The organism is Blattabacterium cuenoti, assembly GCF_014252035.1.
GTDB classification, from domain to species: Bacteria; Bacteroidota; Bacteroidia; order Flavobacteriales; family Blattabacteriaceae; genus Blattabacterium; species Blattabacterium cuenoti_Z.
Window position 1 is genome coordinate 173,014 of sequence record NZ_CP059207.1, and the last position, 57,671, is coordinate 230,684.

Here is a 57,671-nt window from a genome sequence, read left to right on the forward strand (position 1 = left end):
CTTTTTCAGGTTTTCCTGTTTTTACTCCACAAAACTTACAAGATCTTGTACAAATATTACCTAATATCATAAAAGTTGCAACACCTTTCCCCCAACATTCAGCTATGTTAGGACAACTTGCACTTTGACAAATTGTATTTAATTTATGTGAAACAACGAGTTTTTGTAGTTCATTATATTTCACTCCCATTGGTAATTTAACTTTTATCCAATTAGGTTTTTTTTGTCGTATAGTATTCATATAAAATAATATGTTTTATTATGTTTGAATGATAATAAATAAATATCAATTTATTTTCGATAAATTTGTAAATAATTAATTGTACATTCTTAATGTATTATGGAAGTATTGATAAAAGATATAACTTCTGAATTAGAAAAAATTGCTCCTAAAGAATATGCAGAATCTTATGATAACATTGGATTAGTTACAGGTAATCTTTATAATAAAGTAGAAAATATACTAATTACTTTGGATGTAACTGAAGAAGTTATATATGAATCCATAAATAAAAAATGTAATCTTATAATATCATTTCACCCAATTATATTCAAACCATTGAAAAATATAACTGGAAAAAATTATTCGGAAAAAGTCATAATTTCTGCGTTAAAGAATGATATATGCATATATATTATTCACACAAATTTAGATGTATCTTGGAATGGTTCTCTTTCCTATATATGCAAATTATTAGAGATAAAAAGAGAAAAAGTAATGTTTCCAAAACATGGAATTATAAAAAAATTAATAACTTATGTTCCAATAAATTATGCAAAAAAAATTAGAGATTCTTTATTTAAAGTAGGTGCTGGTAATATTTCAAACTATAGTAAATGTAGTTATAATATTGATGGATTAGGAAGTTATATGGGAAATGAAAAAACTAAACCTTTTATAGGAAAAAAAAAGGTATTTCACATGGAAAAAGAAACTTGTATTAGTGTTCTTTTCCCCTATCATAAATTAAATACTATAAAAAAAACACTTATTCAAAATCATCCGTATGAAGAAGTAGCTTACGAAATTCATAATATAGAAAATGAAAATAATTATGTAGGAATAGGAATTATAGGATTTCTTAAAGAAGAAATGAGTGAATGTGATTTTCTTTATTTTCTAAAAAAAAGAATGAATCTTTCTCGTATGAGACATTCTAATTTTATAGGAAAAAAAATTAAAAAAATTGCAATAATAACAGGTTCAGGTAGTTTTGGAATAAAAAAATCTATAATAGAAAAATCGGATGTTTTTATATCTTCTGATTTAAAATATCATGATTTTTTTCAAGCTGAAAAAAAAATATTGATTGTCGATGTAGAACACTACGAATCTGAAAAATTTAACAAAAAACTATTAAAATCTTTTTTAGATAAAACTTTTAATTCTGTATCTATATTTGAATCAGAAACTTATACAAATCCAATTAAATATTTTTAATTTTATGAAGAAAGATAAAATACAAGTAGCTGCTGTATCTGTAGTAGATAAGTTAAGGATTCTATACAATCTTCAATTAATAGATTCTCGTGTAGATGAAATACGTATTTTTCGTGTAAATGTTCCTATGGAAATAAATTCATTGGAAAAAGAATTAGATGAAATAAGAAAAAAATTAGAAAATATTTATGAAGAAATTTCATTTTTAAAAAAAGAGATAGATAAACAAAATAAAGATACAAAGTCATCAGAATTGATGATAAAAAAATATGAAAAACAAAGAAACGGTATAAAAAATAATAAAGAACTTTATTATATAGATAAAGAAATAGACTACCAAAAACTTGAAATTCAATTATCAAAGAAAAAAATAAAAGAATTCAATATCAAAATACGAAAAAAAGAAGATTTATTAAATGATAATAAAAACATACTAAAAAATAAAGAAGAACATCTATTTCATAAAAAAAAGGAATTGAATAAAATTTTATCAGAAAATGATAAAGAAGAAAAAATTTTATTAGATCAATATAAAGTTTTTTCCAAAAAAGTAGATCATGTATTATTAAAAACTTATCTTAAAATAAGAAAAGGAGTTAAAAATGGAGTAGCTATTGCACCAGTTCAAAGAGGTGCTCCATTAGGTTCTTATTTAGCAATAACACCTCAAAAATATTCTGAACTTATGCAAAGAAACAAGCTTTTAATAGATGAACATAGTGGTAGAATATTAATAGATGCTGAACTAGCTGAAGAAGAAAGGAAATCTTTTGTAGTTTCACTAAAAAAATAAATTTATGGCAAAAACATTTTCTTCTGAAGAAGTAAAAATTACACTTAAAGATTTTAACTTATTGGAAGTTACTTCAGGTAAGAAAAAATATCTCAAAGAATTTTTTTCCGTTAAAGGAACTGTTATTATGTTTATTTGTAATCATTGTCCATATGTAAAACATATTAATATTGAATTAGTTCGTATGACAAATGAATATATCCATAAAGGAATTTCGTTCTTAGCTATCAATTCCAATGATGCAGAAAAATATCCGGAAGATTCTCCAAAAAATATGAAAAAAATATCTGATCAATTAGGTTATAATTTTCCTTATTTTTTTGATGATACGCAAAAAGTTGCAAAGTATTATCAAGCAAAGTGTACTCCAGAATTTTTTATTTTTTCTGGAAAAGGTGACTTATATTATCATGGACAATTTGATAATTCTAGGCCTGGTAATGACATTCCTGTAACAGGAAAAGATGTTAGATACATTTTAACAAAAATTTTAAGTGGATCTAATTTTATAGAAAATCCAATTGTAAAAGTAAGTAGTGGATGTAACATTAAATGGAAGTGATAAGATCACTATAATAATTGGGAATTATACTCAAAAAATATTTAATGGATTCTGATAAACTATTTTCTAATATTCCTCCAGCTGCATTTTTATGACCTCCACCTTGAAAATGTTTTTTAGCAAAAATACTAACATTAAAGTTTCCTCTTGAACGAAAAGAAATTTTAATTGACTTTTTTGTTTTTTCTTCAAAAAATAAAACAGAAAATACGATATTCTCAATCCCTAATCCATAATAAATAAAACCTTCAGTATCTTCTTTTTTACAGGAAAAAATTTTCATATCTGATGCAGATATACTTGTATATGTTGTCCGGTATTTTTCTAATACTTTCAATTTATTTAAAGTTTTGGATAATAACTTTAATCTATTTTCACTGTATTTTTCTTGTAAAATATTATATATATGACTTACATTAATTCCTTTTTCTATTAATTTTCCAGCAATAAAATGAGTTTCTGAAGTTATAGATGGAAAACGAAAAAAACCTGTATCAGTCATTAAACCGATGTATAAACATGTAGCAATTTCTTTATCTATTTTATTTAAGTGATTCATATTAGATATAAATCTGAATACCAGTATGCTAGTTGCAGGTACTTTTGTATCTGATAACATAAAATCAAAACAAGATGGATAAGGATGATGATCTATTAATACTTTTTTAGCATTTGAATCAATTAAAAAATTTTTTAAATTTTTTATTCTCGAAATATTATTGAAATCTATTAGAAATAGATAATCAGAATTTTCAATTTTTTTTTTTATTAAATATTTATTTTGTTTTGAAAAAACAATAACATTTTTTATTCCTGGTAACCATTGAAAAGATTTAGAATATTCTGTAGAAGATATTAAGTCTACATCATGTTTCAGTTTTCTGAAATAAAATAAAAGTGCCAAAGAAGAGCCTAGAGCGTCTCCATCTGGATGATCATGTGGTAACAATACTATTTTTTTTTTCTTTATTCCATTAATATTAGAAAATAACATTATTTTATTTTTTTTTCAATCCTAATTCTTTTCCTTTTTTCAACATAAAGATATATGCAGAATTTTTATCATTGGAAATTTTACCCTCTAGAATAGAATCTCTAATCAAATTTTTTATCATTCCTATTTCTTTACATGGATTAATATCAAAAGTATTCATAATATCATTTCCAGATATAGGGGATTTCCAATTTCTAATATGATCACTTTTTTCTAAGTTTTTTATTCTATTCATTAGAATAAAAATATTCCTTTTATAATGATCTTTTTTTTCTTTATTTTTTGTAGTAATGTCTGCTAAACATAACTTTATGAGATCTTCTATATCTTCTCCCATATCGAATAATAATCTACGTATAGCAGAATTACTAATATCATTTCCTATTAAAGCAACAGGTTTATAACTATTTTTAATCATTTTTTTTACATATTTCATCATTCCTTTTGGTAACTTCAATCGTTCAAATATATTTGTAATCATTTTTGATCCTACAAATTCATGAGAATGGAATGTCCATCCTATTTTTGGTATAAATTTTTTTGTATAACTTTTTCCTATATCGTGAAGTAATGCCACCCATCTTAACCAAAGGGAATTACTATTATCCTTACTAATATTATCTACCACTTGTAAAGTATGATAAAAATTGTCCTTGTGTTTAAATCCATTTTTTTCTTCTATTCCTTGTAATAATGTTAATTCTGGTAGTATTATAGATAATAATCCAGATTCATATAATAATAATAGACCTATGGAAGGTTTTTTATATAATAAAATTCTATTAAATTCTTCTATTATTCTTTCTTTAGAAACAATATTTATTCTATTTTTATTTTTTTTAATGGATTGAAATGATGATTCTTCTATCATAAACTGAAGTTCAGTAGAAAATCGTATAGCACGCATCATTCTTAATGGATCATCAGAATAAGTAATATATGAGTCTAAAGGTGTTCTTAATATTTTTTTTTTCAAATCTAACAATCCTCCGAATGGATCTATTAGTTTTCCGTAATCATCATTATTTAAACTAATAGCTAAAGAATTAATCGTAAAATCTCTTCTATTTTGATCATCTTGTAAAGATCCTGATTCTATAATAGGTTTTCTACTATGAAAATGGTATGATTCTTTTCTAGATCCTACAAACTCTATTTTTTTATTATCATATTCTAACATGGCAGTACCAAAACGTTTAAAAATATGAATTTTAGGAAGAGGTTTAATATATTTAGAAACTTCTTTAGCTAACCTAATTCCTTTTCCTACTGTTAAAATATCTATATCTTTAGGATTTTCTTTACCTAGCAAAAAATCTCTTACATAACCACCTATAACATAGGATCTTTGTTTGATTCTTTGAGAACAAATATTTACAATATGGAATATATTGTTATGAGTAATAGCCGATGATAAGTTCATGTATTTTATGTACGTAATATTTTTATTTTTTTTGAAATAATTTTAATAATCGAAGAATTAGCATAATTAGATTGCTCATTCCTTCTAATATTTACAGCATAATCTACATTTTTTAATATATCGTAACTTATTTCGTAGAAAAATCTAGGAGAATCATATCCAGAAATATTAGCGGAAGTAGAAATGATAGGTTTATCTAATTTTTTTATCAAATGAGCACAAAATGGATCGTTTGTTAAACGGATAGCTATAGAATATTGATGATAATCATTCCTACTAAATAATAAGTTTGGAATTTTTTTATCATAAATATGGTCATATATGATAGTGATAGGTTTTTTTCTATATCTGATATTATCAGAAATTATTTTGATATTAAAATCAGATATTTTTCCAACTAAACTATATAAACGATCAATATTTTCTACTAAAAGAATCATAGGTTTATATATTTTTCTATTTTTTATTTTGTATATCTTTTTTATAGCATTAATATTAAATGCATCGCATCCTAATCCCCAAATTGTATCTGTAGGATATAATAAAATTTTTCCGTTTTTTAATTTTTCTACGCTGATTTCTACTTCTTTATAAAAAGACATCAAATAAAATAATAAAAATTACGTTTTTTTAAACTACTAAACCATGTGTCCTTAAAGCTTCATTTAAAGAAGTTTTTTTATCTGTACTCTCTTTTCTTTTTCCTATGATTAAAGCACATGGAACATAATATACTCCAGAAGGAAATTTTTTAGGATAATTTCCCGGAATAACAACAGAATATTTAGGAATGACACCTTTTTTTTGAATAGTATTATTATTAGTTACATCAAAAATATTAGTAGAAGAAGTTAATACAACATTTGCTCCTAATACTGCTCCTTTTTCTATTAAAACTCCTTCCACTAAAATACACCTAGAACCAATAAATACATCATCTTCTATAATTACTGGATAATTTTGTATAGGTTCTAATACTCCACCTAATCCAACTCCTCCACTTATATGAACACGACTACCAACTTGAGCACAACTTCCTACTGTTGCCCATGTATCTATCATTGTATCTTTTCCTATATAAGCTCCTATATTTACATAGGAAGGCATGAGTATAACTCCAGGAGATATGTAAGATCCATATCTTGCTACAGCAGGAGGAACTACACGTATTCCTTTTTCTTTAAAATTTTTTTTTACAGGTATTTTATCATAGAACTCTAAAGGGCCTAATTCCATTAAATCCATTTTCCTAACGGAGAAAAACATAATAATGGATTTCTTTATCCATTCATTGATTACCCATTTACCTGAAGAAAAATTAGCGACTCTTACTGAACCTTTTTCTATAAGATGAATAACTTTATTAACTAATTCCTTTATATTTTTTTCAGTAGACCATGATTTTTTTTTCTCCCAAGCTTCTTCTATATCTAATTTTATTTCATTTACTTCATTTACTATCATAAAATATAATATATTTAAAAAACAAAAGTAGTGAAAATAAAATTAAGATAATAAGCATATAAAAAATGACAAAAATATTGGGAATGGATTATGGTAAAAAAATGACAGGCTTATCTATTACAGATTCTAAAAAAAAATTTGCTTTTGGATTAGATGTTATTCCAACTAACAAGTTAATGAACTTTTTAAAATCATTTCTTAATGATAATTCAATAGAAAAAATAGTTATTGGTCTACCAAAGAAACTAAATTTTGAAGAATTTCCAATAGAAAAACATATAAAAAAATTTATTTTCAAATTTTGTTTACAATATCCTAGAATTTCGATAGAAAGATTAGATGAACGTTTTACATCAAAAATTGCACTTTATACTATCATAAAATCAGGAATAAAGAAAAAAAAAAGAAGAAAAAAAGAAATTTCACATAAAATAAGCGCTATCATCATTCTGCAATCTTATCTTAATAAAATTAGTTTGATATTATGATATTACCTATAATTCTTTATGGTGATCCTATTCTAAGAAAAAAAAGTATAGATATTGATCTACAAAATTCTTGCAAAAAAAAAATAAATCGATTAATAAAAGATATGTTTGAAACAATACATAAAGTGAAAGGAATAGGATTAGCAGCTCCTCAAATTGGAAAAAATATTAGACTTTTTATCGTTGAAATACCTACTATATTAGAAGAAGAAAATAATAATATCATCAATACATATTATAAAGAAGTATTTATTAATGCTAGAATATTAAAAATTCATGGAAAAAATTGCGAATTTAATGAAGGATGTTTAAGTATTCCTGGAATCATGGAATATGTCAATAGAAAATCTGATGTATTAATTGAATATTACAATTATAATTGGAAGAAGAAGAAAAAATATATCACTGGAATACGTGCAAGAGTTATTCAACATGAATATGATCATCTTGAGGGAAAACTATTTATTGACTATTTACCTTCTGTAAAAAGAAAATTAGTCATGAATAGAATTATTAATAAAATTAATAAGTAGTATTTTTTGAGTATACGAAATCAAATATTTTTTTAAAAGTATTTGAATCATTCATTGAAATATCGGAAATTATTTTCCGATTTATTTTAATTTTTTTTTCTGATAACTTTTTCATGAACTCTGAATATGATTTACCATATTGTCTAACTCCCGCATTAATACGTTGAATCCAAAGTTTTTTGAAATCTCTTTTTCTTTTTTTTCTTCCTGAAAAAGCATAAAAAAAAGATTTCTCTACCGCATTTTTAGCTACTGTATAAATCTTGCTTCTTGATCCATAAAAACCTTTTGCTAACTTTAATATCTTTTTTCTTCTTCGTCTAGAAGAAACAGAGTTTGTAGACCTAGGCATAATTTTTTAAATTTGTTTTATTATATTTTTTTTATCCGATTTATTCAATAAAGAAAATTTTGATAAATTCCGTTTTCTTTTTTTCGATTTTTTCATTAATAAATGATTTTTAAAAGCATGTTTTTTCTTTATATGTCCACTAGCTGTTTTTTTAAATCTCTTTTTTGATCCTGATTTGATTTTTAATTTTGGCATAACATTTTTCTATTTATTTAGATGATCTAAGCCTTTTTAGGTGCTAAAATCATGTACATTCTTTTCCCCTCCATAACAGGCATTTGTTCTACTTTTCCATATTCTCCAATTTCTTCTGCAAACTTTAATAACTTCATTTTACCTTGATCTTTATATACGATAGAACGTCCTTTAAAAAAAACAAATACTTTTACTTTATCTCCACGCATTAAAAATTTTTCAGCACTTTTTATTTTAACTTTCCCATCATGATCTCCTATTTGCGGTCCAAATCTGATTTCTTTTGTATTTATTTTAATTTGTTTTGATTTAAATTGTTTTTTTCTTTTTTTCTGCTCATATAAGAATTTTTTATAATCAAGTATCTTACATACAGGTGGAGATAATTTAGGATTAATTTCAATTAAATCTAATCCTCTATCCCTAGCAAATTTAACGGCTGTATTGATAGAATAAACTCCGTTTTCTATAATAGAATCACCTACTAAACGAACTTTTATTGAAGTAATACTATCATTTATGCGGTATACCTGTTTTTTTTCTTGCAGTGGTCGAGAAATTCTTTTTTTTTTATTTTTTCCTCTTGAAAATCTTTTTTTTATAATAACTTTAAAGTTTTAATATTATTTATTTCATCAAAAATTATATCTATTCCATTAGATATAGAAAATACCCCTATATTTCCTACACCATGACGTCGTATTGACATTAATTCATTTTTTTTCTCTTTTTCTCCTAATATAATCATATAAGGAATTTTATTTTCTTCAGCATCTCTAATTTTTCTAGAAATATTTTCATTTCTGTTGTCAATAGATACACGAATATCGTATTTTAACATTAAATTTAAAATTTTTTTTGCATAAACTATATATTTATCACTTATAGGTAGTATAATAGATTGAAACGGTATTAACCATAAAGGAAGATTTCCTCTCGTATGTTCTATCATAATAGCTATAAGACGCTCTATAGAACCAAAAGGAGCTCTATGAATCATTACTGGACGATGTTTTTTATTATTTTTTCCTTTATAAAATAGATCAAATCTTTCAGGTAAATTATAATCAACTTGAATTGTTCCTAATTGCCAATTTCTTCCTAAAGAATCTTTGATAAGAAAATCTAATTTTGGTCCGTAAAATGCAGCTTCTCCATAATTGATAGATGCATTTATTTTTTTTTCTTTTACTACTTTTAGTATAGCAGATTCTGCATTTTTCCAATTAATTTCGTTTCCTATATAATCTCCTTTTTTTGTTGTATCTCTCAAAGAAATTCTTACTGTATAATCTGAGAATCCTAAATGACGAAATACATAAAAAACTAAATCTATTACCTTATTAAATTCTTCCAACAATTGTTCGTATGTACAAAAAATATGTGCATCATCTTGAGTAAAAGACCTAACTCTTGTTAAACCATGAAGTTCTCCACTTTGTTCATAACGATATACTGTCCCAAATTCAGCAAAACGTATAGGTAAATCACGATATGACCATTCTTGAGAACGATAAATTTCACAATGGTGAGGACAATTCATAGGTTTTAAAACAAATTCTTCTCCTTCTTTAGGAGTCTTAATAGTCTTAAAACTATCTTTTCCATATTTATCCCAATGTCCACTTTGGATATACAATTTTTTATGTCCAATATGTGGAGTTATAACCATTTTATATCCGGACTTTTCTTGAATTTTTGTTAAAAATTCTTCTAATTTTTTTCTAAAAAAAACACCTTTTGGTAACCATAATGGTAATCCTGTTCCAACTCTATCAGAAAAAACAAAAAACTTTAGCTTTTTTCCTATTTTTCTGTGGTCTTGATCTCCTTTATTATTAAATACAGCGGATTTATCCATGTACAAAAAATTATGATAACAAAAATAAATATAAAAATGCAGCTATTATACTTCCAACAATAGGCCCAAATATTGGGATAAAAGCATAATCCCAATTACTTTTTTTCTCCTTACCAGGAATCGGTATGATAGAATATACAATTCTTGGTCCTAAATCACGCGCAGGATTTAGAGCAGCACCTGTAACACCTCCTAGAGACAAAATAACTCCTAATACTAACATAGAAGAAGGAAGCGCACCTATAGATCCTAATCCTATTAAGTATTTTTCTCCATTAAAAATAAGGGATCCTTTTGTTGTTAGATGTAAAGAGGTAAATATAAAAATAAAAGTAGCTAAAACTTCACTAAGAAAATTAAAAAATAAATTTTTTATAGAAGGAATAGTAGCAAATATAGCTAATAATTTATTTCCGTCATTTTTAGTTACATTAAAATGATCTTTATATAAAATCCATACAAAAAAAGAACCTAACATAGATCCAATCAACTGAGAAATAATATAACAAGGAACAAGATTCCATTTAAATTTACCTATTATAGCCAATCCTATAGTAACACATGGATTTAAATGTGCTCCACTATATGGTGATGAAACAATAATTCCTATAAAAACGGCTAAAGACCATCCTATAGCAATTGTAATCCATCCTATTCCATTATTATTACATCCTTTAGTTTTTGTTAATAAAACGTTGGCTACTACTCCATTTCCTAAAAATACTAAAATTGTCGTTCCTATAATTTCTGCACATATTTTTGTCATTATTATGATTATTTTTATTGATTAGACCAAGAACGAGTTGTTTTTATAGCTCTTTTCCATCCTTGAATCATTTCTAAACGACTAGGCATTCCTTTTGGTTCAAAAACTTTTTCTAATTTCCATTTATCTTGAATATCTTCTAAACTAGTCCAGTAGTTGACTGCTAATCCAGCTAAATAAGCAGCTCCAGCTGCTGTTAATTCAGATATTTTTGATTTTACAACTTTAACATTTAATATTTCAGATTGAAATTGCATCAACAACTTATTTACAGTAGCTCCACCATCTACACGAAGTTCTTTTATAGAAATTCCAGAATCTGCTTCCATAGCTTTTAATACATCCATATTTTGAAAAGCAATACTTTCTAATGCAGCACGTACAAAATGTGCGGAAGAAGTTCCTCTTGTTATTCCCACGATTGTTCCTCTAGCCTTTTGATCCCAATAAGGAGCTCCTAAACCGGAAAATGCTGGAACCATATATAAACCTTCTGTATTTTCTACTGATGAAGCTAGAATTTCAGCTTCATTGGAAGATAAAATAAGACCTAATCCATCTCTCATCCATTGTACCACTGCTCCTGCAATAAAAACACTTCCTTCTAGAGCATATTGAACTTTATTTTTAATTTTCCAAGCAATTGTGGTTATTAAATTATTTTGAGAAAATACGGGTGTTTCACCAACATTCATTAACATAAAACATCCTGTTCCATAAGTATTTTTTACCATACCTATCTTAGTACACATTTGACCAAAAAGAGCCGCCTGTTGATCTCCAGCAATACCAGATATCGGAATTTTATGTGATAAAATATGACCTGTTGTATAACCAAATATTTCACTTGATGATTTTACTTCCGGAAGCATTTTTTTTGGAATATCAAATAAATCAATTAATTCTTGATCCCAAGTTAATGTATGAATATTAAAAAGCATAGTACGAGAAGCATTAGTTACATCTGTTACATGAATTTCTTTACCTGTTAAATTCCATATTAACCAAGAATCTATAGTACCAAAAGCTAAATGTCCGGAATAAGCCTTTTTTTTTGCTCCCGGAACATTATCTAATATCCACTTAATTTTCGTAGCAGAAAAATAAGGATCTATAATTAATCCAGTTTTTTTTCTAATCATTTCAGTTAAACCTTCTTTTTTTATTTTATTGCAATATTTAGATGTTCTTCTATCTTGCCATACTATTGCATTAAAAACTGGTTCTCCTGTTTTTTTATCCCATACTACAGTAGTCTCTCTTTGATTCGTAATTCCTATTGATTCAATATTTTCTCCTTCTAAATTTGCTTTTAAAATAGCCTCTAAGGCAACTGAAGCTTGCGTAGACCATATTTCTTCTGCATTATGTTCTACCCATCCAGGGTAAGGATAAATTTGTGTAAATTCTCTTTGAGCTACGGATATAATATTTCCACTTCTATCAAAAATAATAGCTCTAGAACTAGTAGTTCCTTGATCTAAGGATAGTACATACTTTTTCATATGGATAGATATTACGACATTTTATCAAATCTAAATTTGTTGTGGATAATAATATTGCATAGCTAACTTTTTGAAAGCAGTTATTTGTGATTTTTCCCATTTTTTATCTTTAGAAAGTTCCTGAGCCATTAATTTTGCTACTTTAGGTGCTATTTCTATTGCTTTTTTAGCATTTAAAAATAAAAAACGAAATCTTCTTGCTAAAACATCTTCAATAGTTCTAGCCATTTCATTACGAACCATCCATACTACTTCAGCTTTTGTTGAATAATAACAACAGTTATTAGTGTTGGTGGATATTAATGGTTCTCCTAAAATAGGATTTTCTTCTATTAATTTTCTAATATGATATTCATCTTCTCCATATTTTTTCCATCTAATATCTTTATTTTCATATGAAGAAGAAGATCCATAAATTTTAAGATTTTTTGTTATAGAAGGAATATTTTTAAATCTCCCTATTTCAATAGCTTTGTTGATTGTTTCTTCTGCCATTTTTCTATATGTTGTCCATTTTCCACCTATAATGCTAATTAGACCAGAACGACTAATCATAAGTTTATGGGATCTAGAAATATCTTTAGTGTCAGTTTTTGAAGATGAATTTTTAGGTAAAACAAGAGGCCTTAATCCAGAAAAAGCGCTCATTATATCGCTTTTTTTCAAATCAAAAATAAAATATTTATTAAAGTTTTGTAAAATAAAATCAATCTCTTCTTCCAATGGTTTTGGTTCAAGTACACTCTTTTCTAAATAAGAATCTGTTGTGCCAACCAAAACATGATCATACCATGGTACACAAAACAGAACTCTTCCATCGGAAGTTTTTGGAATGACTATAGCATCTGAACTACTAAAAAATGATTTTTTTAATACAATATGTGTTCCTTGACTTGGTTTTATCAATGTAGTCCAATTAGATTCGTCCATTTTAGAAATAACATCAGAAAAAACCCCTGTAGCATTAATAACTATTTTTGAAAAAATTTTATATTTTTTATTAGTTTCAAGATCACAAGCAACAACTCCAGATATTTTATTTTTTTCTTTTTTTATTAAATTTATTACTTGAAAATAATTTAATAGAACCCCTCCATTTTTAACACAACTTTGTGCTAAATTAATGGCTAAACGTGCATCATCAAATTGTCCATCATAATATAAAATACCACCTTTTAATTTATCTATTTTCATTTCTGGAAAGTTACGAATAGTTTCATTTTTCGACAAAAATCTAGATTTTCCGAAACTGAATGATCCAGATAACCATTCATAAAATTTCAATCCACTCCAATAAAAAAAACCCATACTCCAACTAAAAATTGGAATGACAAATTTTTGTTTTTTAACTAAATGAGGTGCATTTTTTAGTAAAAATCCTCTTTCTTGTAAAGCCTCATAAACTAACTTTATATTTCCCTGTGCTAAATATCGTATCCCTCCATGAACTAACTTAGTGCTTCTGCTAGAAGTTCCCTTAGAAAAATCAGATTGTTCTAAAAGTAAAGTTTTGTATCCCCTAGAAGCAGAATCGAGAGCTATTCCTAAACCTGTAGCTCCTCCCCCAATGATGATGATGTCCCAAACATTTTCTTCATTTTCTAAAATGTTCAAAAATCTATCTCTATTTAAAAAACCTTTCATCATGTTTCAATCATATAAAATTCCAAATGGGCCATTATTCATCCTAATTGGAATTTTTAAAATATCAAACCAACAAAATTAAAAATATTTTTAATAAAAGAAAATTTTAATTTAATTAATAAATATTTTTAATTTTGCATCATTTTTGATAAAAAATCTTTTATCATTTCCCTTCCAGAATTTGCATTAATTTTTTTCATTATTTTATTCATATTATAAAATTTTTTTAAAAAAATATCTATCTCATTTAATGATATACCACTTCCTTTAGATATTCTTTTTTTTCTATTAATATCACTCAAAATTTTGGGATTCCTTCTTTCATAAGGAGTCATTGATAAAATAATTGTTTCTATTTCTTGAAAAGAATCTTCTTTATCATTTAAAATACCGAAAAATTTTTCCGTACCAGGAATCATAGAAATGATATTCTTGATACTTCCTATTTTTTTTACTTTTTTAAGTTGTTCTAATAAATCTTCAAAATTAAAACGATTTTTTGATATTTTATTATAAATGTTCTTTGTTCTTTTTTCATCAAATTGCTCTTGTACTTTTTCAACCAAAGAGACTACATCCCCCATCCCCAAAATACGGTTAGCGATTCTGTCTGGATGAAATACTTCTATATCTTCTATTCTTTCTCCATTGCTAATAAATTTAATAGGTTTACCTATTAAACTCGACATAGTGATAGCTACCCCTCCCCTACTATCTCCATCTAATTTTGTCATTACAACTCCATCAAAATTCAGTATTTTTGAAAAAATTTTTGCAATATTTATTGCATCTTGCCCAATCATTGAATCAACAACAAATAAAGTTTCATCTGGTTTAGAATATTCATATATATTTTTGATTTCATTCATCATATATTTATCAATCGCTAATCTACCAGCTGTATCTATAATTACTACATTTCTATTTTTTTTAGCAGCATACAATATAGATTGATCTAATATATCTTTAACATTAGATATCTCCTTAGAAAAAAAAATAGGAACACTAGCTTTTTGCGCAAGTACTTCCAGTTGATCTATAGCTGCTGGTCGATGAATATCTGCGGCTACTAATAATGGATAATAATTTTTTTTCTTTAAAAATAGAGCTAATTTAGCAGAAAAAGTGGTTTTTCCACTTCCTTGTAATCCACAAATTAATATAATAGAAGGATTTTTAGAAATATTTATTTCTTTACTTTTACTTCCCATTAATAATACCAATTCATCATATACTATTTTGACTATCAATTGTCTTGGATTTAAAGAAGTAATTACTTGTTGACCGATAGCTTTCTCTTTAACTCTTTGAATAAAATTCTTAACAATTTTATAATTAACATCCGCATCAATGAAAGCTCTACCTATTTCCTTCAAAGAATTTGCAATATTAATTTCCGTTAATTTATTATTTCCCTTAATAATATGAAGGGATTCATCAATTTTTTTTTGTAAACGTTTAAACATATTTTAAAATTTTTTACATACGATCTAGCATTTCTATTCCTAGTAAATTCATTCCAGATTTCAAAATATTTCCCGTAACATGAATAATATTCATAGAGATATTACTACTAACTATATTTATAGGATCTATTAATTTCTTTTTTTGGTATAAATGATTAAATGTTTTAGCTGTTTCATAAATATAATTTGCTATCAAAGATGGATTTAAATGATTTGCTGATTTTTTTAAAACCAATGGATATTGATAAAGTATCTTGATCATATTTTTTTCATATATATCAAATTTTACATTTGACCATGAATAATTTACTAACAAAAAAAGTTCAAAAAATTTCTTTTCTAAAGAACGAATTCTTGAGTAAGTATATTGAATATAAGTACCTGTATTTCCTTTAAAATCTATAGATTTTTCTGGTGAAAAAACGATCTTTTTTTTAGGATCTATTTTAAGTAAAAAATATTTTAATGCTCCTAAACCTATTATTTCAGAAGATTTTTTTTTTTCTTCTTTAGAATACTTATTAGGAAAATTTTCTATTGCAATAGAAAACATTTTTGAAATGATATCATCTGCATTGACTACTTTTCCACCTCTGGATCTCATAATACCACTAGGTAAATACACCATTTCATAAGATAAATGAGATAATTTATTTACCCACGGATATCCTAAACGCTTTAATATAATAAAAAGAACTTTAAAATGATAATCTTGTTCTCTCCCTACAATATAAATTAATTTATCCATATTGTATTTCTTAAAACGTTCTACTGCTGTACCGATATCTTGAGTAATATATACAGAAGTTTCATCGGATCGCAATAAAATTTTTTCATCAAATCCTTCATTAACTAAATCAATATAAATAGATCCATCTTTTTTCTGAAAAAAAATTCCTTTTTTTAAACCTTCTATAACTATTTTTTTTCCAATTTGATAAACATCACTTTCATATTCTACCTTATCAAAAAATATTCCTAACTTTTTATAAGTTTCATTAAATCCATTATAAACCCATCTATTCATTGTTTTCCAAACATTTCTAGTTTTGTAGTCCCCTTCTTCCCATTTTTTTAAAAGTATTTTTGCTTGATTCAAAATTGGTGTTATAATTTGAATTTTATCATTATGCTTTGTTTTTTTTTCTATTATTTCTTTATGATAAATTTTATCAAATAAATTATAATACCTTCCAACAAAATGATCTCCTTTTTCTTTCTCACTATCAGGAGTTTTTCCATTACCAAATTTTAACCATGCTATCATAGATTTACATATATGTATTCCTCGATCATTAATTATTTGAATTTTTATTATTTTATGTCCAAATAAATTTAATATTTTTGATAAAGAATTACCAATAAGGCTATTTCTCATATGCCCTAAATGAAGTGGCTTATTAGCATTGGGAGATGAAAATTCTATAATTATTTTTTGATAATATTTTTTTTTTGATTCATCATGAAAAAAATTTGTAATTAGCATTTTTCTAATAAGAAAAATATAATAATTATCTTCAAATATAAAATTTAGAAACCCCCCTACAATTGAAAATATAACTAATCCTTTTAATTTATTTTGTACATAACTTCCTATATCATAACCTATATCTTGCAATGATTTTTTTATTTTCTTAGATAAAGAAAATAAAACTAAAGTTAAATCTCCTCTACTATGATGTTTTTTTTTAGTGTATTGAAAATTCAATTCCGGGCAAATATCTAGTTTATATAGAATGTAAATCGATTTTTTTATTACTTTTTCTATAGATTGATCATCATTCATATAATAATTATTTATTATATATGGACCCTCCATCCAAAAGGATCATTGGATAAATTATGCTGTACATCTAACAATATCTTTTTTAAACGAAGGGATAATCGTTTATTATCTGGAATATTTGGTAACATAAAATTGGTATTTCTATAATTAATAACTTCAAAATAATTTATAACAGCTGCAGTTCCACACCCAAAAGCTTCTTTTAATTCTCCATTAGTTAACCCTCTGATAACTTCTGAAACACTAAAATCTCTTTCTTCTACATCAATATTTTCATTTTCCGCTAAAGTAATAATACTTTTACAAGTAATTCCATTTAAAATATTATCATTAGCCTTTGGTGTTATGAGTTTATCCTTTAATAAAAAGAAAACATTCATAGTTCCAGATTCTTCTATCATGGTATGGGTAGAAGAATCTGTCCATAAAATTTGATCAAATCCTTTTTCATTTGCTAACTTAGTTGGATAAAAGGAAGAAGCATAATTCCCAGCAGCTTTAGTAAAACCAACACCTCCTGATGCAGAACGGCTATATTTTTCTTCTATTTTTACTTTAAGAGGATATTTATAATAAGAATCTGCAGGAGTAGATATAATCATAAACATATATTCTTTGGAAGGTTTTGCAGATAAAACACCATTTGTTGCTATTAAAAATGGACGTATATACAAAGATTTTCCATAATATTTCGGAACCCAATTTCTATCTATATCTATCAATTTTTTTAGTCCATTCATAAAAATTTTTTCTGGAATAGTTGGCATTTCTAAACGTATAGCAGATCTATTAATTCTTTTAAAATTTTCTTCTGGACGAAACAAAAAAACTTCACTATTTTTATCTTTGTAAGCTTTCATTCCTTCAAAAACAGCTTGTCCATAATGAAAAACAGGAGATACAGGTGATAACTTTATTTTTCCAAAAGGTTCAATAATGGAATTTTTCCATTTTCCATTCGAAAATTCACAACGAAACATATGATCTGAATAATGCGTTCCGAAAGGAATTCGATTAAAATCGACTTCATTAATTCTTGAAGACATAGCTATCTCTACTTTCATAACTTTCAAAGAAAATTAATAAAAACAAATATATATAATAACTATTATTTTGTAATAATATTATTTATTCATAAATCATTTCCAATACTTTTTCCACAATATCTTCTACAGATGGCTTAGAAAAATAATCTCCATCAGAACCATAAGGTGGACGATGTTCTTTAGCTGTAATTGTAACAGGAGGAAGATCTAAATAGTAGTAACCTTTTTGTTCTTCTAATATTTTCTGCAAAATATAAGCCGATGCTCCTCCTGGAACATCTTCATCTATAATTAATAATCTATTTGTTTTTTGTAAACTTTTTACGATATTTTTATGTAAATCAAAAGGCAATAAAGATTGAATATCAATAATTTCAGAATCTATATTATTAATTTTATATAATTCTTCCGCGGCTTCATTTACAATTCTCCATGTAGAACCATATGTAACCATAGTTATATCCTTACCTTTTCTTGTAATGTCTACTATTCCAATAGGTGTTCTAAAAAAACCTAAATTATATGGTAACTTTTCCTTTACTCTATATCCATTTAAACATTCCACTACAAGAGCAGGGTCATCTCCTGATAGTAAAGTATTATAAAAACCAGCTGCTTTTACCATATTTCTAGGAACAAGAACTAAAATGCCTCTTAAATAATTTAAAATACCTCCCATAGGAGAACCAGAATGCCATATACCTTCTAGTCTATGTCCTCTTGTTCTAATAATAACAGGAGATTTTTGGCCACCTTTTGTTCTATACTGTAAACAAGCTAAATCGTCACTCATAATTTGTAAAGCATATAATATATAGTCTATATATTGAATTTCAACTATAGGTCTAAGCCCTCGCATAGCAAGACCTATTCCTTGTCCTAGTATAGTAGACTCTCGTATTCCAGTATCAAATATACGAGTTTCACCATATTTTTTTTGAAGACCTTCTAATCCTTGATTTACATCTCCTATTTTTCCAACATCTTCTCCAAAAATCAAAAGATCAGGATATAATTCTAATAATTTATCAAAATTTTCTCTCAATAGTATCCTACCATCAACTTCAACAAAATTTTTTTTATAAATTGGAAAAACTTCTGTAATATTTATTGAAGATTTATTAGAAGCGCTATATAAATGTGATGAATAATTTTCTTGTTCTTTTGAATATTTTTTATGAATCCATTTTTTCAAAAAATTCTTCTCTGGAAAAGATTCTACTTCATAAATAAGATATAAAAATCTTCTTGCAATACAAAATATTGATTTTTTTGTGTTCTTTTTAGAATCGTTCTGCAATTCTTGCATATATTTTTTTACATATTTTTGTATCCATTTTTTATCCGTATAATAAGAAGCATTATAAAATTTTTCTAAAATATTTAATATCTCATTTTTAATTTCATGAATAGGCTTTTGAAATTCTGACCACGCTTTTTCTTGTTCATTTTTTACATAATTTTTTGCTTCAAAATCTATCTTATCTAATAAACCAACATTTGCTATTTTTTTTAATGAACCTTTATTTGTCTCGAACTGAAATCTTAAAATCCAATCCCTAAATTTTTTGATTCCATCATGATCGATTTCCCATTGTAATCTTTCTTTTGATTTATATCGTTCATGCGAAGATGATGTAGAATGTCCTTGCGGTTGAGTTAAATATCTTACATGTATAATAACTGGGACATATTCATAACGCGCTATTTTATCTGCTTCTATATATTTATTCGTTAAATCCATATAATCATATCCATTTACTTGAATGATTTCTATACCTTTTTCTTTTTTATTTCTTTTAAATCCAGATAAAAGATCACTTATTTTTTTCTTTGAAAATTGATATTTATTGGGAACAGATATCCCATATTCATCATCCCAAATAGAAAGTATCATAGGAATTTGTAATACAGAAGCGGCATTCAATGTTTCCCAAAATATACCTTCAGATATACTAGCGTTCCCAATAGTGCCAAAAGCTACCTCATTTCCATTACAAGAAAATATTTTATGAGATTTCCTTAAATTCTTTAATTTTTTATATATTTTAGAAGCTTGAGCCAAGCCTAATAATCTTGGCATTTGAGCTGCTGTAGAAGAAATATCAGCGATAGAATTTTTTTCTTTTATAAGACTTTTCCAGTTTCCATATTTATTTAAAAGTCTAGTTCCAAAATGAGCCGTCATCATTCTTCCAGATGAAATAGGTTCATATTCTAAATCTGAATGAGCATATAATTGAGAAAAAAAATTTTTAACAGTTAAACATCCAATAGCCATCATGAAAGTTTGATCTCTATAATATCCAGATCTAAAATCTCCATTTTTAAATACTTTTGCCATCGCTAATTGTGGAATTTCTTTTCCATCCCCAAAAATTCCAAATTTCGCTTTTCCATTTAATACTTCTTTTCTTCCTAAAATACTCGTTTCTCTACTTATCCTAGCCAATTTATAATCATCAAGAACCATTTTTTGAAAAGATTCAAAAGAATTATCATCATCATTGATATTATTATATCTATTATTCATTTATTTTATTTATATTATTTGAGTGAAAATATAGTAATTTTTATTTATGAATTTCTTTATTTAATTTTAGATTTTCTTCATTAATTATCATAATTATTATGTATGGAAAAATTACTTTTTCTATTATCAAACCAGATGCAGTAAAAAATAACTATGTTGTTCCTATTTTATCAAAAATTATTGATGAAGGATTTCATATAATAGGAATAAAAATGAAAAAAATATCTGAAATAGAAGCTAAAAAATTTTATGTAGAACATGAGAAAGAAATTTTTTTTAATTCTTTAGTTGAATTTATGTCTTCTGGACCTGTAGTCTTAATTGTATTAGAAAAGAAAAATGCTGTGAATGATTTTAGAATGTTAATAGGAGATAAAAATCCAATAAAAGCAAAAAATGGTACTATAAGAAATTTATATGCTACTTCATTAGAAAAAAATGCAATACACGGATCGGATAGTAATGAAAAAGCAATTAGAGAATATCAGTTTTATTTTTCTCATAGAGAAATTTTTTACAGTAAATTAGTTGACAATAATTTGAATATTTCAAAATGAAAAAAAATTTTCTAATTACTCTATTTTCTATTTTTATATTTTTATTTTCAATAGGAATGTGGAGTATAAATACATATAACGAATTAATTAAACTAAATGAAAATATAAAAACACAATGGGGACAAGTAGAAAATGTTTATCAACGTAGATCAGAATTGATTCCAAACTTAGTTAATACTGTAAAGGGTTCTGCGAATTTTGAAAAAAATACATTAAATCAAGTTATAGAATCTAGATCTAGAGCAACTTCCATTAGTGTAAATCCAAATGATTTAAATCAAACTCAAATCAACAGGTTTCAAAAAGTACAGGATGGGTTAAATAATTCCATAAATAGGTTATTATTAGTAGTGGAAAATTATCCAGAATTAAAGTCTACACAAAACTTTTCGGAATTACAAAATCAATTGGAAGGAACAGAAAATCGTATTAATGTAGAAAGAATTCGTTTTAATGAAAAAGTGAACAATTTTAATATTTATAGAAACCAATTTCCAAGAATTATTATTGCAAATTTTTTTTCTAAATTTAAAGAAAAAGGATATTTTCAATCTCAAATTGGATCAGAAAAATCTCCGTCTGTAGATTTTTCTACTAACTAAATCTAACAAATATTTCTCAAAAATATATGAGAAAATTTATGAATTTATTATTCATATTAGTTGTAATGTTTTTATATAATACGGAATCAACTAAAGGACAATTTAGTATACCAAAAATACCTAAAAAAATAAATCCTATTCAGGATTATGTAGGAATTTTATCAAGTGAAGAAGTAGAAAAATTAAATCAAAAATTAATTTCTTATTCTAAAAAAACATCTACAGAAATTTTAGTTACAATTATACAAGATCTTCATGGAGAAGATCCAAATTTTCTAGCTATGAAATGGGGAGAAAAATGGAAAATAGGAAAATTACAAAAAAATAACGGAATCATTATATTATTATCTATCAATGATAAAAAAATATCTATCCAAAATGGATATGGAATAGAACCATATTTAACAGATTTATCAACTACAAAAATTATAAATAAAGTAAAACCATTACTAAAAAATAATTTTTATTATCAAGCTATAGATTCCAGTACTCAAGAAATATTTAAAATTTTACAAGGAAAATTTCAAAAAGAAAGACAAAAAAAAACTATCCAATATAGGAATTATTTTAGCTACATTTTATTATTATTCATTATATATTATATTCTTTTTTTCAAAAAATTAGGAAATTTTTCTTTATTAAAAACATTATTTTTCATAGATTTTATATTTCCTACATTAAATGAAAATTTAAAGGATGATGAAAATAAAGACGATTTTGACAATGGATTCGGAGGAGGAGGTAATTTTGGTGGAGGAGGAAGTAGTGAAAATTGGTAATTTTTATTTCATTTTATCTTTCATAGACTTCAAATTTTCATTTAAATGATATATTTTTTCTAATGTATCACTTTCTTTTTTCCTTTCTTTCAAAAGAATATCATGAGGTACAAATTTCACATATTTATCATTGGATAAATTCCTTCTAATCATAGATAATAAATTATAAAAATATTTTATTTTTTTTTCTAAATGAAAAATTTCATCATGTAAAATGTAATTTTTATTGACCGACAAAAAAAATTTGTCCTTTCCTATGGAAAATGGAATAAATGAAGTATTAACAGGTTCTTTTAATACAGTAACTATTTTAGTTAAATTTGCTAATTTTAATATAATTGGATCATATATTTTGGAATGTCTTTTGATCATAATATATAATGATAGAGATTCCTTATAAGGAATGTTTCTCATATTCCTTATATGACGTATTTTGGATATCACTTTAGTAGTATTTTCAAAACAAAATAAAACATTTTTATCAAAAATCTTTCTTTTAGGCCAAGAAGAAATGATTAAAGCTTCCTCTTTTTTTCTTTTTCTAATAATATTCCAAATCTCTTCCGAAATAAAAGGCATGTACGGATGTAATAATTTCAATATATTTTCTAACCAAAAAATTGTATTTGAATAAACTATTTTTGATATATTTTTATTTTTTGGTTTTATAATTTCCAAAAAATGGGAACAAAAATCATACCATATAAATTTATATAATATCATCAATGATTCATCAAATTTATATTCTTTAAAAGAATTATTGAAAGAATCTAAAATAAAATAAAAACGATTTTTAATCCACAACATAGCAATTTTTTCTGATTCAGAAATATTTTTATTTTCTATTTCAATATTCCAACTTTTAATTAAACGAAATGCATTCCATATTTTATTAGAAAAATTGCTACCCTGTAAACACATTTTGTCATCAAAATGAAAATCTTTTCCTGCACTAGTTTTTAACATAATCCCCATACGAATAGCATCTGCTCCATATTTTTCAATTAAATCTATTATATTTGGAGAATTATTTAATGATTTTGATATTTTATTATTTTTATTATCTCTTACAATTCCAGTGAAATAAACTCTTTTAAATGGCTTATTTTTTTTGAAAAAAAAACCTGATATAATCATACGAGAAATCCAAAAGAATAATATATCAGAACCTGTTACCATATCTTCTGTTGGATAATAGTAGCATATTTCATTATTTTTAGGATTACATATTCCATCAAATATAGATACCGGTAATAACCAAGAAGAAAACCAAGTATCTAAAACATCTTTATCTTGCCATATATATTTTATATGTGAATTTCCAGTTTTTACTTTTGCTTTTATCAAAGCTGTTTTCATATTTTCCGCAACTACAAAATCACTATCACCATTTCCATAATAATATGCAGGAATACGATGCCCCCACCATAATTGTCTAGATATATTCCAATCTTTTATATGGTCCATCCATTGAAAATAATTTATCTTGAATTTACTTGGATAAAATTTAATTTCTTCATTTTTGATAGATTTTATGGCAGGAATAGATAATTCTTTCATTTTTAAAAACCATTGTAGAGATAATTTTTGTTCTACAATAGAAGATGTCCTTTCTGAAAAACCAATTTTTTGTTTCAATTTTTCAGAATTAACAATAAAACCAAGTTTTCTTAAATCTTCAACAATTTTTTTTCTTGCATTAAAACGATCCATTCCTTGATATGAAAGTGGACATTTTTCATTGAGAGTAGCATCATCATTAAAGATATTAATAACATTCAACCGATGTTTATCAGCAATATTTTTATCATTAAAATCATGGGCCGGAGTTACTTTTAAACAACCTGTTCCAAAATTCATATCTACATATGAATCCTGTATAATAGGAATATTTCTATTAGTCATCGGTATTTGTGCATATTTTCCTATTAAACTAAAATAACGTATATCATTTGGATGAATACAAATAGCTGTATCTCCAAACATGGTTTCAGGACGAGTTGTTGCTATAGTAACATAAATATTTTCTTCATTTTGTATTTTATATCTTATATAATAAAGTATACCTATTTGTTCTTTATAAATTACCTCCTCATTGGAAAGAGTTGTTTTCGCTTTTGGATCCCAATTGACAATATGATTACCTCTATATACATATCCTTTATCATATAAATTAACAAAAGCTTTTATCACAGATTTTGATAATTTTTCGCTCATAGTAAACTGAGTACGACTCCAATCACATGAACATCCCAATCTTTTGAGTTGATAAAATATAATATCCTGGTGTTTTTTTGTCCATTCTAAAATAAAAGACAAAAATTTCTCTCTTCCCAATAGTTCCTTAGATAGTCCTTTTTTTTTCAATAAAGAAATAACCTTAGCTTCTGTTGCAATGGAAGCATGATCTGTTCCAGGTATCCAACAAGAATTATATCCATTCATTCTAGCATATCTAATCAATACATCTTGAATAGTATTATTTAGTATATGTCCTATATGAAGGATTCCAGTTACATTAGGAGGCGGCATTATTATAGTATAAGGAACTCTTTTATCTGGATAAGATGAAAAGTAATGACCCTTTATCCAATTATCATATATTTTTTTTTCTATTAATCTAGGATTATATTTAATTGAAATACCCATATTATAACTATAAAATTATAAAAAAAATTGAAATAATAATGATAATTATTATTATCGCATCCGTATCAAAAAATGGATTCATCGGAAAAAATAATAAATTAATGTGGCATTTACCCAATGATTTAAAACGTTTCAAGACGTTAACTATTGGAGAAACGATAGTAATGGGTAGAAAAACTTTTAATTCCATTGGAAAAATATTACCAAATAGAGAAAATATTATTTTAACGAAAAATGCTAATTTTTTTAAAAAAAAAGTGAAAACTATCTCATCCATAAAAGAAATGAGTTTTTTTACATATGAAAAAATATTTATTATTGGTGGTGAAGAAGTATATAAATCTACAATTAATAAAGCAGATATCATAGAATTAACATTAGTACACCAAAGATTTTATGGAGATGCAAAATTTCCAATAATAGACAAAAAAAAATGGAGAAAAATACATGAATTTTTTTATAATAAAGATGAAAATCATTTATATGATTATAGTTTTATAAGATTTGAAAAAAAATAATCATTCTCTTCTATCTAACTCTTTTTTAATTTTCGCAGCCAATTCATAATACTCGTTCACAACTGCCTGATTTAATAAAACATTTAAATCTCTATCTGTCATTTTTTCCAAATCTTGTTGACTTTTTTCATTAAAAAAAATAAAAGTGTTATGATCATCTATCAATTCATAATTTTCATTTATATTATTATTATCATCAATAGTAAAACCATTTTCAAAGGAAATACCTCCCTTATCAAATATTTCTTTCGTTGCATATATAGGAGACTGGAATCTAACGGCTAATGCAATAGCATCAGAAGTTTTTGATTCTATTTTACATTCTTTTTTTTTATTTTCTTTTTTCTTTTTGTTTAATTCATCATTATTATTGTTACTTGATATTGATTCAAATAGGATATAAGAAAAAAATATTCCATTTATTAATTTATAAATAACAACAGCATTTAATTTTATATTAAATGCTTGTAATAATGTAAAAAATAAATCATGAGTAAAATATCTATATGTATTTTTTTTTCCAATAGCATAAGCAATAGATTGTGCCTGAATACTTTCTATTATTATGGGAAGTTTCACCCTTCCAGTTTCCTCTTCAAGTAACAAAACGTATATACCAGATTGTATTTGACTTAAGGATATTCCCCTTATAGCTAATCTTATAAAATGATTCATCATAGGAAAATATGATATTTTCTAATAATAATTTATACTAAATATTTTCCAGTCAGGTATTTTTAAGTATTCTAAGTATTTATTATAGCATAATAATATATACAAAATTATTTATGTAAAAAATTTTTATATATAAGTTTAAACTTGGTTCGTTATGAATGAACACCTTTTTCATAAAATTTTTATAATAATATTACTGAAAAATAATAATATTCGCATGTTTTTATTTATTATTCACTATTGTTATTAAAATAATAATACATTATTGGAAAAATAATATCAAAAAAGCAAGTAGTTTTTAACTGCAACAGATAATGAATTATTCATTATTTCCTGATCATACAAAAATAATTCCAACTACTAATAAACTATTTTTTTATACCTAGTTTTTTTTCTCTATATTTTCTGAATTTTATTTATACACCACATTCATATGAAAATGAAAGAAAGAACTTTTCGTCAAGTTATCACAGATGCTATGAGTGAAGAAATGAGAAGGGATCATTCTGTTTATCTCATGGGAGAAGAAGTAGCTGAATACAATGGAGCTTATAAAGCATCTAAAGGAATGTTAGAAGAATTTGGTTCAAAAAGAGTTATAGATACACCTATATCAGAGCTAGGATTTTCTGGAATAGGGATAGGTTCTGCAATGAATGGATGCCGACCTATAATTGAGTTCATGACTTTTAATTTTTCTTTAGTAGCTATGGATCAAATTATTAATAATGCAGCAAAAATACGTTATATGAGTGGAGGACAATGGGATATTCCTATTGTTTTTAGAGGACCTACTGGATCAGCTGGGCAATTAGGTGCTACTCATTCTCAATCATTTGAAAGTTGGTATGCGAGTTGTCCTGGATTAAAAGTAGTTATTCCATGCAACCCTTATGATGCTAAAGGTCTATTAAAATCATCAATTAGAGATAATAATCCAGTAATTTTTATGGAGTCTGAACAAATGTACGGGGATAAAATGATGATTCCAGAAAAAGAATATACTATTCCCATAGGAACAGCTGATATAAAAAAAAAAGGAACTGACGTCAGTTTGGTATCTTTTGGAAAGATTATGAAAATAGCTATGAAAATAGCAAAAAAACTAGATAAAGAAAATATAAGTATAGAAGTGATAGATATTCGAACTATTCGTCCATTAGATTATAATTCTATACTAAACTCTGTAAAAAAAACTAATCGACTAGTTATTTTAGAAGAATCATGGCCGTTTTCCTCTATTGGATCTGAAATTTCATATTTTATACAAAAAAAAGCATTCGATTATTTAGATGCTCCTATAAATAAAATAACTTTATTAGATACACCTGCTCCTTATGCTCCTAATTTAATTGAAATTTGGTATCCTAAAGAAAAAAAAATAATAAAATCTATAAAAGAAACTCTTTATATCTAATCTAATAGATAGCTTGAACTATTTTATAAATATTTTCTGGTTTATCCATTGTATAATAATGGATTACTTTTACTCCAGCATTTTTTAATTCTTTAGACTGATGAATTGCCCATTCAATTCCAATGTGGAATACTGTTTTTTTATCTTTTGCTTTTTCTATCTCTTTTACTAATTCATTAGGGATATTTAAATAAAAACGTGAAGGAAGGCTATTTAATTGATGTTTAGATGAAATAGGTTTAATTCCTGGAATGATGGGAATAGAAATTCCTTGGGATCGACATTTTTTTACAAAATCAAAATATTTTGTATTATCGAAAAACATTTGAGTCACAATATAATCAGCACCTGCATCAACTTTTTTTTTCAAAAAAAATAAATCCCTATCTATATTAGGAGATTCTAAATGTTTTTCCGGATATCCAGCTACTCCAATACAAAAATTAAATAATGGGTAATCTTTTTGTTTTACAAAAGTTTTATCAAGATATTTTCCTTTATTTAAATTTTTAACTTGCTTCACAAGTTCTGCCGCATATTTATGTCCATTTGCTTTTGCAAGGAAACTATTTTCATATTTAAGTGAATCTCCTCTAAGGAGTAAAACATTATCTATCCCCAAAAAATTTAAATCTATTAGAGCATTTTCTGTCATTTGTTTATTAAACCCTCCGCAAATAAGATGTGGAACAGCATCAACTCCATATTTATTCATAATAGCTGCACAAATACCGACAGTACCAGGACGTCTTGAAATTTTTCTTCTTTGTAAAAGACCATTTTCTTTTTCTACATAAATAAATTCTTCACGATGATAAGTAACATCAATAAAAGGAGGATTAAACTCCATAAGAGGATCTAAAGTAGAAAAAATATCTTGAATATCATGTCCTTTTAAAGGCGGTAATATTTCAAAAGAAAATAAACTTTTTTTGGCTTTATCTATATGATCAATGACTTTCATAAAAAATTTTATTTAATCTTATCAAATCCTGTATATGGTATCAAAACTTTAGGAATATTAATATGAGTATTGGTTTGATTATTTTCTAATAATACTGCAATAATTCTGGGTAACGCTAATGCGCTTCCATTAAGTGTATGACATAATTTTATTTTTCCTTTATTTTTATAACGAATTTTTAATCTATTTGATTGAAAATCTGTACAATTAGAAACAGAACTTACTTCAAGCCATTTTTTTTGCGCGATAGAATAAACTTCAAAATCATAAGTTATTGCAGAAGAAAATCCAAGATCAATTCCACTTATACGAAGTATACGAAATGGTAATTTTAAAGACTGAATAATATTTTTTACATGTAAAATCATTTCTTCGAAAGAATCATAAGAATTTTCGGAAGAAGCAATTTGAATAATTTCTACTTTATCAAATTGATGTAATCTATTTAATCCTCTAACCTTAGTACCATAAGATCCAGCTTCTCTTCTAAAACATGAAGTATAAGTAGTAGCTCTAATTGGAAGATCTGAATACGAAAATATTTTATCTCTATAAAAGTTCATAATAGGAACTTCTCCCGTAGGAATAAGATAAAAATTATCTTTTTCTATGAAATACATTTGACCTTTTTTTTCTGGAATATGTCCAGTAGAATATGCAGAATTTTCATTTATTAAATACGGCAAAACATATTCTTCATAAGAAGCTTTTATATTTTGATCTAAAAAATATTGAATTAAGCTTCTTTGTAATTTTGCACACTTTCCCATATATACAGAAAATCCACTTCCACATATCTTTGTTCCTAAACTTAAATTAAATAAATTAAACTTTTTTGATAACTCCCAATGAGGTAGCGGCTTTTCTAAATCTAGAATAGAAGTATATTTTTTTTCTTGAAAAATAATATCATTACTTTTTTTTTTTACTTTTTCATCTGGAATGTTTGGTATTTGATCTAAATTGTCTTTTAATTTTTGAATAATTTTTTTTAATTGATCACTAATAATTATTTTATCCTTTTTTAGATATAATTTTTTTTCTTTTAAAAAATCAATTTCAAATTGATTTTTTAAATCAGAATTCAATATTTTTCCAATTTGATTGGATATAATATTTTCTTTTTCTAATATTTTATTTAAATGTGATTGTAATTTTTTTCTTTTTTCATCTAAAAAAAATATTTTATCTATTATGGAAATTTTATTAAAATTACGTTTTTTCAATCCTAATAAAATTTTTTCTTTATCTTTTTTTATAAAATATGTTTGAAACATTTTTGAAAATGAAGTCTATACGAATATCAAAGATATAGATAACAAATAATATTATTTATATTTGCAACATGCGAAATTTTTTTCCAAAAAAAAAATTTGGTCAATCTTTTTTAAAAGATAAAAATATAGCAAAAAAAATAGTGAAAAGTTTATCTTTTAAAGGTTATAATACTGTAGTAGAGATAGGTCCTGGATTTGGGATATTAACGCAATATTTACATTTATTATATTCAGATCATAAAATTTTTTTAATAGAAATTGATGAAAGACTTACAAATTTTCTAAAACAAAAATTTCCTTTTTTAGAAAACAGAATTATTCATAAAAATTTTTTAAAATGGAACCCGGAAGAAATAGGACTGAACAATTTTGCTATTATTGGAAATTTTCCTTACGGTATTTCTTCACAAATATTATTTCATATACTAAAATATCATCAATATATACCGGAATGTATTGGGATGTTTCAAAAAGAAGTAGCAGAACGTATTGTTTCTAATAAAGGTAAAAAAAGTTATGGAATTTTATCTGTTTTAATTCAAACATTTTATGATGTAGAATACTTATTTTCTGTGACAAAAAATGTATTTACTCCCGTTCCGAATGTAAAATCTGCAGTAATTTATTTGAAAAAAAAAAAAGAAAATGACTATATATCGTGCAATAAAAATTTATTTTTTAAATGTGTTAAAACCGCTTTTAATCAAAGAAGAAAAAAATTAAAAAATTCTTTACAGCTATTTAATAATATTTCCAATTTTTATCAAATACCATTTTTAGACAAAAGAGCAGAAGAATTATCTTTTAAAGAATTTATCCAATTAACAAAAGAAATAGAAATTAGAAAATGACTAAATTACTGGATGGAAATCAATTAGCATTAAAAATAAGAGAAGAAATTTCAAAAGAAATAGAGGAAAAAATAATAAATAAAAAAAGACGTATTCCTCATCTTGGAATCATTTTAATGGGGAATAATGATTCTAGTATAACATATGTAAATAGCAAAATAAAAGAATGTAAAAAAACAGGAATAAAATCTACACTTATTCATTTATCTTCCTCTATTTCAGAGAATATTTTATTAAAGGAAATAAAAAAAATGAATCTAAATCCATTAATAGATGGATTTATAGTTCAATTACCTCTTGGAAAACATATCAACCAAGAAAAAATAATTTTATCTATTGATCCAAAAAAAGATGTAGATGGGTTTCATCCTGAAAATTTCGGAAAAATGGCTTTGGGTATGAAATCATTTTTTCCTGCTACAGCATTAGGTATTATAACTATGTTAGAAAGAAATAAAATTGATATTTCAGGTAAACATTCTGTTATCATAGGAAGAAGTCGTATTGTTGGTACTCCTATCAGTATTCTAATGAGTAGAAAGGCATATCCTGGAAATAGTACAGTTACAATAACTCATAGTAAAACCCCTAATATAGAATCATTTACAAAACAAGCAGATATTATTATTGTAGCAATAGGTATTCCAAAATTTATTAAAAGTAATATGATAAAAAAAGGATCCATTATTATAGACGTAGGAATCAATAATATAAAAAATAACAATAAAAATATTTTAATAGGTGATGTTGATTTTCATAACGTTTATGAAAAAGTTTCTTATATCACACCTGTTCCAGGAGGGGTAGGGCCTATGACTCGTATTATGTTATTAAAAAATACTTTAAAAGCAGCTTTAAAAAACAAATGAAAAAAATATTTTTTCCTATAAAAGAATTTTTTTATTCTCTTCAAGGAGAAGGATACCATTCTGGTATAGCTGCTTATTTTATTCGTTTTGAAGGATGTGATATAAAATGCAAATGGTGTGATACCAAATATAGTTGGAAAATAAAAAAAGAAGATTTTGTTCCAATTGAAAAAATTATTGATAATGTAAACAACGAAAAAACAAATACTATTATTATTACTGGAGGAGAACCTATGATGTGGAATTTATCACCTCTAACAAAAATTCTTAAAAAAATGGGGTATAATATTCATGTAGAAACTTCTGGTTCTTATCTTATAAAAGATAAATATATAGATTGGATTACTATTTCTCCAAAAAAAAACAGATTTCCATTAAAAGAAAATTATGAAAAAAAAATTAGTGAATTAAAAGTAGTTATTTCCAATGAAAATGATTTTTTATTTGCTGAAAGACAATCATATTTTATTAAAAATAAAAAAAATTGTATACTATCATTACAACCTGAATGGAATAATTATGACAAAATGATTCCAAAAATCATTTATTATATCAAAAAAAATCCTAAATGGAGATTATCTCTTCAAATTCATAAAATGATAAATATAAAATAAAATATTAATTATTGTTGCATTTTAAATGTCTCTTTTCAAGAATTTTTATTACTTTTTTTAAATTTATTCCTTTTTTATGTAAAAGAATAAGATAATGAAAAAGAACATCTGCAGATTCATTTAAAAATAAGTTTTCATCATTATCTTTCGATTCAATGATCAGTTCAACAGACTCTTCTCCAAATTTTTGTACTACTCTATTTATTCCTTTTTTCGATAATTTATATACATAAGAATTATCTTCTTCTTCTCTTTTTCTTATTATTCGATTTGAAATGATATCTTCTAAAAAAAATAGAAAATTCTTTTTATTCTTTTCTTTCCAACAAGTATCTGTTCCTTTATGACAAATTGGACCAGTTGGTTTCGCTTTAATTAGTAAAGTATCTCCATCACAATCTACTAATATTTTTTCGATAATAAGGAAGTTTTTACTTACTTCTCCTTTTTTCCACAATCTTTTTTTAGATCTACTATAAAAAATAACTTTTTTTTCATGAATACTTTTTTCATAAGCATCAATATTCATATAACCCAACATTAGTACTTTATTTGTTTCTGAATCTTGAACAATAACGGGAATCAATCCTTTTTTAAAATTTATTTCCTTTCTCATATCGTACTGGAATTTGAAGATTATTTAAATAATGTTTTAAATTTGGAATTTCTATTTCTCTGTAATGAAAAATACTTGCGGCCAAAGCTCCATGTGCTTTTCCAACTTGGAATATTTGATAAAAATCATGAAAATTTCCAGCACCACCTGATGCAATAACAGGAATAGAAATATGTTCTGATACGTTTCGAGTAATATCTAAAGCAAATCCACTTTTTGTTCCATCATGGTTCATTGAAGTTAATAATATTTCTCCTGCACCTCTTTCAGATACTTCTATTGCCCAATCTAAAGTTCTAGTATTAGTACAAATTCTTCCTCCGTTTAAATATACCCACCAATCATTTTTTTCATATTTTGTATCAATAGCTAACACAATAGATTGACTTCCAAATCTTTTGGAAAAATTTTCTATAAGTTTTGGATTTTTAAAAGCAGCTGTATTAATGGATATTTTATCTGCCCCTGATTTCAATAGTAACTCTACATCTTCTTCATTTTTAATACCTCCTCCAACAGTAAAAGGAATATTGATATAACGAGAAATATCTTTAACTAAAGTAATTAAAGTTTTTCTATTTTCATTTGTAGCTGTTATATCAAGAAATATTAACTCATCAGCACCTTGATTCGTATACCATTGAACTAATTCTATTGGATCTCCAGCATCTATCAAATCCTTAAAATTTACTCCTTTCACTGTTCTACCGTCCCTTATGTCTAAACAGGGAATAATACGTTTCACTAACATAATTATTATTTATTTTATTTCCAATTTCTTAGTTCTAATAATGATATTCTTTTTTCGTATATAGCCTTTCCAATAATAACTCCATGACAACCCAAATGAAATAAATTTTTAATATCTTCTATACTACTAACACCTCCACTTGCTATAAGTTTTATTTTAGGAAATTTTTTTATAATATTACTATACAGAGAAAAAGAAGGTCCAGATAAAACTCCATCTTTTGATATATCTGTGCAAAAAATTGTTCTTATTCCATCTTTCTCTTTTTTTTTTAAAAAATCCCAAAATGGGATATTAGAAAGTATTTTCCATCCATTAATTGCTATTTTTTTATTTTTAATATCTACTCCTAATAAAATTTTATCAGGTCCATAAGTATCAATCCAATTTTTAAGAAAAATAGGTTTTTTTACAGCTATGCTTCCTACAGAAACCATATGACCACCATTTTCAAATACAGTTTTTACATCATTTTCTGTACAAATTCCTCCACCAAAATCAATAGTTAAATGTGTATTTTTTGCTATTTTTTCTAAAGTTTTCCAATGTACTATTTTACCCTCTCTTGCTCCATCTAAATCTACCAAATGTAATCTCGATATTCCATTGTCTTCCAACATATAAGCAACATCTAATGGATCATTGTTATAAATTTTCTTTTTTTGAAAATTTCCTTGTATTAAACGAACACATTTTCCATCAATTAAATCTATAGCTACAATAATATTATTCATTATCATCACAAAAATTATTTTATAATTTTATAATTGAATAAAATTTTCTAATATTCGATGTCCGACATACGAAGATTTTTCAGGATGAAACTGTACTGCATAAAAATTTTTTCTTTGCAAAGCAGCACTGTAAAATGTTAAATATTCTGTTGTAGCTATAGTGTATTTTCCCAAAGGTGCATAATAACTGTGTGCAAAATATTGATAACTTCCATCTGGAATATTTTTGAATAAAGGACCTTTTAATTTATGAATGGTATTCCATCCTATTTTAGGAATCTTATCTTCTTTATTTTTTGATGAAAATTTTTTCACTAATAAATCAAATATTCCTATACATTTTGTATTACTTTCTTCTGAATATTTGCATAATAATTGCATACCTAAACATATTCCTAATACAGGTTTTTCAAACCTTGATAAAAGGATATCCAATTTCTTTTTTTTCAAATATTCCATAGCAAAATTAGCTTCACCTACTCCAGGAAGAATCACTTTATCTGCACTTTGAATATCTTCTACAGAATCTGTTAAAATCGCTTGTATTCCTATTCTTTCTAGAGAAAAAAGAACAGATTGTACATTTCCTGCAGGATATTTTATGATGATTATTTTCATAATTTTTATTAAAAATTTTTTACAATATTCCTTTAGAACTAGGTATTTTTTTATATATATCATTTTTTTTTATTGCTATTTTAATAGCTCTTGCAAAACATTTAAATATAGATTCTATTTTATGATGTTCATTTTTACCTATAGCATGAATATGTATATTACATTTTGCATTTAAGGAAAAAGACTTAAAAAAATGATAGAACATTTCTGTAGGCATATTTCCTATTTTTTCTCTAAAAAATTTTACTTTCCAAAGTAATTTACTTCTTCCTCCAAGATCCAGTACAACAGTAGATAAGCTTTCATCCATAGGAAGAGAATAAAATCCATATCGTTCTATACCTATTTTATTTCCTAATGATCTATAAAATGCAGTTCCTAGAGATATTGCTGTATCTTCTATTGTATGATGCTCATCTACATAATGATCTCCAACTGCATTTATTTTTAAATCCATGCAGCTATGGAATGACATTTGTTGTAAAAGATGATCAAAAAATCCAATTCCTGTTTGAATATGAGATACTCCTTTTCCATATAAAGAAATATCTACTTTAATATTTGTTTCCGATGTAGTTCTATGATATGATATTTTTTTATTATAATTGATAGATGATAAATAATTATAAATATCTTCCCAATTATCCGTTTTTAAAGATATTATTTTTTCTATACTATTTTTATCATGTATAGTGGAATAAAAATATTTTTCCTCCTTTGTAAATTGTTCATAATGACGATAATTTTTTCTTATCCATATAGATTTACAGTTTAAATTTTTTGCTAATATTACATCTGTAAACCTATCTCCAATAACAAAAGATTCAGATAAATCATATAAATCTGAATTGATATAAGAAGTAAGCATTCCTACACCAGGTTTTCTTGTAGAAAGCTTTTCTTCAGGAAAACTTTTATCTATATGTATAGAATGAAAATTAATTCCTTCTGTTTTTAGAATATTTAAAATATGATTTTGTATAGACCAAAATATTTTTTCAGGAAACTTATTTGTTCCTAAACCGTCCTGATTACTGACCATAACTACATCATAATTTAGTTTCCGTACAATTTTTGATAGAAAAAATATAACTCTTGGATAAAAAATTATTTTTTCAATTGAATCAATTTGATAGTTAGAAGTATTTTCTTCTATAATAGTTCCATCTCTATCAATAAACAATATTTTTTTCATTTTATTTTTTTTTTCTATCATGTGAATATTTTTCAATGTTATTAATTAAACACTCATTTTCTTCATGAGTTCCTACTGTTATCCTCAAACAATTTTCACAAAGAATAACCTTTGAACGATCTCTAACAATAATTTTATTATTTATTAAATACTTATAAAGATGTATGGATGGGGAATTTATTTTCACTAGAAAAAAATTGGATGAACTAGGATATACTTTATCTATAATAGGAATATTTTTTAATGAATTTTTTAAATATTCTCTTTCCGAAAGGATATTTTTTAAATTATAAAAAAATAAATCTTTATTTTCAAGAGCTTTAATTGCTATTTCTTGTGAATTGATACTTACATTGTATGGAAATTTTATCTTGTTCATCCAACTAATAATAGCTTTTGAAGCTATAGCTATACCTATTCTTAGGCCTGCTAACCCCCAAGATTTAGATAATGTTTGTAAAACAATTAAATTAGGAAAATTATCTATTTCATTTAAAATAGATTTTTTAGAGGAAAAATCTATGTAAGCTTCATCTATAACTACTATTCCTGAAAACTTTTTTATAACAAGTTTGATATCTTCTTTTATTATATCATTTCCAGTAGGGTTATTTGGAGAACAAATGAAAATAATTTTATTTTTGATAAAGGAATTACTACTATCACTAATAACTTTTTTTATTTCTTTCAAGTTCAATTGATATTTTTCTTTTATAAGAGGAATTTTTATTATATTAACTCCATGAATCCTTCCACTCACTTCGTACATACCATAAGTAGGAGGAAATATAATAACATTATCTTTACCAGGACAAGAAAAAATACGGTATATTAAATCAATAATTTCATCGCTACCATTTCCTAAAAATATTTTGGAAGAATCAATATTTTTGATATACGATATTTTTTTTTTCAATTTTTCTTGTAATGGATCTGGATATCGATTATAAGAATTATAAAAAGAAAAAGGAGATCCAAAAGAATTTTCATTAGCATCTAAAAAAATAGAATCTTTTTTTTCTTTATGTTCTATTCTAGCAGAAATATAAGGATTAATATTTAAAATATTTTTCCTTATTAAGGAAACTAAATCAAAATCTGAATAACAACTATTCTTATTCATGTATTTTATTATTTATTAAAATTAGTTTTATTTTTTTAACCGAATGTCAATAGATTTTTTATGAGCAATTAAACCTTCTTCAGAAGATAAAATACTTATACATTCATGTAAATTTCTTAATCCTTCTTTAGATATCTTTTGAAAAGTTGTCTTTTTGACGAAACTATCTATAGATACTCCGCTATAAAATTTAGCAAAACCATATGTAGGAAGTACATGATTAGTTCCTGAAGCATAATCTCCAGCAGTAACAGGAGAATAATTTCCTATAAAAATGGATCCAGCATTTATAACTTTATCGGCCCAATAAGTAGCATTATTACAATTAATAATAAGATGTTCTGGTGCAATTTCATTGGACAATTCCATTGCTTCTTCTAAAGAAGAAAGAACAATGATTTTTGCATTTTTTAATGAATTTTCAATAATGTGCTGTTTATTTTTAAGAAAAAAAATTTGTTTTTCTAATTGAAATTTTACTTCATTTATCCAATACTCTTTATTTTTAGTAATTAGAACTATATAACTTTCCGGATCATGTTCTGATTGTGATAATAAATCAGAAGCTACATATTTTGGATTAGCTTTATTATCAGCAATAATAACAATTTCTGAAGGGCCTGCTGGAATATCGATAGATACAACATCTCTATGTGATACGATTTGTTTAGCTTTTGTTACATAAGAATTTCCTGGTCCAAATATTTTGTATACAGAAGGAATACTTTCTGTTCCGTAAGTCATTGCAGCTATTGCTTGTGCTCCTCCTACTTTATAAATATGATTAATTCCTATGTATTGAGATGCATATAAAATAATGGGTGATATTTTTCCTTTTTTATTTGGCGGACTACATAAAATAATATTTTTACATCCTGCTAGTTTTCCTGGAATACCTAACATTAATACAGTTGATAGTAAAGGAGCAGTTCCACTAGGAATATAAAATCCTATTTTTTCTATAGGTATGCTTTTTCTCCAACAAAAAATTCCTTTTGATATTTCTATTTTTTTTTCTTTATGTATTTGTTTTTCATGAAATATTTTAATATTATTGTATGCCTTTTCTATAGATTTTTTTAAACAATCTGAAATTGTTGTATTAGCTTCATAGAATTCTTTTTCCGTTACTATTAAATTATCAATATCAACATGATCATATTTTTTAGTATAGGATTTAACCGCTGTATCTCCATGTAGCTTAACATTATCTATAATAGAAATTATTAAATTTTTTAAATTATCATTGTATTTAATTTTTCTTTTTGTTATGTTTTTTCTTTCTTTTAAAGAAGGATAGAAATACACTGGAATCATATTTATTTTTTATGTTGTTTATTATAGTACAATTTTTTCTATTGGAAGAACTAATATATCTTGTGCTCCAAGTGATTTTAAATTTTCTATTATTCCCCAAAAATCATTCTCATTTACTACAGAATGTACTGAACTGCATTTAGAATTTGCTAAAGGAAGAACAACTGGACTTTTTATTCCAGGTAAATAAGAAATAATTTTGTCTAATCGTTCATTAGGTACATTTAGTAGAATGTATTTATTATTTTTTGCTTTTTTCACTGCTCTGATACGAAATAGTAATTTATCCATTATCATGTTCTGAGGGGAACTTAAATGAAGATGGGAGGCTAATACTGCTTCAGATTGAAGGACTGTTTCTACTTCTTTAAGCCCATTCATAAATAATGTTGATCCACTACTAACTAAATCACATATGCAATCAGCTAGTCCTATTCCAGGGGCTATTTCTACTGCACCTGATATTTCATGTATTTCTGTTTTTATGTATCTTTTCTTGAAAAATTCTCCAACTAAAAACGGATAGCTTGTAGCTATCCGTTTACCATCTAAATCTTTTATATTTTTGTATATATAAGATTTCGGTACAGCTATGGATAAACGACATTTTCCAAAACCTAAAGTTTCTTTTATTATTATTTTTTTTCTTTTTTCTAATAAAACATTTTTTCCAACAATTCCTATATCTGCTACTCCATCTTCTAAATATTGAGGAATATCATCGTCTCGTAAGAAAAGTATTTCCATAGGAAAATTCATTGCTGTTGTTTTTAATTTATCTATTCCAATATTAATTTCAATACTGCAGTCTTTAAGTAATTTTATGGAGTCCTCATAAAGACGGCCTGATTTTTGAATAGCTATTTTTAGTTTATCCATATTATTTTAGGAGTATCATAGAAAAAAATAAAAGCTTACAGGCGTAAGCTTTTATAGTAATTTCATATCAAATTATCATGAATTATGACAAATATAATAACTATTTTGAATATTTTCTATTCAAAATATATATAATGAAAATAGTAGGATATAACATAAATGGAATTAGATCTGGAATCAATAAGGGGTTGTCTATTTGGATTAAAAAATACAATCCTTACATTTTATGTTTACAAGAAATAAAAGCATTACAAAATCAAATAAATACAAATATTTTTGAAAAATTGGGATACTATCATTATTGGCATTCATCAGTAAGAAAAGGTTATAGTGGTGTTGCTATTTTATGTAAAGAAAAACCTATTCATGTAGAATATGGAATTGGTTTAGAATCTATTGATAAAGAAGGAAGAGTTTTACGGATAGATTTAAAAAATTTATCTATTATCAGTATTTATTTACCTTCAGGAAATAATATGGAGAAAAGATTAGATTTTAAATTTTTCTTTATGAAAAAATTTTTTATATATGTAAAAAAAATACAAAAAAATTTAAAAAATATTATTATTTGTGGAGACTATAATATTTGTCATAAGCCAATGGACATATATGATCCTATTCGTAATAGAAATATATCTGGATTTTTACCAGAAGAAAGGAAATGGATGACAAACTTTATGAGGTTAGGATTCATAGATAGTTTTAGAAACTATGTTAAAAATGCGGGACATTACAGTTGGTGGAGTTATAAATATAAAGCTAGAATAAAAAATATAGGATGGAGAATCGATTACATAATGGTAAGTCATTCTTTAAAAAAGAAAATGATTAACGCATATTTATTACCCGAAATAATATATTCGGATCATTGTCCAACAGTATTAGAATTGAAAAAATGAAAAACATATTATAATAATGACCTGACTGGGATTCGAACCCAGGACCCTTACATTAAAAGTGTAATGCTCTACCAGCTGAGCTATCAGGTCTTAATAACAGTATCATAGTATCTATGATAGATAACAAAGATACTATAAATTTTGTGTTTTCATGAAAATAACTCTGATAGGATATATGGGAAGTGGAAAGAGCTCTTTAGGAAAGAAATTATCTAAAAAGTTAAATTTTATTTTTTATGATTTAGATTATATTATTTCTGAAACTTATGGAGTTTCCATTTCTTCGTTGTTTAAAGAAAAAGGAGAATCATTTTTTAGAAGAATAGAACATTTGATGTTGAAAAAAATTCTAAAAAAAAACCATTCTTATATTTTATCTGTAGGAGGTGGAACTCCTTGTTACCATCAAAATATTCATTTTATGAATAAACATTCAAAAACTATATATTTGAAAGCCAATACTCATACTTTATTTAATAGATTAATTTTGGAAAAAGAAAAAAGACCTTTAATATCTCATCTTTCTAAAAAAGAATTGTTTAGATTTATAATGAAACATCTATTAAAAAGAATTCCTTTTTATGAAAAAGCTTCTATAAGAATAGAGGTACATAATAAAAAATATAAAAATGATGTAATTAAAGAGATTATTAATTCCATTCATATTATATCTTAATTTTTTATAAAAAAATGAGAAAAAAATTATCTAATAATTATTTTTTAGAAAAAATAAAAAAATATTTCGTTTTTGAAAAAATAAAAAATATATGCGTAGCTGTCAGTGGTGGTTTAGATAGTATGGTTCTTCTAAATTTATTATTGTGCATACCATCTATTAAAAAATTAGATGTTGCTCATTGCAATTTTGGATTAAGGAAACAAGAATCAGATCATGATGAAATTTTTATACAAAATTTTTGTAAAAAAAAGGAAATAAACTTATATGTTAAGAAATTTAATCTTTTAAATTTTTCAAAAGAAAACAAGTTATCCATACAAATGGCTGCAAGAAAACTTAGATATGATTGGTTTAATCAATTGCTGAAGAATAATTTTTACGAAAAAATTGCATTAGGACATCATTTAAATGATTCTGTAGAAACTTTTTTTATAAATATTTTTAGAGGGACAAGTATTAAAGGATTATTAGGAATACCTAATAGAAACAAAAAATTTATTCGTCCTTTATCATCTTTTACAAAAGATGATATTTTTTATTATGCTAAAATGAAAAATATAAGTTGGAGAGAAGATAGTAGTAATTTAGAAAATAAATATCTAAGAAATAAGATTCGTTTTGCTTTAAAAAAATTTTCTTTTTTTTATCCATCATTTATTAATGGAGTAAAAAGAACAATCAATTATCTTCAGGATGATAATTATATAATAGAAAATAAAATAAAAGATATATGTAAAAAAATTACGATATATAAAAAATATGATCCTTTAGTATGGAAAATTAAATGTAAAAATTTAGAAAATTTGATTCCTTTATCTTTCTATTTATTTAAAATATTTTCTCCATATGGATTTCGTGATATAAATGGTTTAAAAAATTTAATACACTCACAATCAGGTAAATACATTTTATCAAATAAATATTCTATTCTAAAAAATAGAAATCATTGGATTTTATTTTCTAATGAAAAATTAAAAGAAAAGGATATAATTTATACTATAGAAAATATGAATAAAAAATATGATATACAGTATTTTCCTATTAAAATGAATTTTTCTATTATAGAACCAAAAGAAGTAATAAATAGTTACTATAATAGTAGTAATAATCATCTATTCTTTGTAGATCTTGAAAAGATTCAGTTTCCATTATGTTTAAGAACTTGGAGAAAAGGGGATTTTTTTTATCCGATTAATATGAAAGGGAAAAAAAAAATAAGCAAATATTATAAAGATAATAAGTTTTCTATTTTGGAAAAAAAAAGTACCTGGCTATTAATTAATGGAAATCATGATATTATTTTAATAATAGGAAATCGTTTAGATGATAGATTTAAAGTAACAGAAAAAACAAAAAATATTTTAAAAATAAAAATATAATTTTTATTATTATGAAACTAGTATTTTTTTTAATTTTGATAAAGAATTAGTTATTCTGTTTATGAAAATACACAATTTCAATGCAGGACCTTCTGTTTTACCAAAAATAGTAATTAAAAAATCTGCAAAATCTGTTATTGATTTTAATGGAACCGGGATTTCTTTACTTGAAATTTCTCATAGAAGTTTGGATTTTATGAAGATAATAGAAAGAACTACAAGTTTAGTAAAACAAATTATGAATTTAAATGATGATTATACGGTCCTATTTTTACAAGGAGGAGCAACATTACAATTTACAATGGTACCATACAACCTAATGAATAAAAGAGCTGCTTATTTGGATACAGGAATTTGGGCTAATAATGCTATTAAAGAAGCAAAAAATTTTGGAGAAGTTAAAGTTTTGTTTTCTGGAAAAAAAAATAATTATGTATATATACCTGAAAATTATCAAATACCAAGTAAAGTAGATTATTTTCATTGTACGTCTAATAATACAATTGTTGGAACACAAATGAAATTATTCCCTGAAACCTCTATACCAATAGTTTGTGATATGTCTTCTGATATTTTTAGCAGAAAATTAAATTTTCATAAGTTTAGTTTGATTTATGCATCTGCTCAAAAAAATGTTAGTTCTTCTGGAATGACGATTGTTATAATAAAAAAAGAAATTTTAGATAAAATAAAAAAGAATATTCCTTCTTATTTAAACTATCGAATTCATATCAAAAATGATGGTATATTAAATACCCCCAATGTTTTTTCCATTTACACTTCTATGTTAACTTTAGAATGGATAGAAAGAAAAGGTGGTCTTTCTATATTGGAAGAAGAAAATGAGTATAAAGCTCAATTATTATATAATGAGATTGATAAAAATAATTTATTTGAAAATAGAATAGATAAAAATAATCGTTCTAATATGAATGTTTCATTTTTTTTAAAAAATGATAATTTAGAAAAAAAATTTAATAAAATGTGGAAAAGAGAAAATGTTGTTGGATTAGATGGGCATAGATTATTAGGTGGGTATCGCGCTAGTATATACAATGCTCTTCCAATAGAAAGTGTTCTATTTTTAATAGAAATTATGAAAGAATTTGAAAGAAAATTTACATGATCATGATGATGAATAATATAGAAAATTTATATTTTTCATTTAAAAAATATATTCCAAAAAATATTGAAATTTTAGCTGTATCTAAAAATCAGAATATTTCTTCTATAGAAAAACTATATCAAATAGGACATAGAGATTTTGGAGAAAATTATGTTCAAGAAATAATAAAAAAATATAATTTTTTACCAAAAGATATTCGATGGCACATGATTGGAAAAATTCAAAGTAATAAAATAAAATATTTAATTCCTTTTATTTATTTAATACATAGTGTTCAAAAAATGGAACATATTATAATGATTAATAAATTAGCTCGTAAAGAAAAAAAAATTATTAATTGTCTTTTGCAAATAAAAATTTCTGATGAAAAAAACAAGTCAGGAATAACAAATAAAGAAGCTGATAAAATATTAGAAAGTAATACCTATAAACGTATGAAAAATGTCAATATAATTGGAATTATGGGAATGGCTTCTTTTAGTAATTCATCAAAAAAAATACATGATGAGTTTTCTTCTTTACAAAAATTATATAATAATTATAAAAATAAGTATGGACATTACGTTCTTTCCATGGGAATGAGTAGAGATTATTCAATAGCTATCAAATATGGAAGTACACTAATTAGAATTGGAACGTCTATTTTTGGTAATAGAAAAAAAATATCTATATAATAGATGTTATGTATTTTTTTATACTTGATTCTAAATTATTTGCGTCCAATGATTGAATAAAAGAACTTCCAATAATCCCGCCATTTGCATATTTACAAGATAATTCAAATGTATTTTTATCTTTTATTCCAAATCCAATTAATATTGGAATATTTTTATTGATATATGATTTTTTTATTTTATTAAAAAATGATATTTGTTCTTTTCCAAAACAATCTATTTCTCCAGTTATAGAGTTTGAAGAAACTAGATATAAAAATCCATTTGATATTTTACTTAAAAAAATAGCTCTATTTAAATCTGTTTTGGGTGTTACCAAAAAAATCATAGATACTGAATATTTTTTGAATAAATCACGATATTTTTTTATAAAATATTCAACAGGAAGATCTGGAAGTATTAATCCAGAAATATTTAATTTTTTACATATTTTCAAAAATTTTTCTTCTCCAAACTTATAAAATTGATTGTAATAGCCCATAAGAACAACAGGAATTGTAATATGTTCTTTAAATTTTTCTATTTCCGAAAATAAATAAGAAATATTCATTCCATTTTTTAATGAAATTTTATTACTATTTTGAATAATCATTCCATCTGCTAATGGATCAGAATATGGAATTCCTATTTCAATTAAATCTACAGGTAATTTCTGTAAAATTTTAACTATTTTTATAGTACTATCTATATTAGGATAACCTGCTGTAAAATAAATACATAATATTTTTTTATTCTTTTTTTTGAATAAATCATGTATTCTGTTCATAAATTTAATAATTTTTTGTTGGAAGAAAATTTTTCATAAACATCTATATCTTTATCTCCTCTACCTGATAAAGTAATAACAACTATATCACTAGTTTTGAAAACTATTTTTCTTAATGCAACTAACGCATGAGCACTTTCTAACGCCGGAATAATTCCTTCTAATCTAGTTAATTCACATCCTAAAATTAAAGCTTCATTATCTGTAGCATGAATAAAACGAACACGTTTTTTTACAAATAGATTGGAATGCATAGGACCTATACCTGGATAATCTAATCCAGGAGATATAGAATGTGCAGGGATTACTTGACCATCTTTATCTTGTAATAATAATGTCATACTTCCATGTAGTACTCCTTTAGATCCACAAAATATAGAAGCAGATGTTTTATTTGTTCTTACACCTAATCCTGCTGCCTCTACTGCGATAAGATTTACAGATTTATCATTTAAAAAATGATAAAATGATCCTGCAGCATTACTACCTCCTCCTATACAAGCTATTATATAGTTTGGATTGTTTTTTAATTGATTTTTTATTTCTTCACTAATAACAGACTGAAAGTCTGCAACCATTTGAGGGTATGGATGAGGACCGACTGTAGATCCTATCAAATAATAACTATTTGGATGATTAATCCAATAACGTATTGCTTCATTAACGGCATCTTTTAATGTTTTCTCTCCACTAGTTACTGATACAACTTTAGCCCCAAGAGATTTCATTCTTGTAACATTTGATGTTTGACGATGCATATCTTTTTCTCCCATAAAAATTAAACATTTTAAATCCATTAAAGCACAAACGGTAGCAGTAGCTACTCCATGTTGACCAGCTCCAGTCTCAGCAATAATTTTTTTTTTCCCTAATTCTTTAGCCAGTATAGCTTGTCCTACAGTATTATTAATTTTATGTGATCCAGTATGATTCAGATCCTCTCTTTTAAGATAAATTTTAGCTTTATATTTTTCCGAATATTTTTTACAAAAAAAAAGAGGAGAAGGTCTTCCAACAAAATTTTTTAATATATTTCTATATAAATTTTGAAATTTTTCACTTTTGATAATATTTTTATATTTATTTTGTAATTCTATCACATTGTGTGATAACATTTCTGGAATAAATGAACCTCCAAATTCTCCATAAAATCCATTTTTATCGACAAAAAAATTCATAATTTTCTGATTTTTTTTATAAAATCTTTTAATAATTTTATGTTTTTATTTCCTGGATATATCTCAAATTTACTATTGATATCTATTCCAAATATTCTCGGATGTGAAAATTTTTTAATTGCATTTAAATCTTCTATTCCTATTCCTCCACTTAAAAAAAAAGGAGTTTTAAAATTATATTCATCCAGTTTTTCCCAATTAAATTTTTTTCCACTTCCGCCATAATGATGAGTAGTATAACTATCAAATAGAAAATAATTACAAAAATGAGTAAAATCCTTAATTTTTTTGAAGGAAAAAGAATTTTTTATTCTAAAAGATTTAATGATTTTTAATCCCTTTTGAAATAATCTTTCACAATAAGAAACGTTTTCTTTTCCATGTAATTGAACAAAATCCAATTTTTTGGAATTATTTATTTTTATGATATTATTTTCTGATTCATTTACAAAAACACCAACTTTAAATATTTTTGTATTTGATTTCTGATAATCAAAATTTTCCCCCACAAATCTTGGAGAATTTGAATAAAATATAAATCCTATAAAATCAGGAAATAAATTATATATTTCTTGATAATTATATTTAATTCCACATATTTTTATTTTTAATGTTTTAAATAACATAATAATTATTTTAACAATAATTTTATAAAATTTTTACAAAATTTTCCAGGATTTTTATTTTTCATAAAATATTCTCCAATTAAAAAACCTTTAAATCCATGTTTTCTTAATTTTAAGATAAAATTAACATCATTTATACCACTCTCAGCAATTTTTATATAATTATTAGGTATTTTTGAGGATAAGTCTAAACAATTATTTTTTCTTACAATAAAATTCCGTAAATCTCTATTATTAATTCCTATAATATTTATATTTTTCGTTATTTTATCTAATTCAGATTCACTATGAATTTCTAATATTACTTCTAACCCTATATTTTTTGCAAGTTTAGAAAAAATCTCAATTTCTTCCTTGGATAAAATTTCTGCTATTAATAGAATAACATCGGATCCTATACATTTAGATTCTATAATTTGATATTCACTAATGATAAAATCTTTTCTTAGAATAGGAAGAGTATCTTGAATTAAAAAACGTGATTTTTTTACATGATCATTACTTCCAGAAAAAAATTGATAATCTGTAAGTACTGATACACCACAAACACCTGAATATCTATAACCATTAATAACTTCTTCTAATGAGGAAGTATTATTTATCACTCCTTTTGATGGAGATTTTGATTTAAATTCCGCAATGATTCCTGTATTACTTTTTTTTAAATTTTCAGATAAAGAAACACTTGTTCTTTCGAAAAGAATATTTTTTTTCAACTTTTCTACTGGATAAAATTTCTCTTTATATGAGATTTCTTTTTTTTTATTCAATAATATCTTATCTAGTAGATTCATAATCTTAATAATTTTTTTAAAATATTCTTTGCTTTTCCACTTTTTAATGAATGTTTAGCTTTATCATAATTATTTTCAATACTATCCTTATTTAATAAACATAAGGCAAATGTAGCATTGATTAAAACAACTTCATTTTGTGATAAAGTACCTTCTCCTGATAAAACACTAATAAATATGCGAACATTTTCTTTCGTATTTTTTCCTCCTTTCAATTCATGAGGATTAACTTTTACTTTTTTATTTATTTCCAATTCTTCTAAAGAATAAAAATGTTCTCCTTCAGGAGAATAATATTTTATATCACTAGTAAGTGTAATTTCATCATGGCCATCTAAACTATGAACAATTGCATAATTATTTTCCATATTTTGATAAAAATAATAATATATTCTTGCTAATTCTAAATTGTTAACTCCTAGTAATTGATTTTTTGGATTTACAGGATTAACTAATGGTCCTAATGTATTAAAAATAGTCCTTAATCCTAATTCTTTTCTTACAGAAGACATAATATTTATAATTGGATGAAATATAGGCGCATGTAAATAACACAATCCTACTTTATCTAATTGATTTTTTAAAGTTTCTTCTTTATTAGAAAAGTTATATCCTAATTCTTTTAAAATATTAGATGAACCAGTTATAGAAGAAGAATTGAAGCTTCCATGTTTAATGACTTTTTCTCCAGTTCCTGCAACTATAAAACATGCTAAAGTAGAAATATTAAAAGTATTTTTACCATCTCCACCTGTTCCTACAATATCCACAGCATTAAATTCTGAAAGATTTATTTTCATTGATAATTCCATTATTGCTTGTCTAAATCCTGTTACTTCTTCTAAAGTAGGATATCTCATATTGTATATACTTATTATAGAAATCGCTTGAGTTTTATTAATTTTATTCATTGATAAATTCATCATCAAATCTTTAGCTTCTTTTTTGTTTAAAGTTTTTCCTATAAAAAGTTTATCTAATAATATTTTGGTCATAATAACTTCATTTTTTAAACAATTATATGTTTAACCAATTATTTATAATTTTTTCTCCACATGGTGTTAAAATAGATTCTGGATGAAATTGTACTCCACGAACATCATAAAATTTATGACGTAAAGCCATGATCTCCCCTTTATCTCCAATTGCTGTTATTTTAAGTTCTTTAGGAAAATTATGTGGAGATATTATCCAAGAATGATAACGTCCTACTTGAATTTTTTCTGGAAGTTTTTTAAAAAGTTTTTCTTGCGAATCAATAATTTTTATTAAACTCGATATACCATGATATACTTTTTTTGTATTGAGTAATTTTGCTCCAAAAACTTCACCTATAGCTTGTTGACCTAAACATACTCCAAAAATACTTTTGGTAGAAGCAAATTTTTTCACTAAAGGTTTTAATATATGAGCTTCGTCAGGTATTCCAGGACCAGGAGATAAAATAATTTTATTGTATTTCTCTATATCTGAAAGATTAATTTCATTATTTCTACATACTCTTACAGGTTTTTTTGTTAGTTTTTTTACAGCATGAACAAGATTATATGTAAAAGAATCATAATTATCCAAAATCAATATTTTATCCATAAAAAAAATTCATATAATATTTTTAGCTAATTCTATGGCTTTGAATAAAGCCATAAGTTTATTATTTATTTCTTGTAATTCTATATCTTCTTTAGATTCAGATACAATACCTGCTCCGGCTTGAAAAAAAAGAGTGTTATTCTTGCTAATAAAAGAACGAATAACTATAGCTGTATTAATACAAGAATTATTTAATCCAAAAAAACCAATAGCTCCTCCATATACACCTCTATGTTGATTTTCTATTTTATCTATTAATTCCATCGCTTTATATTTAGGAGCTCCAGATAATGTTCCTGCCGGAAAAGTGTCTCCAAATACTTTTATAATAGATGTGTTATCTTCTAACTTACCAGAAACTCTAGATACCATATGCAATACATGAGAAAAAGCCTGAATTTCTTTAAAACTTTCTACTTTAACATCTGAAGAATTTTTACTTAAATCATTTCTTGCTAGATCTACTAACATAACATGTTCTGCATTCTCTTTTGGATTATTTGATAAATCTTTGGACAATTTTTTATCTTTTTCATTTCCCGATCTACGTATAGTACCTGCTATCGGATTAATATATGCTATTTTATTAGAAATAATTAATTGAGACTCTGGAGAAGAACCAAATAATTTATAATTTCCATAGTCAAAATAAAAAAGATATGGAGAAGGATTAATAAAACGTAATGCACGATAAACATTGAATTCATCTCCTTTAAATTTTTGTTGAAATTGACGAGATAATACTATTTGAAAAACATCTCCACGTAAACAAGCTTTTATTCCTTTAGATACCATTTTTTTGTATTCTATATCTGTAAGGTTAGAAAAACGATTACCTACAGATTTAAACGGAAAAGAATAAAAATTTTTTCTTTTGATCAGTTCTATTAATTTATTGATACAAGAAGAATTTTGATGATTATTATTAAGATTATAGAATTGGTGTTCTATTATGGATATTTCATTATATATATGATGGAATATAATCAAATTTTTATAAAATCCGAATCGTATTTCTGGAATATTATATGTTTCCTTTACAATGGTATTAAATTGTATCTTTTCAAAATATTGAATACTATCATAAGATATATATCCATATAAACCTGAATAAGGTTTAGAAAAAATATTCTCTTCTTTAAATTTTTCAAAAAAATCTTCTATTAAAGTTTGAATATCTAATTTGTTATTTAAAAAAATATCTTTATCTACACAATTAGGATATGATATTCGTAATACATTCTTATATAGAATAAATTCAGATATTGGATTTATACAAATAATTGATAAATTTTTTTTGGAAATTTGGTAGTCAGAAGATTCTAATAACAATATTTTTGGAAAAACATTTCTTAATTTTAAATATAATTCTACCGGTGTAGTACTATCAGCTAAAATTTTTTTCTGGATAGTTCTAAAATTAAATTTAAACATGTTTTATGGTATTTTTTACATGATGATGTAAAGCTTATTATTCTGTGTACTAAAGAAAATAAGAAAATATCTGTAAATTAAATATTGTTCGAAATATTATCTTCTACCAATTTTAATTTCCTGAAGAAGTTTCATTTATTTTTATTTGTTTAGATGTTTATAAAGAAATGACATTATTTATATTGCTAGCAAATATAAATAAATTTTTTATATATGTAATTTTGAATAAAAACTACATAATTTTATCATGTTTCTTACTAGTTTTTTTTATATATAAAATTATATTGTTAGTTTTGTGAATAAAATAATTTAACCATTGAAAAAAATTTTTTTTACAATGGTATGATTTTTTGTAATTCTAAATTAGAAATTCTAAATTCAATGAAAAAATTATTTTATTTTTTTTTATTTATTTTATCATTTACTTTTTCATCTTTTTCAAAAGATAAAAAGGAAAAAGAGGATTTAAAACATGCAATTGAATATATTAAAAAATATGCTCAATTTGCTATTGAGGAAATGGAAAAATTTGGAATACCTGCTAGTATTAAATTAGGACAAGGGATTTTAGAATCTTATAGTGGAAGAAGTTTTTTATCTAAGAATACAAATAATCATTTTGGTATTAAATGTGGAAAAAATTGGGTAGGAGGTATTTATTTTCATGATGACGATCTTCCAAAAGAATGTTTTAGAAAATATAAATCTGTACGAGAATCTTTTCGTGATCATTCCAAATTTTTAAAACAACCTCGTTACCATAAACTATTCTTTTTAGATAAGAATGATTATCAATCTTGGGCAATGGAACTTAAAAAAGCAGGTTATGCAACTTCTATTAAATATGCAGAATCATTAATTAAACAAATAGAAAAATACTGTCTTTGGAAATTTGATAAAGAAAATTCTTATGAAATCAACAATAAAATTGATAAATATTTAACATTTATTATGGAAAAAAATATGGAAAAAAATAAAGTAGAACAATCTAACTTTATAGTTAATTTTTTTATAAAAATAGCTGTTTTCCTAAAAAATAAAATTCAATTTAGTGAGTAGTGAAATGATGATATATATTTTCAACCATATTAGTTTTCATTAATTTTTTAATTGATTTTTAATTATGATCAATAATAATTTAATTATAAGAAAATATAGCAAAAATCATGAATGGATTGTAAAAAAAAATGAAATTGATGAATTTTATTTTGTTGGTATTACAGATTTTGCTCAAAAAGAATTAGGTGATATAGTTTATCTAGATATAGATAATTCTATTATAGGTAAAAATATTCATGAAGGAAAAGTATTTGGTACGGTAGAGGCAGTCAAAACAGTTTCTGATTTATTTATGCCAGTTTCCGGTTTAATATTAGAATATAATAATGATTTATTATCTCATCCAGAATTAATAAATAATAGTCCATATGATAAAGGATGGATTTTAAAGATTAAAATCTTATCAGAAAAAGAATATAATTCTCTTTTTTCTTTAAAGGAATATGAAAAATATATAGGATCTATAAAATAATTCATGAAACATAATCATATTTTTGATTCTTTTGATGATGATCAAATAGCAAAAAAGATAATAGATTTTAAACATAACAATATTACAAAAGTTCGATTTTTAATACCTAGTATCCATTGTAGTTCATGTATTTTTATTTTAGAAAAAATATCTAAAAGATATGAATATATCATTGATGTTAATGTTGATTTTAATAGAAAACAAGTATGGATTACTTTTAATAATAAAAAACTAAAAATTAGTGAACTAGCAAATATATTGCATGATATAGGATATCCCCCATCCATGGATATGGAATTTATAGATAAAAAAACCAAAAATCAAAATTTTTTATTAAACAGAAAATTAATCGCAAAATTTGCTATTTCTTTCTTTTGTTTTGGAAATATAATGCTTTTATCGATTCCGGGATATGTAGGAGCTGATAATGAAGATATATGGTTTTTTAACCATAGAAATTTTTTCCGATATTTAATGCTAATACTATCTTTACCAATAGTTTTTTATTTTTCTATAGATCATATAAAATATGCTATTGTAGGTTTAAAAAAACATATATTAAATATGGATGTTCCTATTTCTATAGGAATATTGGTTTTATTTTCTTGGAGTTGTTATGAAATATTTTTTGATTTGGGAGCCGGTTATTTTGATAGTATTGCAAGTTTTTCATTATTTTTATCAATAAGTAAAATTTTTCAAAATTATACTCATAATAAAATTCTATCCTTTAATAGAAACTATAAATCTTATTTTTCTATTTTGATAACAAAAGTTAATTATCAAAATAAAAAAGAAGAAAAAACTATAATTTCTTCTATAAAAAAAGGAGATATTATTGTTATTAAAAATGAAGAAATTATACCAGTAGATTCTATTTTAATTAAGGGAAGTGCTATACTAGATAACAGTTTTATAACCGGAGAATCTTATTTAGTAAATAAAAAAATAGGAGACCATATTTATGCTGGATCTAAACAAAAAGGAGGAGCTATTTATTTAAAAGTTATTAAAGATATAGACCATAGTTATTTAAGTTTATTATGGAATAAAAAAAAACGTAAACTTTATCATTTAAATTCTATATCTAACAAATTTATACAATATTTTTTTACACCAGTTGTTTTAAGTATTTCAATGTTTACCGGATTATATTGGTATTATATAGTAGGTGATATATCAAAAGTATTTCAGACAACTTTTTCTGTATTAATCATTTCTTGTCCATGTGCTATAGCAATTTCTACTCCTTTAATTTTTGGAAATATTATACGATATTTTTCTAGAAAGGGATTTTATGTGAAAGATATTTATACAATGGAAAGAATTTCTGCAATAAAAACTTTGATTTTTGATAAAACTGGAACTATAACAGATCCTAACAAAGATAAGGTATTTTTTTTTGGTAAAAATATTGGATATGAAGAAAAAAAAATAATTGCATCCTTATTAAGGAATTCTACTCATCCTTTGAGTAATAGAATATTATCTGAATTATCTATTAAATATTTTTATTCTGTAGATAATTTTAAAGAAGTTATAGGAAAAGGAATAGAAGGTATTATAAAAAATATGTTAGTTAAAATAGGTTCTGCAGAATATTTAGGAATATCACTAATTGATAATAATGCAAAAAATAAAACAGTAGTAGCAATTTCCATTAATGATAAATTCATAGGTTATTTTCTATTTAGGAATTATTATCGCAAAAATATAGAAAACATTTTTCAAAAAATCAAAAAATATAAAATTATCATTCTTTCTGGAGATCATAATGAATTAGAAAAAAGATATTTAAAATCAATATTGCCTAATAAGTATAGTGATGTTTTTTTTAGTCAAACTCCAGAAGATAAACTTGATTACGTAAAAAAATTAAAAAATAAAGGAGAAAAAGTAATTATGATTGGAGATGGAATTAATGATTGTGCAGCATTGAATGAAAGTGATGTAGGTATAGCTATATCAGATAATCCTACAGGTTTTTTTCCTACTTGTGATGCTTTTCTTCAGTCCGATTTTTTGGATAGTTTTTTTTTGTTTTTAAAAATATCAAAGATATCTTCCAAATTAGTAATTATTAATTTTATTATTAGTTTATTTTATAATGGAGTAGGCCTCATATTTTCTATTACTGGTAATTTAAAACCTTTGATAGCAGCAATTTTGATGCCTTTAAGTTCTTTTTCAGTGATTACTTTTTCTATTATATCTACTTGGTTTATTACAAGAAGATTATTTTCATATAATTTATAAAGAAGTTTTATCTTTAATTTTTAGTTTAGTTTTAGTTTCATGAATATGGAAATATGGATATAATAATTATTATGGTATTATCTAGTATTTTACTGGGAATATTTTTTCTCATATTTTTTTTAATTTGTTTATATTCAGGTCATTTTGATGATTTTGAATCTCCTAGAATAAGGATATTAATTGATGATATTTATTATTATAATCACAATAATGAAAAAGAAAAAAATTCATAGGTAGCAATGAAATTAGAAACACATTATTACAATAACAATATTGTAAAAGCTTTTTTATATGCTACAATATTTTGGGCATTAATTGGATTTTTAGCAGGTTTATTTATAGCATTACTATTATTTGAACCTAAAATACCAGAATTTATATTTGGAAATAATTTGAAATTTTCTCAAGGAATGATGGGATTTGGAAGATGGAGGATGTTACATACAAATACTGCTATTTTTGCTTTTGTAGGCAATACAATTTTTACAGGATATTATTATTCCATACAACGAATATTAAAAACAAGAGTATTCAGTGATACTTTAAGTTGGATTCATTTTTGGGGGTGGCAAATATTTATTGTTTTTACTTGGATTACTTTCTTATTAGGAATAAACACAAGTAAAGAATATGCTGAGCATGAATGGCCCATAGATTTATTAATACTTTTTATTTGGCTTATTTATGGTATAAATATTATAGGAAGTATCCTAAAAAGAAGAATAAAACATTTATATGTTAGTATTTGGTTTTTATTAGGAACATGGGTAGCTATGGCTATGTTACATATATTTAATAATCTTGAATTACCAATTTCTGTTCTATCTTTTAAAAGTTATTCTATATATGCTGGAGTTCAAGATGCGTTAATGCAATGGTGGTATGGACATAATGCAGTCGCTTTTGTTCTAACCACTCCTATACTTGGTTTAATGTATTATTTTGTTCCAAAAGCTTCAAATCAACCCATTTTTTCTTATAGGCTTTCTATCATTCATTTTTGGTCATTAATATTCATTTATATTTGGGCTGGCCCACATCATTTGATGTATACTTCTCTTCCTAATTGGGCTCAAATGTTGGGAACTATTTTTTCTATAATGTTAATTGCTCCTTCTTGGGGTGGTATGTTAAATGGTTTATTAACATTGAGATATGATTGGAATAAAGTAAAAAAAGATCCAATATTAAAATTTTTTGTTGTTGGAATTATATGTTATGGAATGGCAACTTTTGAAGGACCTATGTTAGCTACTAAAACTTTAAATTCTATAGGACATTTTACAGATTGGGTGATAGCTCATGTTCATTTGGGAACTTTAGGTTGGAATGGTTTTATGGCCTTCGGAGTTTTATATTGGTTAACAAAGAAAATGTGGAATACAAAGTTATATTCTGTATCATTAGCTAATATTCATTTTTGGTTAGGAGTATTAGGTATTATATTATACATTTTTCCAATGTATTTTGGTTCTGTTTTGCAATCTATGATGTGGAAAAAGTTTAATCCAGATGGAACATTAACTTATAAAAATTTTTTAGATTCTGTTACATCTATTATTCCATTTTATAAAATACGTTTTATAGGTGGTTTTATTTATTTGATAGGTTTTATTTTAATGATATTTAATTTATTTAAAACTATCAAAAAAGGACATTTTATTAGTAATGAAGAATTTAAATTTGTATCTACTAAGAAAATAGAAGAAAATAAGGGTATTCATAATTGGTTAGAAAAAAGACCTATACAATTTACTATTTTATCTTTTATTACTGTAGCAATTGGAGGTTTTATTGAAATAATTCCTACTTTGGTAATTAAATCTAATGTTCCCACAATTCATAATGTAAAACCTTATAGTGCTCTAGAATTAGAGGGTAGGGATCTATTTGTAAGAGAAGGATGTAATGCTTGTCATAGTGCTCAGGTTCGTCCATTTAGGGATGAAGTCGTTCGTTATGGAGAGTATTCTAAAGCTGGAGAATTTGTATATGATCATCCATTTCTTTGGGGTTCTAAAAGGACAGGACCAGATTTAGCTAGAGAGGGAGGAAAAAATCCAAGTTCCTGGCATTATAATCATATGAAAAATCCTCGTTCTACTTCTTCAGGTTCTATTATGCCAAGTTACCCTTGGCTTATTTTCAATAAGTTGGATATTTCTGATACGGAAAAAAAGTTAAAGGCAATGATTAGGCTAGGTGTTCCATATACTGATGAATATATAAAAAATTTTAAAAGAGATATTGATATTCAATCAAAAAAAATTGTAGATGATATTTATAAAGAATATCCTTCTTTAAAAGAAGAAATAAATATAAAACAAATAAAAGAAAAAAAGAATTTTATTCCTTTGGAAAAAAGAGAAATAATAGCTCTAATTGCATATTTACAACGTTTAGGAACGGATATTAAATCTTGAAAAAATGATAAGTTTTCTCAAACATTATTTTACTGGGGAAAAAAATATAGGAATTTTCCAATCCATTATGCTTGTGATATTTTTTTTAACTTTTTTCTTGATAATATTATTTTTTATTTTTTTTAGATCTAAAAAATATTATCAAGAAAAAAGTATTTCTATTTTAGAAAATAAAGAAAATCATCAGAATTTATGAGATATAAAATTTCATCTTTTATTATGATTTCCTCTACATTATCGATTATAGTATATATATTATACACTTTTTTTAAAAGTTATAATATGATGAATTACATTATTCATCCTATTACTATATTTTTCTTTATTATAATTACGATATTGTTAATAGTTTTAGAATTCATTGAAAATTTAATTTTTAAAAAAAGATTAGAATCTATTCCGGAAGAGATAAAAAAAAATATATTAGAAGAAAATGAAGGAAATTATTTTTATAGACTT

Annotated in this window: 59 protein-coding genes and 1 tRNA gene (2 of these 60 only partly in view); 24 read left to right on the forward strand and 36 right to left on the reverse strand. The window is 24.7% G+C overall.

Going from position 1 to position 57,671, the window contains the following annotated elements:
- Nucleotides 1-241, reverse strand: the 5' end (the start) of a protein-coding gene (gene lipA / locus H0H49_RS00790) for a lipoyl synthase (protein ID WP_185864598.1). It extends 617 nt beyond the left edge of the window; 241 of the gene's 858 nt are visible here — the first part of the coding sequence; it begins with the start codon at nt 239-241; the stop codon falls past the left edge of the window.
- Nucleotides 242-340: 99 nt separating this feature from the next.
- Here lipA and H0H49_RS00795 point away from each other — a divergent pair, with 99 nt between their 5' ends.
- The 3 genes from H0H49_RS00795 to H0H49_RS00805 are packed head-to-tail and all read left to right on the forward strand — an operon-like array spanning nt 341 to nt 2,796.
- Nucleotides 341-1,441 (forward strand): Nif3-like dinuclear metal center hexameric protein, encoded by a 1,101-nt coding sequence (locus H0H49_RS00795; protein WP_185864599.1) that lies wholly within the window; start codon nt 341-343, stop codon nt 1,439-1,441.
- 4 nt (nt 1,442-1,445) lie between these two features.
- On the forward strand, nt 1,446-2,234 hold the full coding sequence (locus H0H49_RS00800; RefSeq protein WP_185864600.1) for a zinc ribbon domain-containing protein: 789 nt from the start codon (nt 1,446-1,448) through the stop codon (nt 2,232-2,234).
- A gap of 4 nt (nt 2,235-2,238) precedes the next feature.
- A complete protein-coding gene (locus H0H49_RS00805; RefSeq protein WP_185864601.1) occupies nt 2,239-2,796 on the forward strand; it encodes a thioredoxin family protein in 558 nt (185 codons plus the stop codon).
- Here the strand turns inward: H0H49_RS00805 and H0H49_RS00810 are convergent.
- From H0H49_RS00810 to H0H49_RS00825, 4 genes are read right to left on the reverse strand one after another with little or no spacing between them, the layout of a single operon-like run.
- Nucleotides 2,783-3,790 (reverse strand): DHH family phosphoesterase, encoded by a 1,008-nt coding sequence (locus tag H0H49_RS00810; RefSeq protein ID WP_185864602.1) that lies wholly within the window; start codon nt 3,788-3,790, stop codon nt 2,783-2,785. The genes H0H49_RS00805 and H0H49_RS00810 overlap by 14 nt on opposite strands.
- 4 nt (nt 3,791-3,794) lie before the next feature.
- The gene (locus H0H49_RS00815) at nt 3,795-5,213 is read right to left on the reverse strand and encodes a CCA tRNA nucleotidyltransferase (protein ID WP_185864603.1); all 1,419 of its coding nucleotides are present in this window, start codon (nt 5,211-5,213) and stop codon (nt 3,795-3,797) included.
- 5 nt (nt 5,214-5,218) lie between these two features.
- A complete protein-coding gene (locus tag H0H49_RS00820) occupies nt 5,219-5,815 on the reverse strand; it encodes an L-threonylcarbamoyladenylate synthase (protein ID WP_185864604.1) in 597 nt (198 codons plus the stop codon).
- Nucleotides 5,816-5,843: 28 nt separating this feature from the next.
- The gene (locus tag H0H49_RS00825; RefSeq protein WP_185864605.1) at nt 5,844-6,677 is read right to left on the reverse strand and encodes a 2,3,4,5-tetrahydropyridine-2,6-dicarboxylate N-succinyltransferase; all 834 of its coding nucleotides are present in this window, start codon (nt 6,675-6,677) and stop codon (nt 5,844-5,846) included.
- 65 nt (nt 6,678-6,742) lie between these two features.
- Between H0H49_RS00825 and ruvX the strand changes: the two genes are divergently transcribed.
- Complete coding sequence (ruvX, locus tag H0H49_RS00830; RefSeq protein WP_185864606.1) at nt 6,743-7,165, forward strand: Holliday junction resolvase RuvX; 423 nt, start codon at nt 6,743-6,745, stop codon at nt 7,163-7,165.
- On the forward strand, nt 7,162-7,698 hold the full coding sequence (def, locus tag H0H49_RS00835) for a peptide deformylase (protein WP_185864607.1): 537 nt from the start codon (nt 7,162-7,164) through the stop codon (nt 7,696-7,698). The genes ruvX and def overlap by 4 nt, the downstream gene beginning before the upstream one ends.
- On the opposite strand, the gene rplT is transcribed toward def, so the two are convergent.
- The 11 genes from rplT to H0H49_RS00890 all read right to left on the reverse strand — a co-directional run bounded on the left by rplT (nt 7,688) and on the right by H0H49_RS00890 (nt 20,852).
- The gene (gene rplT / locus H0H49_RS00840) at nt 7,688-8,050 is read right to left on the reverse strand and encodes a 50S ribosomal protein L20 (protein ID WP_185864608.1); all 363 of its coding nucleotides are present in this window, start codon (nt 8,048-8,050) and stop codon (nt 7,688-7,690) included. The two genes, def and rplT, sit on opposite strands and share 11 nt — an antisense overlap.
- Nucleotides 8,051-8,056: 6 nt before the next feature.
- The gene (gene rpmI / locus H0H49_RS00845; protein ID WP_185864609.1) at nt 8,057-8,245 is read right to left on the reverse strand and encodes a 50S ribosomal protein L35; all 189 of its coding nucleotides are present in this window, start codon (nt 8,243-8,245) and stop codon (nt 8,057-8,059) included.
- Nucleotides 8,246-8,271: 26 nt separating this feature from the next.
- Nucleotides 8,272-8,793, reverse strand: coding sequence for a translation initiation factor IF-3 (gene infC / locus H0H49_RS00850; protein WP_185864734.1), 522 nt, complete (start codon nt 8,791-8,793; stop codon nt 8,272-8,274).
- Nucleotides 8,794-8,843: 50 nt separating this feature from the next.
- Nucleotides 8,844-10,106 carry a threonine--tRNA ligase gene (gene thrS, locus H0H49_RS00855; protein WP_185864610.1) on the reverse strand — a complete coding sequence of 421 codons (1,263 nt, stop codon included), beginning with the start codon at nt 10,104-10,106 and terminating at the stop codon, nt 8,844-8,846.
- A gap of 10 nt (nt 10,107-10,116) precedes the next feature.
- Nucleotides 10,117-10,872, reverse strand: a complete 756-nt coding sequence (locus tag H0H49_RS00860) for an MIP/aquaporin family protein (protein ID WP_185864611.1) — start codon at nt 10,870-10,872, stop codon at nt 10,117-10,119.
- Nucleotides 10,873-10,886: 14 nt separating this feature from the next.
- Nucleotides 10,887-12,377, reverse strand: a complete 1,491-nt coding sequence (gene glpK, locus H0H49_RS00865; protein ID WP_202983781.1) for a glycerol kinase GlpK — start codon at nt 12,375-12,377, stop codon at nt 10,887-10,889.
- 30 nt (nt 12,378-12,407) lie between these two features.
- Entirely contained in the window at nt 12,408-14,024 is a 1,617-nt protein-coding gene (locus H0H49_RS00870) for a glycerol-3-phosphate dehydrogenase/oxidase (RefSeq protein WP_185864612.1), read from the reverse strand.
- 125 nt (nt 14,025-14,149) lie between these two features.
- Nucleotides 14,150-15,487, reverse strand: a complete 1,338-nt coding sequence (ffh, locus tag H0H49_RS00875) for a signal recognition particle protein (protein ID WP_185864613.1) — start codon at nt 15,485-15,487, stop codon at nt 14,150-14,152.
- Nucleotides 15,488-15,500: 13 nt separating this feature from the next.
- Nucleotides 15,501-17,273 (reverse strand): arginine--tRNA ligase, encoded by a 1,773-nt coding sequence (argS, locus tag H0H49_RS00880; protein ID WP_185864614.1) that lies wholly within the window; start codon nt 17,271-17,273, stop codon nt 15,501-15,503.
- 14 nt (nt 17,274-17,287) lie between these two features.
- Nucleotides 17,288-18,337 (reverse strand): branched-chain amino acid aminotransferase, encoded by a 1,050-nt coding sequence (locus H0H49_RS00885; RefSeq protein ID WP_185864615.1) that lies wholly within the window; start codon nt 18,335-18,337, stop codon nt 17,288-17,290.
- A 64-nt stretch (nt 18,338-18,401) separates the two neighbouring features.
- Nucleotides 18,402-20,852, reverse strand: a complete 2,451-nt coding sequence (locus tag H0H49_RS00890) for an alpha-ketoacid dehydrogenase subunit alpha/beta (protein WP_185864616.1) — start codon at nt 20,850-20,852, stop codon at nt 18,402-18,404.
- 98 nt (nt 20,853-20,950) lie between these two features.
- Between H0H49_RS00890 and ndk the strand changes: the two genes are divergently transcribed.
- The 3 genes from ndk to H0H49_RS00905 are packed head-to-tail and all read left to right on the forward strand — an operon-like array spanning nt 20,951 to nt 22,790.
- Nucleotides 20,951-21,409: a nucleoside-diphosphate kinase gene (ndk, locus tag H0H49_RS00895; RefSeq protein ID WP_185864617.1), complete on the forward strand. Its 459-nt coding sequence runs from the start codon at nt 20,951-20,953 to the stop codon at nt 21,407-21,409.
- Nucleotides 21,406-22,011 (forward strand): LemA family protein, encoded by a 606-nt coding sequence (locus H0H49_RS00900; protein WP_185864618.1) that lies wholly within the window; start codon nt 21,406-21,408, stop codon nt 22,009-22,011. Before ndk ends, H0H49_RS00900 begins: the two co-directional genes overlap by 4 nt.
- A 38-nt stretch (nt 22,012-22,049) precedes the next feature.
- Nucleotides 22,050-22,790 (forward strand): TPM domain-containing protein, encoded by a 741-nt coding sequence (locus H0H49_RS00905; RefSeq protein WP_238784956.1) that lies wholly within the window; start codon nt 22,050-22,052, stop codon nt 22,788-22,790.
- Nucleotides 22,791-22,793: 3 nt separating this feature from the next.
- Here the strand turns inward: H0H49_RS00905 and H0H49_RS00910 are convergent, their stop codons facing one another.
- Nucleotides 22,794-25,439 (reverse strand): valine--tRNA ligase, encoded by a 2,646-nt coding sequence (locus tag H0H49_RS00910; RefSeq protein WP_185864620.1) that lies wholly within the window; start codon nt 25,437-25,439, stop codon nt 22,794-22,796.
- 38 nt (nt 25,440-25,477) lie between these two features.
- Here H0H49_RS00910 and H0H49_RS00915 point away from each other — a divergent pair, with 38 nt between their 5' ends.
- Nucleotides 25,478-25,957: a dihydrofolate reductase gene (locus tag H0H49_RS00915; protein WP_185864621.1), complete on the forward strand. Its 480-nt coding sequence runs from the start codon at nt 25,478-25,480 to the stop codon at nt 25,955-25,957.
- Here the strand turns inward: H0H49_RS00915 and H0H49_RS00920 are convergent, their stop codons facing one another.
- On the reverse strand, nt 25,958-26,635 hold the full coding sequence (locus H0H49_RS00920; RefSeq protein WP_317168705.1) for a bifunctional nuclease family protein: 678 nt from the start codon (nt 26,633-26,635) through the stop codon (nt 25,958-25,960).
- Nucleotides 26,636-27,071: 436 nt separating this feature from the next.
- Between H0H49_RS00920 and H0H49_RS00925 the strand changes: the two genes are divergently transcribed.
- Nucleotides 27,072-28,049 carry a pyruvate dehydrogenase complex E1 component subunit beta gene (locus H0H49_RS00925; protein ID WP_185864737.1) on the forward strand — a complete coding sequence of 326 codons (978 nt, stop codon included), beginning with the start codon at nt 27,072-27,074 and terminating at the stop codon, nt 28,047-28,049.
- A gap of 1 nt (nt 28,050) precedes the next feature.
- Here the strand turns inward: H0H49_RS00925 and metF are convergent, their stop codons facing one another.
- Nucleotides 28,051-29,013 carry a methylenetetrahydrofolate reductase [NAD(P)H] gene (gene metF / locus H0H49_RS00930; RefSeq protein WP_185864622.1) on the reverse strand — a complete coding sequence of 321 codons (963 nt, stop codon included), beginning with the start codon at nt 29,011-29,013 and terminating at the stop codon, nt 28,051-28,053.
- Nucleotides 29,014-29,021: 8 nt separating this feature from the next.
- Nucleotides 29,022-30,290, reverse strand: coding sequence for a serine--tRNA ligase (gene serS / locus H0H49_RS00935; RefSeq protein WP_185864623.1), 1,269 nt, complete (start codon nt 30,288-30,290; stop codon nt 29,022-29,024).
- Between the two features lie 68 nt (nt 30,291-30,358).
- Between serS and rsmA the strand changes: the two genes are divergently transcribed.
- The 3 genes from rsmA to H0H49_RS00950 are packed head-to-tail and all read left to right on the forward strand — an operon-like array spanning nt 30,359 to nt 32,624.
- Nucleotides 30,359-31,141 (forward strand): 16S rRNA (adenine(1518)-N(6)/adenine(1519)-N(6))-dimethyltransferase RsmA, encoded by a 783-nt coding sequence (gene rsmA, locus H0H49_RS00940; protein ID WP_185864624.1) that lies wholly within the window; start codon nt 30,359-30,361, stop codon nt 31,139-31,141.
- On the forward strand, nt 31,138-32,010 hold the full coding sequence (locus H0H49_RS00945) for a bifunctional 5,10-methylenetetrahydrofolate dehydrogenase/5,10-methenyltetrahydrofolate cyclohydrolase (protein WP_185864625.1): 873 nt from the start codon (nt 31,138-31,140) through the stop codon (nt 32,008-32,010). Before rsmA ends, H0H49_RS00945 begins: the two co-directional genes overlap by 4 nt.
- Nucleotides 32,007-32,624: a 7-carboxy-7-deazaguanine synthase QueE gene (locus tag H0H49_RS00950; protein WP_185864626.1), complete on the forward strand. Its 618-nt coding sequence runs from the start codon at nt 32,007-32,009 to the stop codon at nt 32,622-32,624. The genes H0H49_RS00945 and H0H49_RS00950 overlap by 4 nt, the downstream gene beginning before the upstream one ends.
- A gap of 4 nt (nt 32,625-32,628) precedes the next feature.
- Here the strand turns inward: H0H49_RS00950 and hisIE are convergent, their stop codons facing one another.
- The 8 genes from hisIE to hisG are packed head-to-tail and all read right to left on the reverse strand — an operon-like array spanning nt 32,629 to nt 39,857.
- Nucleotides 32,629-33,240, reverse strand: coding sequence for a bifunctional phosphoribosyl-AMP cyclohydrolase/phosphoribosyl-ATP diphosphatase HisIE (hisIE, locus tag H0H49_RS00955; protein ID WP_185864627.1), 612 nt, complete (start codon nt 33,238-33,240; stop codon nt 32,629-32,631).
- The gene (gene hisF / locus H0H49_RS00960) at nt 33,218-33,991 is read right to left on the reverse strand and encodes an imidazole glycerol phosphate synthase subunit HisF (RefSeq protein ID WP_185864628.1); all 774 of its coding nucleotides are present in this window, start codon (nt 33,989-33,991) and stop codon (nt 33,218-33,220) included. Before hisF ends, hisIE begins: the two co-directional genes overlap by 23 nt.
- A 14-nt stretch (nt 33,992-34,005) precedes the next feature.
- On the reverse strand, nt 34,006-34,725 hold the full coding sequence (hisA, locus tag H0H49_RS00965) for a 1-(5-phosphoribosyl)-5-[(5-phosphoribosylamino)methylideneamino]imidazole-4-carboxamide isomerase (RefSeq protein WP_185864629.1): 720 nt from the start codon (nt 34,723-34,725) through the stop codon (nt 34,006-34,008).
- 27 nt (nt 34,726-34,752) lie between these two features.
- Nucleotides 34,753-35,343, reverse strand: coding sequence for an imidazole glycerol phosphate synthase subunit HisH (hisH, locus tag H0H49_RS00970; RefSeq protein WP_185864630.1), 591 nt, complete (start codon nt 35,341-35,343; stop codon nt 34,753-34,755).
- A 19-nt stretch (nt 35,344-35,362) separates the two neighbouring features.
- Nucleotides 35,363-36,538 (reverse strand): bifunctional histidinol-phosphatase/imidazoleglycerol-phosphate dehydratase HisB, encoded by a 1,176-nt coding sequence (gene hisB / locus H0H49_RS00975; RefSeq protein ID WP_185864631.1) that lies wholly within the window; start codon nt 36,536-36,538, stop codon nt 35,363-35,365.
- A gap of 1 nt (nt 36,539) precedes the next feature.
- Nucleotides 36,540-37,661, reverse strand: coding sequence for a histidinol-phosphate transaminase (gene hisC, locus H0H49_RS00980; RefSeq protein WP_185864632.1), 1,122 nt, complete (start codon nt 37,659-37,661; stop codon nt 36,540-36,542).
- 27 nt (nt 37,662-37,688) lie between these two features.
- A complete protein-coding gene (gene hisD / locus H0H49_RS00985) occupies nt 37,689-38,978 on the reverse strand; it encodes a histidinol dehydrogenase (RefSeq protein WP_185864633.1) in 1,290 nt (429 codons plus the stop codon).
- 21 nt (nt 38,979-38,999) lie between these two features.
- A complete protein-coding gene (gene hisG / locus H0H49_RS00990; protein ID WP_185864634.1) occupies nt 39,000-39,857 on the reverse strand; it encodes an ATP phosphoribosyltransferase in 858 nt (285 codons plus the stop codon).
- 134 nt (nt 39,858-39,991) lie between these two features.
- Here hisG and H0H49_RS00995 point away from each other — a divergent pair, with 134 nt between their 5' ends.
- Nucleotides 39,992-40,756, forward strand: coding sequence for an exodeoxyribonuclease III (locus tag H0H49_RS00995; RefSeq protein ID WP_185864635.1), 765 nt, complete (start codon nt 39,992-39,994; stop codon nt 40,754-40,756).
- Nucleotides 40,757-40,773: 17 nt separating this feature from the next.
- Here H0H49_RS00995 and H0H49_RS01000 read toward each other — a convergent pair.
- A tRNA-Lys gene (locus tag H0H49_RS01000) sits at nt 40,774-40,846 on the reverse strand.
- Nucleotides 40,847-40,907: 61 nt separating this feature from the next.
- Here H0H49_RS01000 and H0H49_RS01005 point away from each other — a divergent pair.
- The 4 genes from H0H49_RS01005 (at nt 40,908) to H0H49_RS01020 (ending at nt 44,614) form a co-directional block, all read left to right on the forward strand.
- Nucleotides 40,908-41,432: a shikimate kinase gene (locus H0H49_RS01005; protein WP_185864636.1), complete on the forward strand. Its 525-nt coding sequence runs from the start codon at nt 40,908-40,910 to the stop codon at nt 41,430-41,432.
- Nucleotides 41,433-41,446: 14 nt separating this feature from the next.
- On the forward strand, nt 41,447-42,814 hold the full coding sequence (tilS, locus tag H0H49_RS01010) for a tRNA lysidine(34) synthetase TilS (protein ID WP_185864637.1): 1,368 nt from the start codon (nt 41,447-41,449) through the stop codon (nt 42,812-42,814).
- A gap of 61 nt (nt 42,815-42,875) precedes the next feature.
- Nucleotides 42,876-43,940: a 3-phosphoserine/phosphohydroxythreonine transaminase gene (gene serC / locus H0H49_RS01015; protein WP_185864638.1), complete on the forward strand. Its 1,065-nt coding sequence runs from the start codon at nt 42,876-42,878 to the stop codon at nt 43,938-43,940.
- A 2-nt stretch (nt 43,941-43,942) separates the two neighbouring features.
- Nucleotides 43,943-44,614: a YggS family pyridoxal phosphate-dependent enzyme gene (locus tag H0H49_RS01020; protein WP_317168706.1), complete on the forward strand. Its 672-nt coding sequence runs from the start codon at nt 43,943-43,945 to the stop codon at nt 44,612-44,614.
- Here H0H49_RS01020 and trpA read toward each other — a convergent pair.
- Genes trpA through H0H49_RS01055 form a run of 7 tightly spaced genes read right to left on the reverse strand, consistent with a single transcriptional unit; the run spans nt 44,607 to nt 51,002 of the window.
- The gene (gene trpA, locus H0H49_RS01025; RefSeq protein ID WP_185864639.1) at nt 44,607-45,380 is read right to left on the reverse strand and encodes a tryptophan synthase subunit alpha; all 774 of its coding nucleotides are present in this window, start codon (nt 45,378-45,380) and stop codon (nt 44,607-44,609) included. The two genes, H0H49_RS01020 and trpA, sit on opposite strands and share 8 nt — an antisense overlap.
- The gene (trpB, locus tag H0H49_RS01030; RefSeq protein WP_185864640.1) at nt 45,377-46,558 is read right to left on the reverse strand and encodes a tryptophan synthase subunit beta; all 1,182 of its coding nucleotides are present in this window, start codon (nt 46,556-46,558) and stop codon (nt 45,377-45,379) included. Before trpB ends, trpA begins: the two co-directional genes overlap by 4 nt.
- Nucleotides 46,555-47,184: a phosphoribosylanthranilate isomerase gene (gene trpF / locus H0H49_RS01035; RefSeq protein WP_185864641.1), complete on the reverse strand. Its 630-nt coding sequence runs from the start codon at nt 47,182-47,184 to the stop codon at nt 46,555-46,557. Before trpF ends, trpB begins: the two co-directional genes overlap by 4 nt.
- Nucleotides 47,185-47,189: 5 nt before the next feature.
- On the reverse strand, nt 47,190-47,978 hold the full coding sequence (locus tag H0H49_RS01040) for an indole-3-glycerol phosphate synthase TrpC (protein ID WP_185864642.1): 789 nt from the start codon (nt 47,976-47,978) through the stop codon (nt 47,190-47,192).
- Entirely contained in the window at nt 47,975-48,973 is a 999-nt protein-coding gene (gene trpD, locus H0H49_RS01045; protein WP_185864643.1) for an anthranilate phosphoribosyltransferase, read from the reverse strand. Before trpD ends, H0H49_RS01040 begins: the two co-directional genes overlap by 4 nt.
- A gap of 22 nt (nt 48,974-48,995) precedes the next feature.
- On the reverse strand, nt 48,996-49,568 hold the full coding sequence (locus H0H49_RS01050; RefSeq protein WP_185864644.1) for an anthranilate synthase component II: 573 nt from the start codon (nt 49,566-49,568) through the stop codon (nt 48,996-48,998).
- Between the two features lie 9 nt (nt 49,569-49,577).
- Nucleotides 49,578-51,002 (reverse strand): anthranilate synthase component I family protein, encoded by a 1,425-nt coding sequence (locus H0H49_RS01055; protein WP_185864645.1) that lies wholly within the window; start codon nt 51,000-51,002, stop codon nt 49,578-49,580.
- A gap of 381 nt (nt 51,003-51,383) precedes the next feature.
- Here H0H49_RS01055 and H0H49_RS01060 point away from each other — a divergent pair, with 381 nt between their 5' ends.
- The 6 genes from H0H49_RS01060 to H0H49_RS01085 all read left to right on the forward strand — a co-directional run.
- Nucleotides 51,384-52,061, forward strand: a complete 678-nt coding sequence (locus H0H49_RS01060; protein WP_185864646.1) for a glycoside hydrolase family 73 protein — start codon at nt 51,384-51,386, stop codon at nt 52,059-52,061.
- A gap of 64 nt (nt 52,062-52,125) precedes the next feature.
- Nucleotides 52,126-52,533 carry a glycine cleavage system protein GcvH gene (gene gcvH / locus H0H49_RS01065; RefSeq protein ID WP_185864647.1) on the forward strand — a complete coding sequence of 136 codons (408 nt, stop codon included), beginning with the start codon at nt 52,126-52,128 and terminating at the stop codon, nt 52,531-52,533.
- A 3-nt stretch (nt 52,534-52,536) separates the two neighbouring features.
- Nucleotides 52,537-54,789 (forward strand): heavy metal translocating P-type ATPase, encoded by a 2,253-nt coding sequence (locus tag H0H49_RS01070; RefSeq protein WP_185864648.1) that lies wholly within the window; start codon nt 52,537-52,539, stop codon nt 54,787-54,789.
- Between the two features lie 71 nt (nt 54,790-54,860).
- Nucleotides 54,861-55,022 (forward strand): cbb3-type cytochrome oxidase assembly protein CcoS, encoded by a 162-nt coding sequence (ccoS, locus tag H0H49_RS01075; RefSeq protein ID WP_238784957.1) that lies wholly within the window; start codon nt 54,861-54,863, stop codon nt 55,020-55,022.
- A 6-nt stretch (nt 55,023-55,028) separates the two neighbouring features.
- The gene (gene ccoN / locus H0H49_RS01080; RefSeq protein WP_185864650.1) at nt 55,029-57,212 is read left to right on the forward strand and encodes a cytochrome-c oxidase, cbb3-type subunit I; all 2,184 of its coding nucleotides are present in this window, start codon (nt 55,029-55,031) and stop codon (nt 57,210-57,212) included.
- 192 nt (nt 57,213-57,404) lie between these two features.
- Nucleotides 57,405-57,671, forward strand: partial view of a cbb3-type cytochrome c oxidase N-terminal domain-containing protein gene (locus H0H49_RS01085; RefSeq protein ID WP_185864651.1) — the 5' portion only. Its footprint extends 606 nt past the window's final position; only the first 267 of its 873 coding nucleotides appear in the window; the start codon lies at nt 57,405-57,407; its stop codon lies off the right edge, out of view.

Bases quoted from the DNA above. Each gene is read 5' to 3' on its own strand.
- H0H49_RS01055 (WP_185864645.1), bottom strand. From the start codon at position 51,002: ATGTTTAAATTTAATTTTAGAACTATCCAGAAAAAAATTTTAGCTGAT.
- H0H49_RS00820 (WP_185864604.1), bottom strand. From the start codon at position 5,815: ATGTCTTTTTATAAAGAAGTAGAAATCAGCGTAGAAAAATTAAAAAAC.
- H0H49_RS00920 (WP_317168705.1), bottom strand. From the start codon at position 26,635: ATGATGAATCATTTTATAAGATTAGCTATAAGGGGAATATCCTTAAGT.
- ccoN (WP_185864650.1), top strand. From the start codon at position 55,029: ATGAAATTAGAAACACATTATTACAATAACAATATTGTAAAAGCTTTT.
- trpA (WP_185864639.1), bottom strand. From the start codon at position 45,380: ATGAACAGAATACATGATTTATTCAAAAAAAAGAATAAAAAAATATTA.
- H0H49_RS00995 (WP_185864635.1), top strand. From the start codon at position 39,992: ATGAAAATAGTAGGATATAACATAAATGGAATTAGATCTGGAATCAAT.
- H0H49_RS01070 (WP_185864648.1), top strand. From the start codon at position 52,537: ATGAAACATAATCATATTTTTGATTCTTTTGATGATGATCAAATAGCA.
- trpF (WP_185864641.1), bottom strand. From the start codon at position 47,184: ATGTTATTTAAAACATTAAAAATAAAAATATGTGGAATTAAATATAAT.
- hisG (WP_185864634.1), bottom strand. From the start codon at position 39,857: ATGGATAAACTAAAAATAGCTATTCAAAAATCAGGCCGTCTTTATGAG.
- serC (WP_185864638.1), top strand. From the start codon at position 42,876: ATGAAAATACACAATTTCAATGCAGGACCTTCTGTTTTACCAAAAATA.
- H0H49_RS00905 (WP_238784956.1), top strand. From the start codon at position 22,050: ATGAATTTATTATTCATATTAGTTGTAATGTTTTTATATAATACGGAA.
- H0H49_RS00825 (WP_185864605.1), bottom strand. From the start codon at position 6,677: ATGATAGTAAATGAAGTAAATGAAATAAAATTAGATATAGAAGAAGCT.
- gcvH (WP_185864647.1), top strand. From the start codon at position 52,126: ATGATCAATAATAATTTAATTATAAGAAAATATAGCAAAAATCATGAA.
- trpB (WP_185864640.1), bottom strand. From the start codon at position 46,558: ATGAATTTTTTTGTCGATAAAAATGGATTTTATGGAGAATTTGGAGGT.
- H0H49_RS00885 (WP_185864615.1), bottom strand. From the start codon at position 18,337: ATGAAAGTAGAGATAGCTATGTCTTCAAGAATTAATGAAGTCGATTTT.
- argS (WP_185864614.1), bottom strand. From the start codon at position 17,273: ATGAATGATGATCAATCTATAGAAAAAGTAATAAAAAAATCGATTTAC.
- metF (WP_185864622.1), bottom strand. From the start codon at position 29,013: ATGAAAGTCATTGATCATATAGATAAAGCCAAAAAAAGTTTATTTTCT.
- hisH (WP_185864630.1), bottom strand. From the start codon at position 35,343: ATGAAAATAATCATCATAAAATATCCTGCAGGAAATGTACAATCTGTT.
- hisA (WP_185864629.1), bottom strand. From the start codon at position 34,725: ATGAATAATATTATTGTAGCTATAGATTTAATTGATGGAAAATGTGTT.
- H0H49_RS00860 (WP_185864611.1), bottom strand. From the start codon at position 10,872: ATGACAAAAATATGTGCAGAAATTATAGGAACGACAATTTTAGTATTT.
- H0H49_RS01005 (WP_185864636.1), top strand. From the start codon at position 40,908: ATGAAAATAACTCTGATAGGATATATGGGAAGTGGAAAGAGCTCTTTA.
- trpD (WP_185864643.1), bottom strand. From the start codon at position 48,973: ATGACCAAAATATTATTAGATAAACTTTTTATAGGAAAAACTTTAAAC.
- H0H49_RS00810 (WP_185864602.1), bottom strand. From the start codon at position 3,790: ATGTTATTTTCTAATATTAATGGAATAAAGAAAAAAAAAATAGTATTG.
- hisD (WP_185864633.1), bottom strand. From the start codon at position 38,978: ATGATTCCAGTGTATTTCTATCCTTCTTTAAAAGAAAGAAAAAACATA.
- H0H49_RS00915 (WP_185864621.1), top strand. From the start codon at position 25,478: ATGATAATTATTATTATCGCATCCGTATCAAAAAATGGATTCATCGGA.
- rplT (WP_185864608.1), bottom strand. From the start codon at position 8,050: ATGCCTAGGTCTACAAACTCTGTTTCTTCTAGACGAAGAAGAAAAAAG.
- H0H49_RS00950 (WP_185864626.1), top strand. From the start codon at position 32,007: ATGAAAAAAATATTTTTTCCTATAAAAGAATTTTTTTATTCTCTTCAA.
- def (WP_185864607.1), top strand. From the start codon at position 7,162: ATGATATTACCTATAATTCTTTATGGTGATCCTATTCTAAGAAAAAAA.
- H0H49_RS01050 (WP_185864644.1), bottom strand. From the start codon at position 49,568: ATGGATAAAATATTGATTTTGGATAATTATGATTCTTTTACATATAAT.
- H0H49_RS00800 (WP_185864600.1), top strand. From the start codon at position 1,446: ATGAAGAAAGATAAAATACAAGTAGCTGCTGTATCTGTAGTAGATAAG.
- rsmA (WP_185864624.1), top strand. From the start codon at position 30,359: ATGCGAAATTTTTTTCCAAAAAAAAAATTTGGTCAATCTTTTTTAAAA.
- H0H49_RS00815 (WP_185864603.1), bottom strand. From the start codon at position 5,213: ATGAACTTATCATCGGCTATTACTCATAACAATATATTCCATATTGTA.
- hisC (WP_185864632.1), bottom strand. From the start codon at position 37,661: ATGAATAAGAATAGTTGTTATTCAGATTTTGATTTAGTTTCCTTAATA.
- H0H49_RS01040 (WP_185864642.1), bottom strand. From the start codon at position 47,978: ATGAATCTACTAGATAAGATATTATTGAATAAAAAAAAAGAAATCTCA.
- H0H49_RS00900 (WP_185864618.1), top strand. From the start codon at position 21,406: ATGAAAAAAAATTTTCTAATTACTCTATTTTCTATTTTTATATTTTTA.
- hisB (WP_185864631.1), bottom strand. From the start codon at position 36,538: ATGAAAAAAATATTGTTTATTGATAGAGATGGAACTATTATAGAAGAA.
- ccoS (WP_238784957.1), top strand. From the start codon at position 54,861: ATGGTATTATCTAGTATTTTACTGGGAATATTTTTTCTCATATTTTTT.
- H0H49_RS00870 (WP_185864612.1), bottom strand. From the start codon at position 14,024: ATGATGAAAGGTTTTTTAAATAGAGATAGATTTTTGAACATTTTAGAA.
- hisF (WP_185864628.1), bottom strand. From the start codon at position 33,991: ATGTTAGTGAAACGTATTATTCCCTGTTTAGACATAAGGGACGGTAGA.
- serS (WP_185864623.1), bottom strand. From the start codon at position 30,290: ATGTTTCAAACATATTTTATAAAAAAAGATAAAGAAAAAATTTTATTA.
- H0H49_RS00795 (WP_185864599.1), top strand. From the start codon at position 341: ATGGAAGTATTGATAAAAGATATAACTTCTGAATTAGAAAAAATTGCT.
- ffh (WP_185864613.1), bottom strand. From the start codon at position 15,487: ATGTTTAAACGTTTACAAAAAAAAATTGATGAATCCCTTCATATTATT.
- H0H49_RS01020 (WP_317168706.1), top strand. From the start codon at position 43,943: ATGATGATGAATAATATAGAAAATTTATATTTTTCATTTAAAAAATAT.
- rpmI (WP_185864609.1), bottom strand. From the start codon at position 8,245: ATGCCAAAATTAAAAATCAAATCAGGATCAAAAAAGAGATTTAAAAAA.
- glpK (WP_202983781.1), bottom strand. From the start codon at position 12,377: ATGAAAAAGTATGTACTATCCTTAGATCAAGGAACTACTAGTTCTAGA.
- H0H49_RS00945 (WP_185864625.1), top strand. From the start codon at position 31,138: ATGACTAAATTACTGGATGGAAATCAATTAGCATTAAAAATAAGAGAA.
- ruvX (WP_185864606.1), top strand. From the start codon at position 6,743: ATGACAAAAATATTGGGAATGGATTATGGTAAAAAAATGACAGGCTTA.
- H0H49_RS00925 (WP_185864737.1), top strand. From the start codon at position 27,072: ATGAAAGAAAGAACTTTTCGTCAAGTTATCACAGATGCTATGAGTGAA.
- hisIE (WP_185864627.1), bottom strand. From the start codon at position 33,240: ATGAGAAAGGAAATAAATTTTAAAAAAGGATTGATTCCCGTTATTGTT.
- ndk (WP_185864617.1), top strand. From the start codon at position 20,951: ATGTATGGAAAAATTACTTTTTCTATTATCAAACCAGATGCAGTAAAA.
- H0H49_RS00910 (WP_185864620.1), bottom strand. From the start codon at position 25,439: ATGGGTATTTCAATTAAATATAATCCTAGATTAATAGAAAAAAAAATA.
- H0H49_RS01060 (WP_185864646.1), top strand. From the start codon at position 51,384: ATGAAAAAATTATTTTATTTTTTTTTATTTATTTTATCATTTACTTTT.
- tilS (WP_185864637.1), top strand. From the start codon at position 41,447: ATGAGAAAAAAATTATCTAATAATTATTTTTTAGAAAAAATAAAAAAA.
- H0H49_RS00890 (WP_185864616.1), bottom strand. From the start codon at position 20,852: ATGAATAATAGATATAATAATATCAATGATGATGATAATTCTTTTGAA.
- thrS (WP_185864610.1), bottom strand. From the start codon at position 10,106: ATGGATAAATCCGCTGTATTTAATAATAAAGGAGATCAAGACCACAGA.
- H0H49_RS00805 (WP_185864601.1), top strand. From the start codon at position 2,239: ATGGCAAAAACATTTTCTTCTGAAGAAGTAAAAATTACACTTAAAGAT.